Annotated in this window: 56 protein-coding genes (2 of these 56 running past the window's edge); 27 read left to right on the forward strand and 29 right to left on the reverse strand. The window is 66.0% G+C overall.

What is annotated here, in order from left to right; genetic code table 11:
- A protein-coding gene (locus B9C43_RS29775; RefSeq protein ID WP_143446675.1) for a hypothetical protein crosses the window boundary here: on the forward strand, positions 1–806 show its 3' end. Its footprint begins 1375 nt before the window's first position; the window shows 806 of its 2181 coding nt (coding positions 1376–2181); its start codon lies off the left edge, out of view; it ends in the stop codon at positions 804–806.
- A 7-nt stretch (positions 807–813) separates the two neighbouring features.
- Positions 814–1095, forward strand: coding sequence for a hypothetical protein (locus B9C43_RS29780; protein WP_084430237.1), 282 nt, complete (start codon positions 814–816; stop codon positions 1093–1095).
- 333 nt (positions 1096–1428) lie between these two features.
- On the opposite strand, the gene B9C43_RS29785 is transcribed toward B9C43_RS29780, so the two are convergent.
- A complete protein-coding gene (locus tag B9C43_RS29785) occupies positions 1429–3672 on the reverse strand; it encodes a carbohydrate-binding protein (protein ID WP_084430238.1) in 2244 nt (747 codons plus the stop codon).
- A gap of 171 nt (positions 3673–3843) precedes the next feature.
- Between B9C43_RS29785 and B9C43_RS29790 the strand changes: the two genes are divergently transcribed.
- The 3 genes from B9C43_RS29790 (at position 3844) to B9C43_RS29800 (ending at position 9567) form a co-directional block, all read left to right on the forward strand.
- Positions 3844–5544, forward strand: a complete 1701-nt coding sequence (locus B9C43_RS29790; protein WP_084430409.1) for an amidohydrolase — start codon at positions 3844–3846, stop codon at positions 5542–5544.
- A 229-nt stretch (positions 5545–5773) separates the two neighbouring features.
- On the forward strand, positions 5774–7564 hold the full coding sequence (locus tag B9C43_RS29795) for a S8 family peptidase (protein WP_235038908.1): 1791 nt from the start codon (positions 5774–5776) through the stop codon (positions 7562–7564).
- 185 nt (positions 7565–7749) lie between these two features.
- The gene (locus B9C43_RS29800) at positions 7750–9567 is read left to right on the forward strand and encodes a S8 family peptidase (RefSeq protein WP_084430240.1); all 1818 of its coding nucleotides are present in this window, start codon (positions 7750–7752) and stop codon (positions 9565–9567) included.
- Positions 9568–9622: 55 nt separating this feature from the next.
- On the opposite strand, the gene B9C43_RS29805 is transcribed toward B9C43_RS29800, so the two are convergent.
- Positions 9623–10981, reverse strand: a complete 1359-nt coding sequence (locus B9C43_RS29805) for an NAD-dependent succinate-semialdehyde dehydrogenase (protein ID WP_084430241.1) — start codon at positions 10979–10981, stop codon at positions 9623–9625.
- 211 nt (positions 10982–11192) lie between these two features.
- On the opposite strand from B9C43_RS29805, the gene B9C43_RS29810 reads away from it, so the two are divergent.
- On the forward strand, positions 11193–12137 hold the full coding sequence (locus B9C43_RS29810; RefSeq protein WP_084430410.1) for a pseudouridine synthase: 945 nt from the start codon (positions 11193–11195) through the stop codon (positions 12135–12137).
- Here the strand turns inward: B9C43_RS29810 and B9C43_RS29815 are convergent.
- The 8 genes from B9C43_RS29815 to B9C43_RS29845 all read right to left on the reverse strand — a co-directional run bounded on the left by B9C43_RS29815 (position 12115) and on the right by B9C43_RS29845 (position 17836).
- Positions 12115–12486: a glycosyltransferase gene (locus tag B9C43_RS29815; protein WP_160096770.1), complete on the reverse strand. Its 372-nt coding sequence runs from the start codon at positions 12484–12486 to the stop codon at positions 12115–12117. The genes B9C43_RS29810 and B9C43_RS29815 overlap by 23 nt on opposite strands.
- 19 nt (positions 12487–12505) lie before the next feature.
- Positions 12506–12955 (reverse strand): glycosyltransferase family protein, encoded by a 450-nt coding sequence (locus B9C43_RS29820; protein ID WP_084430243.1) that lies wholly within the window; start codon positions 12953–12955, stop codon positions 12506–12508.
- A gap of 116 nt (positions 12956–13071) precedes the next feature.
- Positions 13072–13488, reverse strand: a complete 417-nt coding sequence (locus tag B9C43_RS58710; RefSeq protein ID WP_235038909.1) for a spermine/spermidine synthase domain-containing protein — start codon at positions 13486–13488, stop codon at positions 13072–13074.
- Between the two features lie 8 nt (positions 13489–13496).
- Positions 13497–14258 carry a hypothetical protein gene (locus B9C43_RS58715; protein WP_235038910.1) on the reverse strand — a complete coding sequence of 254 codons (762 nt, stop codon included), beginning with the start codon at positions 14256–14258 and terminating at the stop codon, positions 13497–13499.
- Positions 14255–14677, reverse strand: coding sequence for a DUF350 domain-containing protein (locus tag B9C43_RS29830; protein WP_033391188.1), 423 nt, complete (start codon positions 14675–14677; stop codon positions 14255–14257). The genes B9C43_RS58715 and B9C43_RS29830 overlap by 4 nt, the downstream gene beginning before the upstream one ends.
- Positions 14670–15512, reverse strand: a complete 843-nt coding sequence (locus B9C43_RS29835) for a hypothetical protein (RefSeq protein WP_084430244.1) — start codon at positions 15510–15512, stop codon at positions 14670–14672. The genes B9C43_RS29830 and B9C43_RS29835 overlap by 8 nt, the downstream gene beginning before the upstream one ends.
- Positions 15509–15931, reverse strand: a complete 423-nt coding sequence (locus tag B9C43_RS29840; RefSeq protein WP_084430245.1) for a DUF4247 domain-containing protein — start codon at positions 15929–15931, stop codon at positions 15509–15511. Before B9C43_RS29840 ends, B9C43_RS29835 begins: the two co-directional genes overlap by 4 nt.
- Positions 15932–16051: 120 nt before the next feature.
- Positions 16052–17836 (reverse strand): elongation factor G, encoded by a 1785-nt coding sequence (locus tag B9C43_RS29845; RefSeq protein WP_143446676.1) that lies wholly within the window; start codon positions 17834–17836, stop codon positions 16052–16054.
- Between the two features lie 146 nt (positions 17837–17982).
- Between B9C43_RS29845 and B9C43_RS29850 the strand changes: the two genes are divergently transcribed.
- Positions 17983–18870 (forward strand): NAD-dependent protein deacetylase, encoded by an 888-nt coding sequence (locus B9C43_RS29850; RefSeq protein ID WP_084430246.1) that lies wholly within the window; start codon positions 17983–17985, stop codon positions 18868–18870.
- Here the strand turns inward: B9C43_RS29850 and B9C43_RS29855 are convergent.
- Entirely contained in the window at positions 18830–19366 is a 537-nt protein-coding gene (locus B9C43_RS29855; protein ID WP_063751181.1) for a DUF3307 domain-containing protein, read from the reverse strand. The genes B9C43_RS29850 and B9C43_RS29855 overlap by 41 nt on opposite strands.
- A gap of 271 nt (positions 19367–19637) precedes the next feature.
- Between B9C43_RS29855 and B9C43_RS29860 the strand changes: the two genes are divergently transcribed.
- From B9C43_RS29860 to B9C43_RS29885, 6 genes are all read left to right on the forward strand, one after another.
- Positions 19638–20387, forward strand: a complete 750-nt coding sequence (locus B9C43_RS29860; protein WP_051897274.1) for a hypothetical protein — start codon at positions 19638–19640, stop codon at positions 20385–20387.
- Complete coding sequence (locus tag B9C43_RS29865; RefSeq protein ID WP_084430247.1) at positions 20384–20827, forward strand: phage holin family protein; 444 nt, start codon at positions 20384–20386, stop codon at positions 20825–20827. The genes B9C43_RS29860 and B9C43_RS29865 overlap by 4 nt, the downstream gene beginning before the upstream one ends.
- Entirely contained in the window at positions 20814–21410 is a 597-nt protein-coding gene (locus B9C43_RS29870) for a DUF3618 domain-containing protein (protein ID WP_084430248.1), read from the forward strand. Before B9C43_RS29865 ends, B9C43_RS29870 begins: the two co-directional genes overlap by 14 nt.
- Positions 21411–21484: 74 nt before the next feature.
- Positions 21485–21817, forward strand: coding sequence for a YnfA family protein (locus B9C43_RS29875; protein WP_033391193.1), 333 nt, complete (start codon positions 21485–21487; stop codon positions 21815–21817).
- 70 nt (positions 21818–21887) lie between these two features.
- Complete coding sequence (locus B9C43_RS29880) at positions 21888–22979, forward strand: NAD(P)H-dependent amine dehydrogenase family protein (protein ID WP_235038911.1); 1092 nt, start codon at positions 21888–21890, stop codon at positions 22977–22979.
- A gap of 47 nt (positions 22980–23026) precedes the next feature.
- Positions 23027–23509 carry a carboxymuconolactone decarboxylase family protein gene (locus B9C43_RS29885; protein ID WP_084430249.1) on the forward strand — a complete coding sequence of 161 codons (483 nt, stop codon included), beginning with the start codon at positions 23027–23029 and terminating at the stop codon, positions 23507–23509.
- A gap of 31 nt (positions 23510–23540) precedes the next feature.
- Here B9C43_RS29885 and B9C43_RS29890 read toward each other — a convergent pair whose 3' ends face one another.
- The 4 genes from B9C43_RS29890 to B9C43_RS29905 all read right to left on the reverse strand — a co-directional run bounded on the left by B9C43_RS29890 (position 23541) and on the right by B9C43_RS29905 (position 28178).
- Positions 23541–25088: a GMC oxidoreductase gene (locus B9C43_RS29890; RefSeq protein ID WP_200825738.1), complete on the reverse strand. Its 1548-nt coding sequence runs from the start codon at positions 25086–25088 to the stop codon at positions 23541–23543.
- A gap of 396 nt (positions 25089–25484) precedes the next feature.
- Entirely contained in the window at positions 25485–27266 is a 1782-nt protein-coding gene (locus B9C43_RS29895; protein WP_084430251.1) for a hypothetical protein, read from the reverse strand.
- 22 nt (positions 27267–27288) lie between these two features.
- Positions 27289–27636, reverse strand: coding sequence for a hypothetical protein (locus B9C43_RS29900; RefSeq protein ID WP_084430252.1), 348 nt, complete (start codon positions 27634–27636; stop codon positions 27289–27291).
- Between the two features lie 32 nt (positions 27637–27668).
- A complete protein-coding gene (locus tag B9C43_RS29905) occupies positions 27669–28178 on the reverse strand; it encodes a DUF1360 domain-containing protein (RefSeq protein ID WP_235038912.1) in 510 nt (169 codons plus the stop codon).
- Positions 28179–28256: 78 nt separating this feature from the next.
- Here B9C43_RS29905 and B9C43_RS29910 point away from each other — a divergent pair, with 78 nt between their 5' ends.
- The gene (locus B9C43_RS29910; RefSeq protein ID WP_143446677.1) at positions 28257–29390 is read left to right on the forward strand and encodes a VanZ family protein; all 1134 of its coding nucleotides are present in this window, start codon (positions 28257–28259) and stop codon (positions 29388–29390) included.
- Here B9C43_RS29910 and B9C43_RS55810 read toward each other — a convergent pair.
- Both B9C43_RS55810 and B9C43_RS29920 read right to left on the reverse strand, forming a co-directional pair.
- On the reverse strand, positions 29305–29814 hold the full coding sequence (locus tag B9C43_RS55810) for a GNAT family N-acetyltransferase (protein ID WP_268811596.1): 510 nt from the start codon (positions 29812–29814) through the stop codon (positions 29305–29307). The genes B9C43_RS29910 and B9C43_RS55810 overlap by 86 nt on opposite strands.
- 1 nt (position 29815) lies before the next feature.
- Complete coding sequence (locus B9C43_RS29920) at positions 29816–31849, reverse strand: transglycosylase domain-containing protein (protein ID WP_143446679.1); 2034 nt, start codon at positions 31847–31849, stop codon at positions 29816–29818.
- A gap of 229 nt (positions 31850–32078) precedes the next feature.
- Here B9C43_RS29920 and B9C43_RS29925 point away from each other — a divergent pair, with 229 nt between their 5' ends.
- Positions 32079–33182, forward strand: a complete 1104-nt coding sequence (locus tag B9C43_RS29925) for an AIR synthase-related protein (protein ID WP_033391206.1) — start codon at positions 32079–32081, stop codon at positions 33180–33182.
- 22 nt (positions 33183–33204) lie between these two features.
- Here the strand turns inward: B9C43_RS29925 and B9C43_RS56905 are convergent, their stop codons facing one another.
- The 6 genes from B9C43_RS56905 to B9C43_RS29950 form a co-directional block, all read right to left on the reverse strand.
- Positions 33205–33360 carry a hypothetical protein gene (locus tag B9C43_RS56905; RefSeq protein ID WP_160096772.1) on the reverse strand — a complete coding sequence of 52 codons (156 nt, stop codon included), beginning with the start codon at positions 33358–33360 and terminating at the stop codon, positions 33205–33207.
- 53 nt (positions 33361–33413) lie between these two features.
- Positions 33414–34673: an outer membrane protein assembly factor BamB family protein gene (locus B9C43_RS29930; protein ID WP_160096774.1), complete on the reverse strand. Its 1260-nt coding sequence runs from the start codon at positions 34671–34673 to the stop codon at positions 33414–33416.
- A gap of 91 nt (positions 34674–34764) precedes the next feature.
- Positions 34765–35340, reverse strand: coding sequence for a PadR family transcriptional regulator (locus B9C43_RS29935; RefSeq protein WP_033391212.1), 576 nt, complete (start codon positions 35338–35340; stop codon positions 34765–34767).
- Between the two features lie 27 nt (positions 35341–35367).
- On the reverse strand, positions 35368–36792 hold the full coding sequence (locus B9C43_RS29940; RefSeq protein WP_084430256.1) for an aldehyde dehydrogenase: 1425 nt from the start codon (positions 36790–36792) through the stop codon (positions 35368–35370).
- Positions 36789–38108, reverse strand: coding sequence for an MFS transporter (locus B9C43_RS29945; protein WP_084430257.1), 1320 nt, complete (start codon positions 38106–38108; stop codon positions 36789–36791). Before B9C43_RS29945 ends, B9C43_RS29940 begins: the two co-directional genes overlap by 4 nt.
- 14 nt (positions 38109–38122) lie before the next feature.
- Positions 38123–38776 carry a class II aldolase/adducin family protein gene (locus B9C43_RS29950; protein WP_084430258.1) on the reverse strand — a complete coding sequence of 218 codons (654 nt, stop codon included), beginning with the start codon at positions 38774–38776 and terminating at the stop codon, positions 38123–38125.
- Between the two features lie 117 nt (positions 38777–38893).
- On the opposite strand from B9C43_RS29950, the gene B9C43_RS29955 reads away from it, so the two are divergent.
- The 7 genes from B9C43_RS29955 (at position 38894) to B9C43_RS29985 (ending at position 45015) form a co-directional block, all read left to right on the forward strand.
- Positions 38894–39793, forward strand: coding sequence for a VOC family protein (locus tag B9C43_RS29955; protein WP_084430259.1), 900 nt, complete (start codon positions 38894–38896; stop codon positions 39791–39793).
- Positions 39794–39924: 131 nt separating this feature from the next.
- A complete protein-coding gene (locus B9C43_RS29960; protein WP_084430260.1) occupies positions 39925–40695 on the forward strand; it encodes a 2-keto-4-pentenoate hydratase in 771 nt (256 codons plus the stop codon).
- A 1-nt stretch (position 40696) separates the two neighbouring features.
- Positions 40697–40882, forward strand: coding sequence for a tautomerase family protein (locus B9C43_RS29965; RefSeq protein WP_033391223.1), 186 nt, complete (start codon positions 40697–40699; stop codon positions 40880–40882).
- Positions 40883–40892: 10 nt separating this feature from the next.
- Positions 40893–41636: an SDR family oxidoreductase gene (locus tag B9C43_RS29970; protein ID WP_084430261.1), complete on the forward strand. Its 744-nt coding sequence runs from the start codon at positions 40893–40895 to the stop codon at positions 41634–41636.
- 16 nt (positions 41637–41652) lie between these two features.
- Positions 41653–42642, forward strand: coding sequence for an acyl-CoA dehydrogenase family protein (locus B9C43_RS29975; protein WP_084430262.1), 990 nt, complete (start codon positions 41653–41655; stop codon positions 42640–42642).
- Between the two features lie 34 nt (positions 42643–42676).
- Positions 42677–43132 (forward strand): pyridoxamine 5'-phosphate oxidase family protein, encoded by a 456-nt coding sequence (locus tag B9C43_RS29980; RefSeq protein WP_084430263.1) that lies wholly within the window; start codon positions 42677–42679, stop codon positions 43130–43132.
- Between the two features lie 158 nt (positions 43133–43290).
- Positions 43291–45015, forward strand: a complete 1725-nt coding sequence (locus B9C43_RS29985) for an L-aspartate oxidase (protein ID WP_084430264.1) — start codon at positions 43291–43293, stop codon at positions 45013–45015.
- 54 nt (positions 45016–45069) lie between these two features.
- Here B9C43_RS29985 and B9C43_RS29990 read toward each other — a convergent pair whose 3' ends face one another.
- The 6 genes from B9C43_RS29990 to B9C43_RS30015 all read right to left on the reverse strand — a co-directional run bounded on the left by B9C43_RS29990 (position 45070) and on the right by B9C43_RS30015 (position 50205).
- Positions 45070–45729 (reverse strand): extensin family protein, encoded by a 660-nt coding sequence (locus B9C43_RS29990; protein WP_084430265.1) that lies wholly within the window; start codon positions 45727–45729, stop codon positions 45070–45072.
- Positions 45730–45732: 3 nt separating this feature from the next.
- Complete coding sequence (locus B9C43_RS29995) at positions 45733–46593, reverse strand: hypothetical protein (RefSeq protein WP_084430266.1); 861 nt, start codon at positions 46591–46593, stop codon at positions 45733–45735.
- Between the two features lie 138 nt (positions 46594–46731).
- A complete protein-coding gene (locus B9C43_RS30000; protein WP_084430267.1) occupies positions 46732–48279 on the reverse strand; it encodes a long-chain-fatty-acid--CoA ligase in 1548 nt (515 codons plus the stop codon).
- 70 nt (positions 48280–48349) lie between these two features.
- Positions 48350–48772, reverse strand: coding sequence for a hypothetical protein (locus tag B9C43_RS30005; RefSeq protein WP_143446680.1), 423 nt, complete (start codon positions 48770–48772; stop codon positions 48350–48352).
- Between the two features lie 208 nt (positions 48773–48980).
- Entirely contained in the window at positions 48981–49556 is a 576-nt protein-coding gene (locus tag B9C43_RS30010) for an SGNH/GDSL hydrolase family protein (RefSeq protein ID WP_143446681.1), read from the reverse strand.
- The gene (locus B9C43_RS30015) at positions 49537–50205 is read right to left on the reverse strand and encodes a GntR family transcriptional regulator (protein ID WP_084430270.1); all 669 of its coding nucleotides are present in this window, start codon (positions 50203–50205) and stop codon (positions 49537–49539) included. The genes B9C43_RS30010 and B9C43_RS30015 overlap by 20 nt, the downstream gene beginning before the upstream one ends.
- 88 nt (positions 50206–50293) lie before the next feature.
- Between B9C43_RS30015 and B9C43_RS30020 the strand changes: the two genes are divergently transcribed.
- The 5 genes from B9C43_RS30020 to B9C43_RS30040 all read left to right on the forward strand — a co-directional run.
- The gene (locus B9C43_RS30020; protein WP_084430271.1) at positions 50294–52642 is read left to right on the forward strand and encodes an aconitate hydratase; all 2349 of its coding nucleotides are present in this window, start codon (positions 50294–50296) and stop codon (positions 52640–52642) included.
- Between the two features lie 129 nt (positions 52643–52771).
- Positions 52772–53890 (forward strand): C45 family autoproteolytic acyltransferase/hydrolase, encoded by a 1119-nt coding sequence (locus B9C43_RS30025; RefSeq protein ID WP_084430272.1) that lies wholly within the window; start codon positions 52772–52774, stop codon positions 53888–53890.
- Between the two features lie 8 nt (positions 53891–53898).
- Complete coding sequence (locus tag B9C43_RS30030) at positions 53899–55533, forward strand: ABC transporter substrate-binding protein (protein WP_084430273.1); 1635 nt, start codon at positions 53899–53901, stop codon at positions 55531–55533.
- The gene (locus B9C43_RS30035; RefSeq protein WP_084430274.1) at positions 55534–56487 is read left to right on the forward strand and encodes an ABC transporter permease; all 954 of its coding nucleotides are present in this window, start codon (positions 55534–55536) and stop codon (positions 56485–56487) included. It begins immediately after the preceding gene.
- Positions 56484–56825, forward strand: the 5' portion of a protein-coding gene (locus tag B9C43_RS30040) for an ABC transporter permease (protein WP_200825739.1). It continues 495 nt past the right edge of the window; 342 of the gene's 837 nt are visible here — the first part of the coding sequence; the start codon lies at positions 56484–56486; its stop codon lies off the right edge, out of view. Before B9C43_RS30035 ends, B9C43_RS30040 begins: the two co-directional genes overlap by 4 nt.

The following is a 56825-nucleotide window of genomic DNA, read 5'->3' on the forward strand; positions in this document are numbered from 1 at the left end:
TAGGCATGCCGGTCGTGCTGGACATCAGCCTGACCGCGGAACGCCGTCAGCAAGTCAACACACGTGAACAGCTACATCCGAAGTACGGCTTCGTCCAGGTCGTCATCTCAAGGCCACGCGGTGACGTGATCGTGCACCGGCCGCCGGTGACGCACTGCGCCACACCGGAACTGGTGGCTGCCGGCAGCGGCGAGACCCTGCCGATCAGTGCGTACATCGGTTACGACGCCGCGGTCGGGCAGATCTTCGAAGACCCGGGCGCGTACCGGATCAGAGCGATGTACGCGGCGCCGGAGGGCAACCTGATCATCTCCAACCTGGCGACGATCAGGATCGGTGCGCCGCACTCGGTCGAAGGCGACATCGTGGCCGACCTGATGCTCGGCGAGGAGACCGGCATGGCGTTGACGTTGCTCGGCACCGACTCGCAGTACCTGTCCACCGGCATGAACGCGCTGGAAACCGTGGCGCAGGACTACAGCGAGCACCCCAGCGCCGTCTACGCCCGGTTCGCACTGGGCATGAACCAAGCCCGGCCGTTCACCGCTGTCCAGCCGGACGGCGAAGTGGACGTGCGGGAACCGGACCTCGACCGCGCGGACTACTTCCTGCGCGGCGCGATCGACGAATCACGTGGGGAAGGAGGCCTGGACAACAAGACCGTCTACCAAGCGGCGGCGTACTTGGCCGACAGTCACGCCAAGGCAGGGGACACCGAAGGTGCCCAACGGCTGCGCGAGGACATCCGTAGCCTCGCCCAGCAGAACAATGAGCCGCCGTCCGTTATCCAGTCATTGGAGGGATAATCAAGTCATGACGCTGGCCGTCGAGCTTGGTGAAGGGTTCGCCGACGACGAGGTGATCGTCCTCGTCGACGGGCAGGAAGCTTGGCGGGCACAGCGTGTCGCGACGAACTACTCGGTCGGGATCGCCGCCATCGCCACGGTTTCCGCGGGTGTTGGGTCTACTGTGGAGGTTCGGGTGCGTGGCCGGGCGAAGTCCCGCCGGGTCGGGGGTGAGCAGCGCTTGCGGGTGGATCTGGAGCCTTCAGGTGAGCTCACCCTTGGCCGGCCGCGGATGGGGGACGTTTTTTAGGTCGCTTTGGTTTTGGCTTTTGGATGGGTCGCCTTCGGCGCGCTCTGTGCCTACTTCGGCGCGCTCTTTGGTCACCTCGGCGCGCCCCTGTGACCGGTCGGCGCGATTTGGTGTGGAGCCTCTGCGCCGCAAAGGACAGGGAAAGCGGGCAGGACCTGCGGCCCTGCCCCGCCGACAAGCTTATTTGCGGCGCTACTCCACACAAAATCGCGCCGACTACTGCTTAGGGCGCGCCTTTCTGTGCTCCGGGCGCGCCTCTACTTGAGCCAAGGCCAGGGCGCGCCTCCGCTGTTGGTTAGGGCGCGCCTTCTCTTCCCCGTCCGCTCTGTATCTTTAGGACAGCCTGAAGTAGTCCAGGTTGTAGCCGCCTGCCTCGCAGAACAACGTCACCTCTTGTTCACCTGCGGCCAGGTTTACCTTCGCGGTCGCGGACTGCCAGTTGCCCCAGCCTCCGCTGTCCGGCAACGAGAACGTGACCAGCTTCTCGCCGGCCGCGTTACGGAACGACAGCGCATCCGCGGCGGTGGACCCGCTGCCGTTCGCGTACCGGAGTTCCAGGTCGTACGTGCCTGCTTGGGCGACGTCGATCCGGAACTTCAGCCAATTGCCTGCGGCGGTCCAGCCGACGTTCTTGCCGCCGCTGGCTGCCGCGTTGTTCTCGATGAAGTTCGCTCCGCCTTCGGTCCAGCCGTTCTGTGCCGAGTACGACTCCGCTTCGACTTTCTGGCCGACTGGTGCGGGTTTCTGGCGGACGTTCACCTTGAACTTGACTTCGGTGCGGTCCTTGCCGTCTGTCACGTAGACCGACACTTCCCGCGTGCCGGTTGCCACTGGCTTCAGTGTCACCTGGCCAGTGGCCGAGTCGATGCTGACGCCGTCCGGCAGTTCTGTGGCGTAGAAGGAGAGCTTGTCGCGGTGGTCGCGGTCCGTTGCCCTCAGCTGGACCTGCGAGGTGCTGAACTGGTCCACCGTCACGTCTGCTACTGGGTCGATCGTTGGCGCGTGGTTGCGGTGATCCGACGGGACTTTGCCGTGCCAGCGGTAGGTTGCCACGGCGTTCGCGGGTACTTTGACCACAAAGGACTGGTCGGCCAGCTTGACGCGTACTGAGGACTGTGTTGCGTTGCTGTTTCGGATGATCGCGACGAAGTCGTCCGTGCGGTCCTTGAAGACCACGTTGCTCACGCCGTTGTCAGTCGTGCTCGACTCGACCCGGGTGTGCTCGGGGCCGAGGTATTTCGCCATCTGTCCCAACTGGAACAGTTCGTTTCGGACAGTGAACGTCCTGGCCGTGGTGTCCACCTTCACCAGTCGGTTCGGCCACTTCGTTGTCCGGCCGACCTCGGCCCAGTCGATGTTGTTGTCGCGCGCCGGGGTCCAGTGCAGTGTTCCGCCGTCCTGGTCGGTGGCCTGCGCCCAGGTGATGTACGAACCGGCGTTGAGGCGGAAGAAGTTCATCACGGTCGCCGGGCTCAGGTCGCTGGTTTCGGTCATGTGCACCGACTTGCCGGTTTCGGCGTTGGCGTCGCGCATCACCTTCGGATCGCCCCAGTACGGGTGGAACGCCAGGCCGTCGGCCGCGTCGAGGACCTGCTTGCCCTTGATCGTGCCGTCCGGTGAGTCCTCGAAGACCCGGTAGTAGTTCTTCGTCTGGGTGCTGTTCGGGTCGCGCCAGTCCCAGAAGTTGAAGTCGTGCATGTACAGCCCGGTGTCCAGACTCGCCTTGCCGAACTCACGCTTGATCGCCAGCGCCAGCTTCTGCTGCTGGGCGATGTCGATGTCCATCGCCGGGTACACCACGTCCATGCCCGGTTCGTTCAGCAGCGTGATCGCGTCGACCTTGATGCCCTGCTTGGCATACGCCTGGATGTACTTCACGTAGTAGCGGGCGAACACGTCGATGGCGTCGTCACGCAGCTTGCCGACCTGGTAGTAGCTGTTCGTGCTGCCCTGCTTGAGGGCGACCTCGCCGATGAACCGGTTGTTCGTCTTCATCCAGGCGGGCGCGCTCCAGGCGGAGGCGATGAAAGTCGCGCGCGGGTTGTAGCGCTGGATCATCTTGACGGTCTCGACCATGTGCAGGTCGATGTCCCGCTGGATGGAGAAGTACTTCAGGTCCCAGTCCTCGGTCACACCCGGCGGCAGCTCGTCGTACGACCAGAACGGCAGGTGCTCGATCAGGTCCGGGCTGCCGATGGTCAGCCGGAAGCGGTCGAACCCGGCACCGGACTTGGGGTCGGCCAGCAGCCGGATGGCCTTGTCGCGGTTCTCCGGGGTGAGCTTCCAGAGGTTGGACACGCTCGTCTCGTCGATGGAGAACCCGATGCCGGTGTAGCGCTGGCGGAGCTGGCTCGGATCGATCACCACCGTCGCGTCGGCGGGTGCCCCGGAGTCACGGCCGATTCTGACCGGAGGTAACTGGCGCCAGGTGTTGTCACTGCCCGCGGAGTACGTCCCGGTCACGAACGAGCCCCAGGTGGCGTCGTCGGCCGCCTCGGCCGACGGGGCGACCAGGGCCATCGCGACGACCGTCGCGGCGACGGCCGGGGAACGCCTCCAGCGTGTCTGAGAGGTCATGTACTCCTCTTTCGGTGGAACCGGTTACGGCGGCGTTCGCCGATCGTAAGTCACCGAACACGTCCCGGAAACACCCCTGGTCAATTAGTTGATGTAAGGCGTGAAAAAAGGCTGGCGAGCTGGCGAGCTTTGGACACCTTCCGGGCGCTGATCGTCGCCAAGATTGACCGCATGACAACCGATGGAGGGGTGGGGCGGCGCCGCCTGCTGAAGATGTTCGGCCTCGGCGCGACGGCCACAACCGCGGCGATGATGCAGGCGGACCCGGTTCTGGCGGCGACTCTCGGTCACGACGAGCAGACCGGTGTCCCGGCGACCGGGTATCGGCCACCGACCGGCCTGGCCGGAAACAGTCCGGCGAAGTCCACGGCACTGGCGTGGATCACAGCCAACAGCGGCGCGATCACCGGGCTGAGCGACAAGATCTGGCAGTACGCCGAGTTGTCCTTGCGTGAGTGGAAATCCGCATTGGCAACCGCCGAGCTGTTGCAGGCGAACGGGTTCACCGTCAAATGGGGAGCGGGCGGGTTACCGGCGGCGTTCGTGGCCACCTACGGCAATGACGGACCCGTCATCGGCTTCAACTCCGAATACGACGCATTGCCGAACCTGTCACAGAAAGCCGGAGTCGGCACGCACGATCCGCTGGTCTACAACTACGACGCCTACGGTCCGACCTACGGGCCGGGCCATGGGGACGCCCACAACGCGCTGGGCGCGGGGTCGGTCGGCGCGGCAATCGCCGTGGCACAGGCGATCCGAGCGCACGGGCTGAAGGCGACCGTGAAGCTGTTCGGTACCACCGGCGAGGAGCAGTTGGTCGGCAAGGCCTATGCGGTCAAAGCAGGTGTCTACGATGGACTGGACGCGTTCTTCGACTGGCATCCCTTCAACATCACCGTGCCGTTCTGGAACACCACCAGCGCCCTGTTGTCCGCGACCTTCACCTTCCTCGGTGCGGCCGGGCATGGCGGAACACCGTTGGGCAACCGAAGTGGACTCGATGGTGCGTTGCTCATGGCGACCATGTCGGAGTACCTGCGGGAGAAGAACGTCGCGCCCTCCGGGCGGTTTCATTACGCCGTGATCAATGGCGGCGGTGCGCCGAACGTGACGCCGGACATGTGCTCGATCTGGTACTTCGTCCGCGAAGGCAGCCCGGCACGAGCGAAGGTGCTCTACGACAAGATCGTGGAGACCGCGAAGGCGGCGGCGCAGGCGAGCCAGACCCGTCTGGTCCACAAGTTCCACTCGGCCACGTGGAACCTGCTCGCCAGCAAGTCCGGCTCGGAACTGCTGTACGACAACATGCGGGAGATCGGTCCGCCTCAGTTCACCGAGCAGGACCACGCTTTGGCCCGGTCCATTCAGAAATCCTTGGGCCGCCCGGAAACCGGCATGCCAACTGGACTTGAACCCTTGACGCCGCCCGCGGCGAGCTATACCGGTGGATTGGCGACGGACACCGCGGACGTCAGCTGGCAAGTGCCGACAGCGGTCTTGCTGGCGGCGTGTTTCCCACCCAACATGCCGAACCACAACTGGGGCGTGACCTCGACCGCGGCCACGAACATCGCCCACCAGGGACTGCTTTCCGCTGCCCGGTACATGGCCGCGAGCGCGGTCGACGTGATCACTCAACCCGAGCTGCTCGCCGGGATGAAGGCGGAGTTCGACGCACGCAAAGCCGGGATCACGTGGACAAGCATGATTCCGGACGGGACACAACCCCCTATCTACCAACCGCCCGCGGACTTCCTGGCAAGGACGGGACAACAGTTCCCGCCACCCGGGATCACCTGGCCCGTGCCGCAAATCGTTGCCATGGAACAACTCGGCACGACCGGGCCCGCGCTCGCGCCAGTCACCTGACAACCCTGGTGAGTGGTTATCGGGTTAGCGACCGATAACCACTCACCAGCGGACCGTGAATCGGCCATTCGGCTCAAAACCGCAGAACAGTGGCAGAAACGGTGTCCTGGCGGACTGCGGATCGAATAAGCTCCGGTGGGGCTCATTCGAACGCCGGGGGCGACGCCATGGGGGCTAGCAGTTTCCGGCGTCCCTGTGCGCGTTAGGAGCTTTGATGCGTCATAGATCCATGCCCACAAGACTTTTGGGCACGGCCGCAGCGGCTGTGGGCGTGCTCGCGACCGTCGTCTTACCCACAAATGCTGCCGCGGCAAACCAGATCATCGCCGAGAACGCACCCAACAAGATCCAAGACAGTTATGTTGTTGTTCTGAAGGACAATGTCGCCGTTCGCGGGATTGCAGACGGTCTTGCTGCTCGCTACGGCGGCAAGGTCGGCTTCGTGTACCAGGCCGCGCTCAAGGGTTTCTCGGTCACGATGTCGGCCTCACAGGCTCGTAAGCTGGCTGCGGACCCCGCTGTGTCCTATGTGGAGCAGGACAGGACCGTCGGCCTGCTGACCGATCAGCTGGACCCGCCGTCGTGGGGGCTTGACCGGGTCGACCAGGTGGATCGGCCGATCGACCAGCGCTACAGCTATTCCGTCGAGGCCGCGGACGTGACCGCGTACGTCATCGACACCGGCATCAACTACGACCACCACGACTTCGGTGGTCGGGCCACGTTCGGCTTCGACGCCTTCACCGATGGCATGCAGGGCATGGACTGCCAAGGTCACGGGTCCCATGTGGCCGGTACGGTCGGCGGCCATACCTTCGGCGTGGCCAAGAAGGTCAAGCTCAAGGCCGTCCGCGTGCTCGACTGTGAGGGGAGCGGCTCGATCGCCACTGAGGCCGCCGGCGTCGACTGGGTCACGGCGAATGCCGTCCTGCCTGCCGTGGCCAACATGAGCCTGTACACCGGTGTGCAGAACGAGCCGAGCCGCGTGCTGGACGACGCTGTGCGTGCGTCCATCGGCAAGGGCATCTCGTATGTCGTCGCTGCCGGTAACTTCAACGACGACTCGTGCCAGTACTCGCCGCAACGCGTGACTGAGACGATCAACGTCGCCGCGTCCAGTTGGTACGACGCCCGCGCGTCGTTCTCCAGCTACGGCAGCTGCACCGACATCTTCGCGCCAGGGGAGGACATCTACTCAGCGGTGGCGCTCGAAAACACCCTCTCGGTCCGGAAGAGCGGTACCTCGATGGCCGCACCGCACGTCGCCGGGGCGGTCGCGCTGTACCTGGCCGACAATCCGACCAAGACCCCGGCCGAGGTGCACAGCGCGATCCTGGCGGCCGCGACTCCGGGCAAGGTGACCAACCCCGGTGCCAATACGCCGAACCGGCTGCTGCGCGTCAACGCCCCGCCGACAGTTTCGGTGACCAATCCGGGTCCGCGGAAAACCGCGGTCGGCGCTTCGGTCAACCTGCAGCTGTCCGCTTCCGGTGGCACGCCTCCGTACACGTGGTCCGCGACTGGCCTTCCACCTGGACTGTCGATCGGTTCGTCCAACGGCGTCATCACCGGTGCTGCGGCCACCGCTGGCACGTACAACGTGAAGGTGACCGCGACGGAGTCCGCCGGTGGTTCGGGCCAAATGTGGTTCACGTGGACTGTCGGCACGGTGCAGGCGTGCGTTAAGACCAATGGCGCCGACGTGGCCATCCCCGACCTGTCCACGAGGACCAGTTCGGTGACGGTCTCCGGCTGCACCGGCAACGCGTCGGCCACGAGCACGGCCGAGGTGCACATCAAGCACACCTACCGCGGCAATCTGGTCGTCGAACTGGTCGCTCCGGACGGCACGAGGTACGGCTTGAAGAACTTCGTCCGCTTCGACAACGCGGACAATGTGGACGAGACCTACACCGTGAACCTCGCCGGCGAAGCCCGTAACGGCACCTGGACGCTCAGGGTGCAGGACATGGATCGCTACGACGTCGGCACCATCGACACCTGGACGCTGACTCTCTGAGGATGGGGCCACCTGTGGTCCCATGAATCCGCCGTTCGGCCCAAAACGCCAGAACAGTACGAAAGTACGTTGTCCTGGGAGCACCACGGATCAAATAATTCTCCGGCATAGCTCATTCGAACGCTGGGGGGCATCGCCATGAGGGCTGGCTGCTTCCGGCGTCCCTGTTCGCGTTAGGAGCTTTCATGCGTCATAGATCCATGCCCGCACGGCTTCTCGGTGCGGCCGCAGTCACCGCGAGCGTGCTCGCGGCCGTTGTCTTACCGGCGAATGCCGCTGCGGCACAACAACAGATCATCGCCGAGAACGCACCCAACAAGATCCAAGACAGTTATGTTGTTGTTCTGAAGGACAATGTCGCCGTTCGCGGCACTGCGGACGGTCTTGCCGCTCGTTACGGTGGCAAGGTCGGTTTTGTGTACCAGGCCGCGCTCAAGGGTTTCTCGGTCACGATGTCGGCCGCGCAGGCGCGCAAGCTGGTTGCGGACCCGGCTGTGTCCTATGTGGAGCAGGACAGGACCGTCAGTGTCCTCACCGACCAGCTGAACCCGCCGTCGTGGGGCCTTGACCGGGTCGACCAGGCGGACCTCCCGCTCAACCAGCGCTACAGCTACTCCACCGAGGCGTCGAACGTCACCGCATACGTCATCGACACCGGCATCAACTACGACCACCAGGACTTCGGCGGTCGGGCCACGTTCGGCTTCGACGCCTTCACCGATGGCAGGCAGGGCAAGGACTGCCACGGTCACGGCTCGCACGTCGCCGGTACCGTCGGTGGTACCACGTTCGGTCTGGCCAAGGGCGTCAAGCTCAAGGCTGTACGTGTGCTCAACTGCCAGGGTGGCGGCTCGATCTCCACTGAGGCCGCCGGCGTCGACTGGGTCACTGGCAACGCGGTGCTGCCCGCCGTGGCCAACATGAGCCTCTACACCGGTGTGCGCAACGAGCCGAGCCGCGTGCTCGATGACGCTGTGCGCGCGTCCATCGGCAAGGGCATCTCCTATGTCGTGGCCGCCGGTAACTTCAACGACGACTCGTGCCAGTACTCGCCGCAACGCGTCACCGAGACGATCAACGTCGCCGCGACCAACCGGACTGACGCACGCGCGTCGTTCTCCAGCTTCGGCACCTGCACCGACATCTTCGCGCCCGGCCAGGACATCGTCTCGGCGACGTCCAACAGCAACACCGGCTCCGCGCCGAACAGCGGCACCTCGATGGCCTCACCGCACGTCGCCGGCGCCGTCGCGCTCTACCTCGCCGACAACCCGACCAAGACCCCGGCCGAGGTGCACAGCGTGATCATCGCCGCCGCGACTCCGGGCAAGGTGACCAACCCCGGCGCCAACACACCGAACCTTCTGCTGCGCGTCAACAACACGCCTTTGCCGTCGGTTACCGTGACCAACCCGGGTCCGCAGACCACGACGGTCGGCTCTTCGGTCAACCTGCAACTGTCGGCTTCCGGTGGCACGCCTCCGTACACGTGGTCCGCGACTGGCCTTCCGCCCGGACTGTCGCTGGATGCGTCCAGCGGCCTGATCACAGGTGCGCCGACGACTGCTGGCACCTACAACGTGACCGCCACCGCGACGGCCTCCGCAGGCGGCTCGGGTTCGGCGACGTTCACGTGGACGGTCAACGCCGTCCAGACGTGTGCTCCGCAGACCAACGGGACCGATGTGGCGATTCCGGACCGCGCCACCGCGACCAGCACGGTGACGTTCGCCGGCTGCACGGGCAACGCGTCGGCCACGAGCACGGCCGAGGTACACATCAAGCACACTTGGCGGGGTGACCTGGTGATCGACCTGGTCGCACCGGACGGCACCGCGTACCGGCTGAAGAACTCCAGCCTCAACGACAGTGCGGACAATGTGGACGAGACCTACACCGTGAACCTGTCCGGCGAAGCCCGTAACGGCACCTGGACGCTCATGGTGCAGGACACCGCCCGCTACGACGTCGGCACCATCGACACCTGGACGCTGACTCTCTGATGATCTGACTGGAAGCTGGGGCACTCGCCACAACGCGAGTGCCCCAGCTTCGTGTCTAGAGCCGGATCGATTTCTTGTTCATGAACTCCTCGATGCCCGCGGCGCCGAGTTCCCGGCCCATCCCGGATCGCTTGATGCCACCGAACGGCAGATCCGCCTGTGACCCACCGGACTTGTTCATGTAGACCATGCCCGACTCGATCTGGTCGGCCACCCGGCGGTTGCGGTCCGGGTCGGTGCCGAACACCGCGGCGCCAAGGCCGAACGGCGAGTCGTTGGCGATGGCGATCGCCTCTTCCTCGGTGTCCGCCTTGAAGATCAGCGCGACCGGGCCGAAGATCTCCTCGTAGTACGCGTTCATCTGCGGCGTCACGTCGGTCAGCACGGTCGCTTCGAGATACGCGCCCGGCCCGATCCGCTTGCCACCGGTACGCAGCGTCGCGCCCTGCGCGACGGCCTTCTCGACCTGCCCGGCCACCTCGTCGGCAGCCGCGATCGACGCCAACGGGCCGAACGGCGTCTTGGGGTCGGCGGGGTCGCCTGGCTGGAAATAGTCCCCGACGCGCTTGGTGAACTTGTCGACGAACTCGTCGTAGATGTCCGAGAGCACGATCATCCGCTTCGGCGCGTTGCACGACTGCCCGCAGTTACGCATCCGCGCGGTCGACGTGGCCTTGACCGTCTCGTCCATGTCGTCGGTGTCCAGCACGATCAGCGGATCCGACCCGCCGAGTTCGAGGACACAGCGCTTGAGGTTCCTGCCCGCCTCAGCGGCCACCGACACGCCCGCCGCCTCGCTGCCCGTCAGGGACACGCCCTGGATGCGGGGATCGGCGAGGATGGCAGGGACCTGCCTGCTGGAGGCGAAGATGTTGACGTACGCGTCCTCGGGGACTCCTGCTTCGTGCAGGATCTTCTCGATCGCCACGCCCGAGCGCGGGCAGATCGACGCGTGCTTGAGCAAAATGGTGTTGCCCAGCACCAAGTTCGGCGCCACGAACCGGGCGACCTGGTATGCGGGGAAGTTCCACGGCATCACGCCGAGCAGCGCGCCGATCGGCTCCTTGCGGATCACCGCGTCGCCGCCCTTGATCTTCAGCGGCTCGTCGGCGAGCAGTGCCGGTCCGTTGTTCCCGTAGTAGTTGAAGATGTCGACGACAATGCCGACCTCACCGCGGCCCTCGTTGATCCGCTTGCCCATTTCCAGGGTCATGATCGCGGCCAGTTCGTCGGACCGCTCGGCGAACAGCTCCGCCGCACGCAACACGATCTTCGCGCGTTCCTCGACCGGCCGCCTGCGCCACGAGGTGTAGCCGCGGTGGACCTTGTCGATCGCCGCCTGCACCTCCTCTTCGGTCGAGTTCGGAATCTCCTCGATCAGTTCGCCCGTGGCCGGGTTGGTGACTGAGTACATGGGGGCGTGAGCCTCCGTTCGCTACGGCACGGTGCCTAGGTCGACTCCAGTTTAGGTGACCGTATATTGCATACACTAGTTCCGCATGATGGCAAGTGCTTTGTCTCACAAGGGTTTCCAAAACGAACGCCCGTCTTGAATGCACAATTCGGACGAACGCGGTGACCCCGCGGTCAACCAGGACAACCGTTCGGCGATTACAGTCTGTGCCGTGCGACGACGGCTCCGATCTCCCATCCCGCCACGGCATGGCCTTGACGCTGCACGGCTCCGGATGCCGGAAGAAGGCGAGTGGGGTTCCTTGCTCGAGCACCTCATCGAACGGTTACCGAGGGTCGCGCCCGAACGCATCGAACAGATGCTGCGCGAGGAGCGCATCTTCGGCGTCGACGGCCCGCTGGGAGTGGAAGCGCCGTTCGTTCCTGGATCGTTCATCTGGTTTCACCGCGACCTTCCCGATGAGGTCACGGTCCCGTTCGAAGTCCCTGTGGTCTACCGGGACGAGCACCTGCTGGTCGTGGACAAGCCGCACTTCCTCGCCGCGATCCCCCGAGGGCAGCACATCCAGCAGACCGCGCTGGTGCGGCTGCGCCGGCAGCTGGACCTGCCGGAGCTGTCGCCCGCGCACCGGCTCGACCGGGTCACCGCCGGGTTGATGATGTTCGTGATCACGCGTGATGTGCGCGGCAAGTACCAGGAGATGTTCCGGCATCGCAAGGTCTACAAGGAGTACGAGGCGATCGCTGCGCACGACCCGGCCTTGTCGCTGCCCAGGACGGTGCGCAGCCGGATCGTCAAGGAGCGTGGCGTCATTGTCGCGCAGGAGGTTCTCGGCGATCCGAATGCTGAGACGTACGTCGAACTGGCCGAGCACCGGGATGGCTTGGGGCGCTACCGGTTGGTGCCCGCGACGGGACGAACCCATCAGCTGCGGGTGCACATGAGCGGCTTGGGCGTGCCGATCCTCGGCGACGACTTCTATCCCGAGGTGCGGGAGAAGGCCCTCGACGACTTCACCAAACCGTTGCAGCTGCTGGCGAAGGTGGTCGAGTTCGACGATCCGCTCACCGGGGAGCACCGGCGGTTCACCAGCTCGCTGCGTCTCAGTGCGTGGGAGTCGCTCGCGCAGTGGGCTACAGGGCCTCCAAGGACATGACAGTCTCCTCGGGTGAGGGCATCGCGGCGACGGCTTCCCGCAGTTTCGCCGACGCGGCGAGGTAGGTCTCGGAATCGAGTAGCTCGCGGACCGCGTGGGTGACGGTCTGGGCGGTCACTTCCTGGTACTGAATGGAAATGCCCGCTCCGGCGAAGTCGATGGCCAGCGCGTTCTGGAACTGGTCGGCCCTCCGTGGCAGGGCAAGCTGGGGAATGCCATGTGCGAGGCAGTCGGCGGTCGTTCGGCTGTCACCCTGATGGACCACCACGTCCACGTGCGGCATCACCAAGTCCTGCCGGTCGACGCCGTCCAGGACGTCGACTGGAAGCCCCGCGAGACCGTCGATCACGGCCCGCCGTCGGTCATGTTTACCCAATGCGACGTAGCAGTCCCGGTGTGCCAAGCAAGATGGACGACACAGCAACGGAAGGCACGTCGTGCTCGGCCGCGGTCAGGCTGGCTCCGACTGTGGCGTCCTCGTACACGATCAGGTCCGGTTGGACCTGCGCCACGATCGGCAGCAGCTCGAAGCAGATCGACCGGGTGGCGTGCGCTGACGCAGTCGCGGCCTCGGCGATCACCTCAGGCCCAGGCATCTCGGCCGCTCCGCCCGCGGCCGCCCACACCGCTTCCTGCGCCGGGGTCGACTCAAATGCCCGGTTGAACACGGCCGCTGTCTTGAAACCCAGCTCTCGCAAGGATGGCGTGACCCTGTCGCCGGTAGCGAAAGTCACGGTGTGCCCGGCGTCCCGCATCGCCTCGGCGAGGGGCATGAGCGGGTGGATGTTCCCGGGGAGACTGGTGAAAAGTACCTGCACATCGGGGATGGTGGGACCGGGATTGTCCCGGCCGCCAGGGTGCTTGCACCTAGCGGACACGGGAATCGAGCACGGGCGGGGCTGAACAGCGCAACGGGTTGCCTCAGGCGGAGCAGCTAGTAGTCGCGCCACTCCTGCTTGGCGTAGTCCAGCACCAGCGGACGCATCAGAGTGGACGGTTCGATGTCGTCCACCCGGCGGCGGTCGACCGGGAAAACCCCGGCCGCGCGGAGTGAATCAGCGTCCAGGGAACGCAGCGGCGGTACGTTGGCAGGCAGCCGGAGTTCCGGCTGCTTCGCCGATGCGAGGTGGAACCCCCAGTCACCAAAGCTGGGTACTGACATGTAGTACGGGACACTGACCAAACCCGCGTCCCGGATGGACGCTTCGACGCACCAGTACGTCCTCGGCGCGAAGTACGGCGACCCGGCCTGGACCACCATCCGGCCGGCATCGGTGAGCACCTGGCGGGCCAGGGCGTAGAACTCGATCGAGTACAGCTTCGCGGTCGCGGTGGAGTCAGGGTCCGGCATGTCGACGATCACCGCGTCGTAGCGGGAAGTGTTGTGACCTGGTACGGCGTTCTTTCCGCGTGCACAACGGGATCGGCGTACAGTGCCTGGCGCGCGGAGAGCTCGAATCGGCCGGCCAGCGCGAAAGTCGTGACCAGAACGACCGTGACCGCGATCGCGCCCACCGACAGGATGGTCCGGGTGTGCCGGGCCAGCTTCTTGCCGAACACCGTCAACACCAGGCCTAGGCCGACGATCGCGTTGAGCGCGCCGACCAGCAACGCGCCACGGATCTGTCCGAACACCGGCAGCAGAACGAAAGGAAACGCCAGGCCGCCGAGCAACGCGCCGACGTAGTCCGCGGCGAACAAGTCCGCCACAGCGCTACCGGCGTCCTGGCGGCGGATCCGTTGCAGCAACACCATCAGCAACGGGATCTCCGCACCGATCAACAAGCCGAGCACGAGCGCGATCACGACGAGCACTGGGATGTACAGGCTCAGCCACGCGAAAGCCGCGTACAACAACAGAACGCTCAGGCCACCCAGCAACGCCAGCGCGATCTCGATCCCGGCGAACGCGGCCTCGGCCCTGCGCTGCAACGGCTTCGCAAGCAGCGCGCCGACACCCATGGCGAAGACCATGACCGACAGGACAATCGACGCCTGGCCGACCGTGTCGCCGATCAGGTAGCTGCCCAGCGCGACCAGAGCGAGCTCGTAGACCAGCCCGCACGCGGCACAGACGAAGACCGCGGCGAGGACCGCGATCCGGGCCAGCCGTTGGTTCATGTGATCGACGCGGCGATGATCGCGCCGACCGCGATGTGCACGCTCGCGGACACCCAGACCGCCGGATGTGGCTCCGGACTCGCGAGGATCTCACCCAGCTTGCCGGGCGTGGCAAGGTCGAGCAGGACGAAGGCGACCGACATCAGCGCGAGCCCGGCCAACCCGAAGACCACAGTGGACATCAGGCCGACGGCCATGTCACTGTCGCTGGTGATGATCGCGGTGGTGATGATCGCGCCGACACCGAGCAGGCCGGACGCGAGCAGGATCGAGGCGTTTCGATTGCCCTGCACCCAGATCAGCTCACGCAGCTTGCCCGGGGTGGCCAGGTCGACCAGCAGGAAGCCCAGCGCCATCAACGCGGTGCCGATGACCCCGTACGCGAGGGTGGCCAGCAGGCCGTTGACGAGTTCAGACACTGGAATTCCTCTCCTTGTCCTTGGCGCGCTTGCGTAACCAGAAGCCCAGTCCCACGCACAGCACGGCCGCGCCGCCCATGCCGTACAACACCAGCCAAGTGGTCGGCGAGATGTCCGAGCCACTCACCGCCTCGAGCGGTTTCGGTGTGATCGGCTGACCGGCTTGTGCCACTGGCTGCAGGGTGCCTGCCTCGATCATCAACAGCGGCAACCCCAGCGCGGCGTGGCCGGTAGCGGCGATGGGATCCTCCACCAGTGCGGGGACGTTGACGCCGAGCCTGGCGAAGTCGTCGGGGCGAGGCAGGTTCCGGAACTCCGACGACCCGTGCACGATGATGTTGGCGCCATCGCCGCTGGCGCTGTTATTGCTGGTGTATCCGACCGTGACGGCCGTCTCCAGCCACCTGGGGCACCGCTTCGCCGCGACGTCATGGCCCTGGCTCGAGCCGGTCTGCGTGCGTTTGGTCTTGCCGTCGGTCAGGCTCCAGCCGAAGCAAATCCCGTGTGCCTTCTCCAGTTCGGCCAGTCCGGCAGACAGTTCGACGGCGGCCTCGGGAGTGAACTGGGGAACGGCTTCACCGTCGTAGTGGGTGGAAGAGGAGTAGTAGCCGGCACTCTCGCTGTCGGTGCTCTGGTAGAAACTGCCTGAAGTACGTGGGGTGCTGCCGAACATGAGGTCGTCGATCGTGAACAACCCGAAGACGAGTGCGGCCACGATTCCGACGGCCCACCAGAAGTCGTTCCACTTGCTCTTCACCGGTTTCTGTGCCCGCTCGACGGCCTTTCGCTGAGCGTGGGCCGCGGCCGCTGCCTTGCGGCGACGTCGGCGGCTCACTTGCCCGCTCCCGGTCCACGGCCGCGGAAGTCGCTGCCGTAGGTCGACGTCCAGCCCCATGATCCGCCGGTATGGCTGCTATATGTCCGATGCGCCCGTTCGACTTCCATCACGTGGATGGACGAGCCCGTCGGAATCGGCTTGATCACCACCGCGTCACGGGAGTATCGCAGGTAGATTCCGGAACTGTCAGCCCGCTGGGACAGAGGTTTCCACTTGTCGGCGATCCGCGCGGAGACCACCGTGGGGACGTGCCTGGCCTTGTACGCGGCGATGTCGTCGTCCGGCGCGACGTCCTTTTCGTACTCCCGGTCGATGAAACTCGCCACGCTGGGGCCGGAGAGCAGCAGGTTGCCCGCGACGATCAGGCAGATCACCGCGAGTATCCCGCCGACCACGAACCACAGTGGATGCTTCACTCCGCCCCCTCGATAACGCCGTATTCGGTAATTAGCACAGGAATCCGGCGGGGCGGGACAGTATCACGATCCTCCGGCGAGGCTGGTGGCCCGTTCGGCAGTCTGCCCAAAGGTGCGTCCTCACAGTGCCTGGTATCCGGCGAAGCGTGCGATGAGCGTCCCGTGGCCGTTGGTCAATCCAGGCAAGGCCTGCTCGATCTCACGCAGTCGCCCCGACGGCACGATCGCCCGCACAGTGGCGGAATCACCGCGCACGACCGGCATTTCCGGCGCGCCACCACATCGGACAAGCAGGTTCAGGACCGTGCTGACGGCATCGGCGGGCATGTCGATGTCGGCCTGTTCCATCGGTTGGCACACGACCGTGCCCGCCTTTTCCAGTGCCTCCTTGAGAACCAGGGGAGTGAGGTTGCGGAAGTCGGCGGCGACCGTGACTGGACTGGAGTAGCCGGTGTGCGTGAGCGTCACGAGGCAATCCACCACCCGCCACCCCTGGGGACCTGTGGCGAGCGCCGCGCGGACGGTGTCCTCGATGGCAGTCATGAACGCGGCAGGCAGCGACCCTCGTTCCGCCTCCAACTGGTATCGCACACCGGAATCCACCTCACCCGGCTCGATCCGCAGGCCCACAGTTGCGACGAACAGCGTCTCACCCATGCGCTTGACCGCGTGCCCTGTGCGCTTGAGCCGTTCGACGCAGACCACCTGAGGGGCCGAGAACTCCGCCTTGACACCGAATTCCTCGGCCAGCCGAGCCGCGATGACCTCACGTTGGACCTCGCCGTACAGCGACACGATCAAACTGCCGGGCTGCGGTCCCGGCCGCACGTTGATCAGCGGGTCCTCATCGGCCAGATGACTGAGACCAGCGTACAGGCCCTCGTCGGGTGACGTGACCACAGCCTCCAAAGTGGGCGGTCGGAACCGGGCGGGTTCGGGCGTGGCCGTGGCCGAACCCAGCCGGTCACCGATCCGGAGTCCCGATATACCCCCGATCCGGGCGATGCCGCCTGCCCGGATGGTGGCCTCGCGGTAATCCGCGTCGAGCACCGCGGTGGCGCGTCCGGAGCCGGACGCGAACGTGATCCGGTCGCGAACCTTGAGCGTGCCGGAGAACAACCGTGCCACCGCGAACCGTCGGCCACCCGAGTACTCGATCGCGAACACTGTGCCGTCCAACTCCCCGGATGACGCGGGATCGGCCGTGGGCAACAGGTCCACAATGCCCTGACGCAACGCGTCGATACCCGCACCGGTGATGGCCGAACCGAAGAACACCGGGTACACGAGTGCCTCACCCGTCTGCCTGACGAGTTCGCGGTGCAGCAACCGCGGATCGAGTCCATCCACATAGGACTGCAACACGGCATCGCTGTGCTCGGCCAGAACCTCCGCGGCTGGCACACCCAGGGGCATAGGTGCCAGATCATCAGGACTGTTGCACGGGATCACCATCGGGCTGAGCATCCGGCGGATGTCGTGCAGCAGGCCGGTGTGCCGGGCACCACGGCGGTCGATCTTGTTGACGAACAGGATGGTCGGCACGCCCAGCGACTGCAGCGTGCGCATCAGCACCCGGGTGTGGGGCTGGACACCCTCGACGGCGGACAACACGAGGATCGCGCCGTCGAGCACACCGAGCGCACGTTCGACCTCGGCCACGAAATCGGTGTGGCCAGGGGTGTCGATCAGGTGCACCTTGCGGTCGGCCACCGTGAAGGTCGCGACCGCGGACCGGATCGTGATGCCGCGGCGGCGTTCGAGGTCCATCGCGTCGGTCCTGGTGTCACCACCGTCGACGGAACCGAGGTGCGCGATGGCGCCGGAGTCGAACAGGAGCCGTTCGGTCAGACTGGTCTTACCGGCGTCGACATGGGCGACGACGCCGAGATTGAGCATCCGCATTCAGCTGGAGGTCCTTACCTGCGAGCGAGCGACAACGGATGGGGTCTGTCGTCACTCGGCGCATGGAACCTCCTGGGGCTGTGGTGGCGGCACGGTAGCAACCCCGGGCCCGGGTCGGCATCGCATTTTCCACGTAGGCTTGATCCGTGCGGACACGGCCGACATTGAGTTACACCCCGGTCGGGGAGCCGTTGCCATGGACGACCGACTTGTCCGGCCTTGCCGACGTGGTCGCCGAGGGCGGCGTGGTGGTGTTGAGCGGGGCAGGACTGTCCACTGAGTCAGGCATTCCGGACTACCGAGGTGCGTCGGGCAGCCTGCGACGACACACCCCGATGACGTATGACGAGTTCGTCGGCAGTGTCGAGGGGCGCCAGCGGTACTGGGCCCGCAGCCACGTCGGCTGGCGGACCATCGCCAGGGCACACCCGAACGACGGACATCACGCGGTCGCCGCGTTGTGCGCCGAGGGCTACGTGGCGGCCGTGATCACCCAGAACGTCGACGGCCTGCACCAGGCCGCGGGCACGCCCAGCGTGGTGGAGCTGCACGGCAGCCTTGACCGCGTGGTGTGCCTGGACTGCCGCCGGATCAGTGCCCGCGAGGAGCTGGACCAGCGGCTGAAGGCGGCGAACCCGTCCTTCAGCGGCACGGCGATCCGCGTCAACCCGGACGGTGACGTGGAGCTGGCCGACGAGGTCGTGCGCGAGTTCCAGCTGGTCTCGTGCGCGGCCTGCGACTCCGGCGTGCTCAAGCCGGACGTGGTGTTCTTCGGCGAGAACGTGCCCAAGGCCCGCGTCGAGCAGTGCTACCAGCTGGTCGACTCGGCCCGGGCCTTGGTGGTCCTGGGCTCGTCACTGACTGTCATGTCAGGGTTGCGGTTCGTCCGGCACGCCGCGAAGGCAGGCAAGCCGGTCGCCATCGTCAACCGTGGTCAGACCAGGGGAGACGCGTACGCGGACATTCGCGTCGACCTGCCACTGGGCGAAGCACTCACCGACCTGGCCCGCCTGGTCGACGTACGCTGCGGGTAGCGATCCAGGCGGTCGTCAGCGACGCGAGCACACCGATCAAACGGTGCGCCGCCTGGTCGCACTCCATCAGGGCGGTCCCCGGGCCGGTGTCGTCGACGACGCCGGGACGGCGTTGCACGGTGCTGCGCTCGAGATACCTGCTCTTGTCGAAGACCTTGCCGCGTAACAGCTTCTTCAACGGTTCACGCCGGTCGATCACATAGTGCGTCACCGCGTTGACTGCAGTTCCCGCCAGCAGCGCGGACCACGAAGGCCGGAACCCCAGTGTTCTCGTGACGGCTACCGACGCGGCGAGCTGCCCGGCCGAGTAGGTCAGGACGTGCCGGGCGCATGCCTTGCGGCCGACCCAGCCTGGTCTGCCTTTGTCCATGGCGGACTGATCACTTTGCAGGATGTGGTCACAGAACGGATGCACGTCACTGAAGGTGGCTTGCAGCACCGCGAACAGCAGTGGTGTGGACAGGGCCTCCGGGCCGCTTACGGCTTTACCTGCCATCGGCTTCGCGCTCCCAAGATCGTGTGCGTCGGACAGCTGCCAGCAAAGCGGATCTTCGGTCAAGCGATGGTGTCATCTGACAAAAAACGCCGGGGGATTGTCGGATCATCGGCTTGACGCGGCCGGCTGACGCGCGCGTGGCCCGTCCGGGTGTTGCCTGGTTAGCCGCGCCGCCCATGGGTATTCGGCCGGGTGTCGGTGACAAACCGCCGACTCCGGCCGCTCGACGGGGCAACCGGCCGGATCCCGCAAGCCTCGCGGAGGACCAACGATGACGCACCCGCCAGGCGGATACGCCACAGAACAGGGCAGGCAGGACCCGCCTTCCACACCACAGGTGGCCAAGCAGGAAGCCGCGGGGGTCGGCAACACCGCGGCGGAAGGCGGCAAGCATGTGCTTGACACCGCCGGTGAGCAAACCAGAAGAGTCACCAGAGAAGCCGGTGAGCAGGCCCGCAACCTGATGCACGAAGGCCGCCAGCAGCTGACCGAGCAGGCACGGGACGGCCAGCGCAAGGCGGCTCAGGGGCTGCACACGCTTGCCGACCAGCTGGACGGCATGTACGAGAACTCCGACCGCTCCGGTCTCGCACCCGAGATGATCCACCAGGCTGCCGGGCACACGCGGACAGTCGCCTCGTGGCTGGACGAAAGGCAACCAGGCGATCTGCTCAACGAAGTCCGTGATTTCGCCCGCCGGAAGCCCGGCGTGTTCCTCGCGGGCGCCGCACTCGCCGGTGTGCTGGTCGGCAGGCTCACCAGAGGGACGATCGACACGCAGCGTGCGGACTCGGCAGATGACGACACCGAAACCAGCCCCCTGCCGACAAGCACCGCGCCGTCGACGTATCCGCCCACGCAGGCACCACCTGCCGGATACACCACGCCGCCGGCTCCGGCGTACTCGCAGCCACCGGTCGAGGGACAGGTTCCACCCGCCGGATACCCACAGCAGGTCGCTCACCCTGGCCAGGGCCAGCCACCTCCGCCGTGGAACGGGCCTGAGACGGTGCGGCCATGACCGTCCCGCCGACGCCACCTGGAGACGCGAGCCGCCCGGACGTCGAGAACGCGTCCGTCGGCGAGCTGATGGGCAACGTGTCCCGTGACCTGTCCACCTTGCTGCGCCAGGAACTGGCACTCGCCAAAGCGGAGCTGAAGGTGGAGGCCACGAAGGCGGGCCGCGGCGCGGGCATGCTGACCGGCTCGGGCATCGCGGGCTGGATGGTTCTGCTGTTCCTGTCGATCGCGCTGTGGGCAGGGCTGTCCAACGTCATGGACTCGGGATGGGCCGGTCTGATCGTCGCTGTCGTCTGGGCCGCGATCGGGGCGGCGTTGTACGTGGGTGGACGCAAGCAGTTGCGCGCCATCAACCCCAAGCCGGAGCAGACGGCGGACACCCTCAAGCAGGTGCCGGACGCACTCAAGGGCCACTCAGGAGCACGTGATGACAACCGATGATCCACGTCAGATCCGTCAGGAGATCGAACGCACCCAACGCAATCTGAGCGCCGATGTGGACGCGCTCACTGACAAGGTGACGCTAGACAAGATCGTACGGCGGCGGACCGAACGCGTCCGGCGCGGGATGACGAACCTGCGCGAAAGGGTGATGGGCAGCGCGTCCGACACCGCATCCACCGCCGGAGACCAGGTCAACCGGGCGACCACGGCCGTCTCCGACGCCGTTTCCGAGGCGCCGCAGGCGATCCGCCGCGGAACTGAAGGCAACCCGCTGGCGGCGGGGCTGATCGCGTTCGGCCTTGGCTGGCTGACCGCGTCGCTGGTGCCTGCCAGCAAGGCCGAACAGCAAGCGGCCGGCCAGGCCAAGGAGTTCGTCAAGGAGCACTCCGAACAACTGGGCGAGATGGCCGGTCAGGTCAAGGATCGGCTCACCGAACCCGCGCAGCAGGCAGCCCAGCAGGTCAAAGCCACGGCGCAGGACGCGGCGGGCACTGTCGGCGACGAGGCCCGCTCGGCGGCCGACGACGTGAAGGACCGTGCTCAGGAAGGCAAAACGACAGTCCAGGAGCAGCGGTCCTAAGAGGCATTCGGTGGTGGCCGTCGTGGCGACGGCCACCACCGGCCAATGTGTGCAGTCGCCTACGATTCACCGGCATGACAGTCGTTCGATCGCTGGTGCTGTTCGCGTTGGCCGCGTTGGCCGAGATCGGTGGCGCTTGGCTGGTGTGGCAAGGCGTCCGGGAACACCGGGGTCTACTGTGGATCGCTGCGGGCGTGGTGGCGCTCGGCGTGTACGGCTTCGTTGCCACTTTCCAACCCGACCCGCACTTCGGTCGGATCCTTGCCGCGTACGGCGGCGTGTTCGTCGCGGGATCGTTGGCGTGGGGCGTGATCGTCGACAAGTTCCGTCCCGATGTCTGGGACTACGCCGGGGCGGCGATCTGTCTGGTGGGCGTCCTGGTGATCATGTACGCGCCTCGGGGCTGAAACGTCCGTTGGGCCAGGCGGCTGAACCGATCTGGCGTGATCGTGGACTTTGTGGTTAGCCTCAGTGCCCATGACCGCCCCCTTGATTGACACAGTTGTCTGGGGCACAGGCAACATTGGCCGTGCGGCGATCCGTGCCATCGAGGCCCATCCGCGCTTGCGGCTCTCTGGCGTGATCGTGCACAGTCCGGACAAGGCCGGCCGCGACGCGGGCGAGCTGGCTGGTCTGGACCGGGAGTTGGGCATCACGGCGAGCACCGATGTGGACGCGGTGCTGGCGGCGAGCCCCAAGGCGCTGGTCTACGCGGCATCCGGCGAGGTCAGGCCGAACGAAGCGGTCGACGACATCATCAAGGCCATCCGGGTTGGCGCAGTCGTTGTCACACCGTCGGTTTACGCACTCTACGACCAGCGCAACGCGCCTGCGGATCTGCGGGACCCGCTGCTGGCCGCGGTCAAGGAGGGCGGCGGTTCGCTGTTCGTGTCCGGGGTGGACCCCGGGTGGGGCAACGACATCCTGCCGTTGCTGATCAGCGGTGTCGCCACGGACATCGACGTGATCCGGTGCCAGGAGATCTTCGACTACACCACGTACGACCAGCCTGACTCGGTGCGCTGGCTGGTCGGAATGGGCCAGCCGATGGACTATTCACCACCGATGGTCGCGCCCGGCATCCCGACCATGGTGTGGGGCGGCCAGATCCGGTTGATGGCCCGTGCGCTCGGCGCCGAGATCGAGGAGATCCGGGAGACGGTGGCCCGCCGTGAACTCGAGGAAACCGTGACGACCAAGCTGATGGGGGACTTCGAGAAGGGCACTCAGGGAGCGCTCCGGTTCGAGGTCCAGGGCATCATCTCCGGCGCGCCGCGGATCGTGATCGAGCACGTCACGCGCATTCACCCGTCCTGCGCGCCGGACTGGCCGATGCCGCCGACCGGCGACGGAGCCCATCGGGTGATCATCGAGGGCAACCCGCGCATCGAGGTCTCGGTCGAGGCGACCGACGAAAACGAGAACAGGTCCGCAGGCGGCAACGCCACCGCGGTCGGCAGGCTCGTCGGCGCGATCGACTGGCTCGCCGAAGCGGAACCCGGTCTGTACGACGCGATCGACGTGCCGCTTCGACCGGCCGTCGGCAAGTTCGCCAAGCCGGGCGCGTGACAAACTAGAACTTGTTCTAATACGATGGCGTTCGGGAAGGAGCAGGCATGAACATCGACATTCCCGAGGGCAAGGACCCGATCGCGTACGTGTGGGGCGAGATGGTGCCGGGCATCGGGACCGCCGCCGCGAACTTCTCACTGGCCGTGTACGCCAACACAACCCTTGGACTGCGTGAGTTCGAGGCCGCGCGGCTGCGGATCGCGCAGCTCAACGGATGCATGTTCTGCCTGGACTGGCGCACCGAACGCGACGGGGAGAAGGTGGAGGACGGGTTCCTCGACGCGGTGACCGATTGGCGCACAACGGAAAGCTTCGACGAGCGGACCCGGCTGGCCGCCGAGTACGCCGAGCGGTACGCGACCGACCACCACGGCCTGGATGAGGAGTTCTGGGGCCGGATGACCCAGCACTACAGCCAAGCCGAAATCGTCGAGCTGAGCATGAGCATCGGCTCGTGGCTGGCGTTCGGCAGGCTCAACCGTGTCCTCGGCCTCGATGCGATGTGCGTACTGCCCAACAAAATCTGAGCAATGGCGGGGCACGAGCCCCGCCACAGCCCTAGAAATCAGCCGCGATGATCCGCTCGATGTTGCGTTCGGCCAGTGCGGTGATCGTGACGAACGGGTTCACGGCGGTGTTGCCGGGAATCAGCGCGCCGTCGATCACGTACAGGCCGGAATAGCCGTGCAGGCGGCCGTAGTTGTCGGTCGCCTTGTTCAGCACCGCACCGCCGAGCGGGTGGTACGTCAGGTGATCGCCCCAGATCTTGTACACACCGAACAGATCTGTGCGATAGATCGTGCCCTCCTTGGCGTTGATCTTGTCGAAAATGGACTTCGCCATGTCGATGGACGGCTGCTTCCATGCCGTCTGCCAGCTCAGGTCGACCCGGTTGGCGGTGGAGTTCCAGGTGAACTGGGCCCGGTTGGGGTTCTTGGTGATGGACAGGTAGAACGACGCCCAGGTCTCGATGCCGGTCGGCAGCGGCGCGACTTCCGCGAAAGCGCCGCCCGCGTCCCAGTTGTCGATCCCGGCCGTGGGAATGGACGCCTGCACGGCACCGGTCGGGTCCCACAGGTGGTTGGCACGCCCGCACATCACGTTGCCGTTGTCACCCCAGCCCTTGCCGATCTCGCTGTTCAGACCGGGAAGAACGTTGGTGGCCTTCAACTTGGTCAAGAGCTTGCTCGTGCCGATACTGCCCGCGGCGAAGAACACCTTGTCGGCGGTGACGGTCTTGGTCGCGGTGACGTTCCCGCTGGTGTCGAGCTGTTCGACGACCACGGCGTAGCGGCCATTGGCCGGGGCGACGGATGTGACCCGGTGCAGGGGTGAGATGGCCACCCGGCCAGTGGCTTTCGCCTGGGCCAGGTACGTCTTCTGCAGGGTTTTCTTGCCGTGGTTGTTGCCGTACAGCAGTTCACCGTCGACGGCGGACTTGGGCACGGTGCCCGCCACTTCTTGGCGCATGTACTCCCAGTCGTACACATTGGACACGAAGACGAACGGGAAGTTGGACCTTTCCGCGTGTTTGCGGCCCACGCGGGCGTACTGGTAGCAGTCGACCGAGTTCCACCACGCCTGGTCCACATTGGTCACCCCGAGGCCGGCGTTGGCCCGCGGGTAGTAGGTGTTGTACATCTCGTCGACGTTCACCGACGGCAGGATCGCACTGAACCGCGGACGTGGCGGCGTGACCGCCATGCCGCCGTTGACCAGTGAGCCACCGCCGACTCCCCGGCCTTGGTAGACCGTGATCCCGCTGAAGTCCTCCGCGTCGAGGATCCCGGTGTACTTGGGGACGTCCTTGTCCAGCGGGAAACCGAGGAAGTTGCTCAGCGGCTGCTTGGTCTTCGTGCGCAGCCAGTAGGACCGGTAGTCGGGAGTCCTCGTGTTGGCGAAGATCTTGCCGTCGCTGCCCGGGGTGTCCCACGCCATGCCCATTTCAAGCATGTGAACGTCGACGCCCGCCTGGGCTAGTCGCAGAGCGGCGACCGATCCGCCGTATCCGGTGCCGATGACGAGTGCGGGTACGTGAGCACCAGGCGGAATCGGGGCAGGTGGTGGGGCTGCGCTGGCGTGGCCAGTCAGGGCCGCGAACCCCAAGATAGAACCAGTTCCGGTTATGAAGGTGCGGCGGGATACTCCAGGAAAACCCTTGCCACACATGGCGTTATCACTCATGTGAGCTTCCTCACCGTTGAGGGGATTAGAACAAGTTATACGGACGCTCGCGGATGAAGTCACTAGTTACTCGCAAGTAACTTGTGTCTTGTGCTCGACTCCGGTAGTGGTCGGCGGCCGTGGAAGTCCCAGAAGAAACGCCATTTCTGTAACGTGTTCTCTCACGCCTGGTGAACGCTTGGGCCATTGGCCGCTATCTGGGTATGCGTTCGCTGTTACCTAGGGGACGCCGAACGGCAGAGGTTGCTGACTGCTGAACGGATGAATGTGGGGCGGGCGGCTGGTTTCTGTAGTCAGTTCCCCTGGCGCACCGTGTTATCACCCGTCTGACCGGCTCCAAATACCCATGGGCGTCGGACTTGTCAGCCACGCGACGTTCAGGTCGAACAAGGGACCGTCGTGGGTTCGCAGCCGCTCGACGAGGTCACGCTGTCGCCTGGCGAGCAAGGCGATCACCTTGGCGGGCGACGTGGTGAGCGCGTCCTGATCGGCGTTGCGGTACCAGTTGCCCAATACCTCCAACGTGAAGTCGACGACGAGCGAACCGCCGATTCCGAGTGTCACGTCGCCGAACGCCCGGAATTGCCCAGTGTGCAACGACATGTTCCTGGTCGCGTTGAGCGCGTGCAGGAACGTGGCGATCCGCTGGTGCCGGTCGGCCAGCCACTGTGCACAAGCGACTGGATCCAACAAACGAGCCGACCAATCCTTCACCTGCTGTGCCGCCAACGGGGACATCTGGGAGAGGAGCGAGGTCAACGCGTCTCTTGCGACTGTGACCGCGGGATCCTCCGAGTTACGCTCCGGCAGCAGCAGGTCGGCCCAGGCGTTGAGGTCGTGCAGCCGGTTGAAGTCGTTCGTCGTGGCGTAGTTGTCGATCAACCGCAGCTCGGCGGGCACGGTCTGGATGCCCTGGCGCAACTGCTGGTGCGCCTCGACAATCTGCTGCCGCATGGCCTGCAAGGCGAGCGCCGCGGCGATGTCCTCGCGCTTGTTCAAGCCGCACGCTTCCAAAGCGGCCCACGCCAACGCGGCTGCGGGCAGTGGAGCCTCAGTGGCGCGGGCGACGTGAGCCATCCGCAGGCCGTTTCGCAATGTACCCGGCCAGTGGGACACGAGCGGGACGGCTCGGTGGACGGTCGGCGTATGGGACTGGATGTGCCGCGACTCGCCACTGTCCACCCGGGACACGAAGACGTCATCGCCGAGCGACAACGCGACCAGCCGGTGCCCTGCCATGTACTGGTCCAGCAGTTCGGCGAGTTCGCGGCGGGCAACCCGGCCTGCGCTCGGCGCATCGACCGCGCTGACCTGGCACGCCACCAGGCAAGCGGCCCCGTTGGCCGGCACCTGTCGGGTGAACCTGCGGAGGCGGCCAAGCGCGGCACCGAACCCCAGGCGTTCGGGTTCCCGTACAGCGGAACACACTGCGGTCTCGTGCAGTGCGTCGAGCCGAGTCAGCTCGGCGGCACCGTGCACGACGACGGCCACGCGATACGCCGAAGCCTCCGGAAGCAGTAGGCCTTTCAACGCGGCGGCGTCCACTTTGTTCATCGTGCGGAACGCGCGAATCAGGTCATGGGTCAACGCTCCCGGATCACGATCAGTAGTGGCGACAAGACAGGCGAACTCGTCGGCCACCAGATCAAGGTCTCCGGCCGAGTGCCATGCCTCGGCAAGCGCGTGGTCCAGCAGCCCATGGATCTTGGGCAGGTACGCGTCGATCTCGGCAGCCGTGCTGAGCGCGAGGACCTTGAGCTCGTCGAGCGGGTTGGACTGAACAGCGATCATCGCTGCCGCGTCCACTAACGACTGACGAAGGTCATCGACGCCCCACCGCGTCACGGTATACGCTGCGGCCTCGCAGTGTGCCCGGCCCAGCGCGCGTCCCGGCTGGCCAGTGTCGGCGAAACTCCGCAGCACGGCTTGGGCCCGTGGCAGTTCGGCCGACATGCCCGCGAGACCGGCGACGTGCTGGCTGAACAACGAGGTCCAGCTGATCGCGCGCAGGATGCGCTGCAGCAGGTACGTCTGGCCCCAGCTGACATCGCGCCGCCGGAGCTCAGCAAGCAACCGAGGGTCGAATCCGCTGAACGCCACGCGACCAATCGAACCATCGAGGTCACGTCAGAGCGGCAGTCACCCCGCACAGCACAGCCCAGGTGGTGGCAACCGCGACGACCTTGAGCCGACGGTTCCGGTCGGTCAGCGTCGCACCGAACGCGACCGCGTCGGTCAGGTCCGCAGCGGTCCGTGCCCACAGCACCGAACGCAGCGCCGGACCAGGCCGCGCGAACAACATTCCCAGACCGAGCGCGGTATCCCGGCCACCGATCGATCGGATGAGCACATCGGTGGCCGACGAGGCCGGTAACCCGGCCGGCTTGGCCAGGAGCTCCGGTTTGACCAGGAGCGCGGCACTGTAAGCGGCGGTCACCGCGCCGAGAAGGCGGGCTGCTGTCACGGTCATTGGCACTGAGTACCCACGCGACGGCCTGGAAATCAGCCGGTCTCGCCGGATGCTTTCTTCAACGCGTCGTAGCCGAGTTGCAGGGCATCCGCCGCGGCGACCGAGGTGAGCACTGTGGTCGCCAGCCGGGTGATCCGCGGCGCGAAGACCATGCCCGCGGTCAGGCCCGTGGCGATCCAGATCGCCAGGCAGAACGGGCACGTCAGCAGTTCACCCACGGCGTGCCGTACGCCGTGGCCGCGAACGGACTCGTTCAGCTCACCGTCACCGGCGGGCTCCTCGTACCTGGTGAACGGCGCCCGCAACGGACTGGTGACCGCGTCTTTCGCGATCAGCCTGCTGGCCTTGTGGGTAGCGATGCTCAGCAGTGCCGTATCGCCGAAACTGAACCGCTCGGGCATGCGTTTTCCCAGCAGCCTTCCGGTGAGCGCGAGCGCTCCGGTGACTCCACCATAGACACTCAACGCACCCAGATAGCCCTGTAGGGGCCGTTCCTCTTTGCCGTTTTCGTACTGCCGTCGCACTTGCTCCAGTGTTCGCACCTGGCTCGGATACCCGATCCATCCCGCTTGATTCACGTCCAAGTTGCCGGGTTTGCGGCCGACCTGTATTACGTAACGGTGCTTTCTGCTGTGCTCGCGATCGTCGGCGGGTGTTTCCTGGCTGTACTGCTGTCCTTGCCGTTCGTGGTGGTGAGCTACCGGCGCCGTGGCGAGCTGGGGTTCGGCCGGATCGTGCTCGCGGTCGGTTTTGTGATCTACGCGCTGGCGATCGCGACGTACACTTTGCTGCCGTTGCCGCAGATCAACGACACATGGTGCGTTCAGCACGCGGCGTTCGCCTCCCCGCAGTTGAACCTCATGCAGTTCCTGGCCGACATCCGCCATGAACAGCGTGGCACGAGCGTGAGCGCCTACCTGCACAACCCCGCAGTCCAACAGACGGTCTTCAACATCTTCCTGTTCGTGCCGCTGGGTATGTTCCTGAAGGGGTTCTTCGGCCGGGGTGCGGCCAGCACCATCACCATCGGGTTCGGGGTGTCCCTGCTGGTCGAGTTCACCCAGTTGACCGGCAACTGGTTCCTGTTCCCGTGCCCGTACCGGCTGTTCGATGTGGACGACCTGATCACCAACACCCTCGGCACCGCGGTGGGTGTGGCGTTCGCGCCCCTGCTCAGGCCGCTGGCCGGGCATGTTCCGACCGCTCCGCCGACCGCGCCGCGGCCGGTGACCGCGTGGCGCAGGCTGCTCGGGATGCTGCTCGACATGATCTCGGTGTACGTGGTCGGCGGATTCCTTTTCGGCACCGTCAACGTCGTGATCATCTACGTGTTCGGCGGCGCGGGCATCCAGCAGTCGTGGTGGACCACGGCCCTCGTCCTGTGGGTGCCCATGTTCTTTTTCCTGGTGTTGCCGTCCTTCGGCAAGGACGGCGCGACGGTCGGTCAGCGAGCCGTGCGCCTGGCCCGGGTCCGCCGTGACGGTCGCCCAGCCGGTGCACGGGTGGTGATCGCCCTGCTGACCGGAAGCACCGGCTACTTCCTCTGCACGGGACTGGCTTCGGTCGCGCCGGTGTTCAATTGGTTCGCGTTCCTGTTGGTACTGGGCGCTTTCGTGCTTGTGTGGCCGCGTCGGCACCGCGGACTGTCCGGACTGGTCTCCGGCTTGTCTATTGTGGATTCACGGGATCATCGCGCAACCGGCTGTACAGCAGACCGTCCCGCCACTGACCGGCACGAAACTCGCACGCCCTGACCACGCCTTCCAACTGGAAGCCCGCCTTCTCCAACGCCCGCTGCTCGGCGATGTTCTCGGGGTGGGTACCAGCCTGGATTCGTTGCACCGGAGTGTGTTCGAACAGGTAATCGCACAGCATCGCCTGCGCCCGCCAACCGAAGCCTTTGCCGCGCCATTCCGGGAGCAACACTATGCCGATCTCCCAGTAATACGACGAAGGCGTGTACGACCCTTTGCGCCAGCCCACGTTTCCCGCTGCCACACCATCGACGTCGACGATCAACCTGCCGCCGTCGGGGCCCAGAAAACCGTCTTTGGCGAATCGCCGTGCGGGCTCCTGTGCGTCGTGGAAGCCACGCCAGTCAAGACCGACCAGGCCCGGTTCCAGTAAATACCGCCGGAACATGGCCAGGTCGGCTTCGGTTACCGGTCGTAGGTCGATGTCATCTCCCCAGAATGGCCTGCATCGCCTTGAAGTACGGCGGTGCGGCCACTGTACCGCCGAACGCGCCGTGCCCGCAGGAACCGATGTGGACCGGGGTTCCGGGGCAGAGCTGGCCCGGTTTGTTGCCGTCCGCGAAGACCAGCGACGACACCGCGTACCTGTCGACACCGCCGACGAACGCGACCGACTGGTTGGTCTGCGTGGTACCGGTCTTGCCGATGTCCGGACGCGTCCAGCCCGCGGCATGAGCGGACGCCGCGGTCGTACCGCTGACGGTGTCCTGGCTCAGGCCGGTCATCAACGTGCTGGCCACATCGCTGGAAATGGCTTGCTCGCACCCGGAAGCCTGGTAGCTGACGGGATTTCCGGCCGCGTCGGTCACCGACAGGACCGGTGTCGGCGCGCACCAGATACCGCCGCTCATCAGCGTCGCGGGCACGTTGGCCAGCTCCAACGGGCTGACCGGGCTGTTGCCGAGCGTGAAGGACGGCTTGTCCTGGAAGTACTGCGTCTGCGACTGGTTGCGCTGCGGGTCGTTCGAGTTGGGGTCGGGTTTCTGGCCGGCGGCGTTGCTTTGCATGGTCGTGCGCAGACCGAGCCGCGACGCCATGGCGACCACCGCGGGCACGCCGACTTGCTGCTCCAGTCCGACGAACGCCGTGTTGGGCGACGTGGCAAGGCCGTTGGTCAGTGAGATGGGGTCGGAGTAGTTGCCGTCGTTGTGCACGGTGTAGCAGTTGCGGTTGCCGGGCACGGGGAAGCATTGGCTGGGCGGGTTCGGCAGTTGGGTGTCGAGTGTCGCCGTGCCGGACTCCAGTGCTGCCGCGGCCGTGAAGATCTTGAACACCGAACCCGAACCGAACGGGTCGCTCACCTCGGTGACCAGGTTGCGCGTGGTCTGGCCCTGGCTCGCATCCGTGCCGAGGGTGCGGTTGGCCACCAGTGCGAGGATTTCGTGTGACGTCGAGCCTGGCGAGACGATGGCCATCGTGTTGGCGACACCGGGTTGCTTGGTGGGTACGTTGGCGTCGACCGCGTTCTTGGCCGCCGCGCTGACCTTGCTGTCCATTGTGGTCTTGATGGTCAGCCCGCCGTTGGTCAGCTGCTCCTGGCTGATCCCGGCCTGCTGCAGGTACGTCAGTGCGTACTGGCAGAAGAACCCGGCGTCCGGTTGCGCGCTGTAGCACGTGCTCGACGGCACGTTCGGGCCGGTGACACCGAGCGGCGCGGCCTTGGCCTGCGCCGCGGTCTGCGCGTCGATGGCCTTGTTGGCCAGCATCGCGTCGATCACCATGTCACGCCTGTGCTGCGCGTTGACTGGCTTCGTGTACGGGTTGAAGGTCGTGGGGTTGTTGACCATCCCGGCCAGCAACGCCGCCTGCGGCACGGTCAGTTTGTCCGCTGTGGTGCCGAAATAGGCGCGGGCAGCGGCTTCGACGCCGTAGATCTTGCCGGTGAACTCGACGACGTTCAGGTAGTCGGTCAGGATCTCGTCCTTGGACAAGTGCTTGTCCAACTCGATCGCCGACCGGGCCTCGCGCATCTTGCGGGTCAGGGTGTCCGCGCGGTCGGCGGCCTGCGCCGCCGGGTTGTCCTTGTCGGCGACGTTGATCAGGTAGTTCTTCACCAATTGCTGGGTGATGGTCGAGCCGCCCTGGTGGTCACCGCCGGTCGCGTCGGAGATCGCGGCACGGGCCACGCCCTTCGGGTCGATCCCGTGCTCCTGGTAGAACCGCCGGTCCTCAATGGACACAACGGCGTTCTTCATCGCGGCGGAGATCTTGTCGCCCGTGACGGCGATCCGGTACTGGTCGAAAACGGTGGCGATCGGGGTGCCGTCCCGGTCGGTGACCGTGGTCACGCCGGGCAGATCCTTCGATATCGACGCCGGGGCGATCCGCACGACGGAATCACTCACATCGGCGGCGACAACACCCGCGCTAATCGTCACTGGGGCCAGAATTCCGGCGACAAGACCACCGGCGGCGGCACAGCCGCCAAGAAGCTTGAGGAGATTTCGACTAGCCGACACCAGATCGAATGTACGCCCCGCTGACCAGGCAGAATGGACGAAGCGCGCATTACGGAGAGCCTGGATCACGCCCTGTGCCGGGTGACTCCGGTCACTGGTTCGGGTATCAGCGGCAAACCGCCTGGTGGCAGCGGGGCGATCACCCCATCGGGGGCACTAGGGTGAGAACGCCCCGGCGGAAATCCCGGCGGGCCCACGGAGCCGATTTTTCGACGAGGTGTGACGAGAAGTGTCCAACCTGGGTGAGTACCAGCGCGCGGGCGTCGACTATTCCATTCTGGACAAGGTCAAGCGGGACGCGGTGCACCGTGCCGCGGCCACGAGTGGCCTGCTCGCCGGGCACGGCGCCGAGGAGGTCAGCGGCTCCCGCGGCTCGACCGCGTACGTGTTGAAGGTCGGTGGTCTCACCCTGGCCACTGTCACCGAGGGCCTCGGCACCAAATCGGTCATCGCCGAGGACTACTTGGCACTCACCGGCGAGAGCCGGTTCGCGGACGTGGCGGTGGACGCCGTGGCCGCGATCGTGAACGACGTGATCTCCGTCGGCGCCAACCCAATGGTGGTCACCGCGTACTTCGCCACCGGCGACGCGGCCTGGTACTCCGACGAACGCAAATCACTGGAACTGTTGGCAGGCTGGCAGAAAGCCTGCGAGCTGTCCGGCGCGACCTGGGGTGGCGGCGAGTCGCCCGCGCTGCCCGGCATGCTGACCGGAGCGGGCATCGAACTCGCCGGCAGCGCGCTGGCCCGGGTGCCCGACGGCCGTGAACCGGTCTTCGGCGACGCGGTCACACCCGGCGACAAGATCGTCGTCCTGCCCAGCTCCGGCCTGCACACCAACGGCTCATCGCTGGCCCGGCGCATCGCCAGCCAGCTCCCCGACGGCCTGCGGACGAAGCTGCCGAGCGGCCGTGACCTCGGCGCCGCACTGCTCGACCCGTCGGTGCTCTACCCGGCATTCGTCCGTGCGCTGCTGGATTCTCCGGTGCAGCCGCACTTCCTGAACCCGATCACCGGCCACGGCCTGCTGAAGATGATGCGCTCATCGACGAACGTCCGGTACGTCCTGGACACGGTGCCCGAGGTCCCCGAGGTGCTCGAGTTCCTCGCCGAGCAGGCGGGGATGTCGGCCGCGGAGTCGTACGCCACCCTGAACATGGGCTTCGGCTACGTCGCGGTCGTCCCCGCCGACGACGCCGACAAGACCGTCGAGATCGCCCGCGCCGCCGGCTACGACGCCATCGTCGCTGGTGAGGTCGTGGCGGGCGACCGCTCGGTGTCCGTGCCGTCGCTGGGCATCGAGTACCAGGACGAGGAATTCAAGGTCACCTGATGGCTGGCCGAGCCTGCGGCGACTACCGCCGCAGGCTCGGTGGATAGCTGTCGAGGACGATGTAGTCCGCATCCGAGTTCGCCGCGCCGTCGATGCGGTAGTCGAACTCTCCGGTGGCCCATCGTGCGTAGGTCGGGCATTCGGCCTGTCGCACGTTGACGTAGCTGAACATCCCCATGCCGAGATGCAAGCACGTCCACGTCCGCCTCGGAACCGAGTTTCAGCCGGACTTCACTTCGTCGGTTTGTAGGTCGCGCCCTTGTACACCGCGAGGTACTTGTCCACCATCTCCGGGGCGACGCCGGGAGCATCCGGCGCGTCCTGGCCGGTCTTGGCATCAAGGGCGACGGGGGCGTTCGCGCCGGTGCCGTAGACCAGGCCGTGGTAGGCGGCGGTGACGGAGGGCGGAACTCGATCCGCCGTCTTCGTGATCTCCCACATCGGCTTCTGGCCGATCGAGTTGACGTCGAACGCGAACGTCCGCTCACTCTGGCCGTCGCACACGATGGTCGAGGTCTGGTCGTAGAAGCACCTCATCCGGTAGCCCGCGCCGAACGACGTGTTGATCGGCAGGCTGTAGAGCGACTTGCCGCTGGTCACGTCGATCAGGTCGAACTGGTAGTCAGCCGTGCTGTAGACCTGCCTGCTGCTGCCGATGATCTTCGGTGCGAGGGGCATGATCTCGGTGCCGTAGCCGCCGAGCGGAGTTGACCACTTCTGTGCGCCGTCAGCTTCGGCGAGGCCGGTCAGCGAGCGCTGTTCGCCGATGAACGGTTTGCCCCCGTTCCCGACGACCACGCCGCTGTCGAGGTCGCCTGCCAGGAACTGGTCCTTGTTCCACCGCACCTGGTGCGTGCTCGCGTCGACCACGAATGTCTGGCCGATGCTGGCGTCGTTGCTGTAGTACGTGACCACGACGGAGGTGTCGCTCACACCGACCACAGTGGTCTGGCCGTCGTTGGTGTTGCCGGGGTCTTTCACGGTGACGTCGATGGTCGTCGTCCAGTCCGGTTTGCCGGACTTGGCGTTCACGGCCACGAGTTCGATCACCGGGCGTGCGGGCTTGGTTCCCTGTGCGGGCGCCTTGCCGCTGAAGGCCGCGTAGACGCGGTCCTGGTGGGCGAACGGTGCGATGGTGGCGTCCTGGCCGGAGGCGGTGACCGTCGCGGGCACTGCCCACAATGGATCGGCGGTGATGCCGTCGAACGCGTTCAGGCCTTTGTCGTCGACGCTGTAGACGTTTCCGTCGTGCAGTGCCGCCCTTGGCTTGTCGCGGTCGAAGAAGGTCCCGTCGGGGAACTTCGCCTCCGTCTTCTCGAACACCTTCGGCGGGTCGAACGCCTGCCGCGGCGGCTTCGGCGCGCTGGTCGCCGTCGGGGCCGCCGGCGTGTTCGGTGTGGACTGTCCTGTTTGGGCGTCGTTCCCGCTTCCGCAGCCCGCCAGCACAGCCGCGCCCAGCACAACACTCAAACCTGTCCGCAAGCCTCGCATGCACATTCCCCGGTTCGTGGGACACCGTCAGCCGGATCGTATGAAATCCGGCTTTCAGTCGCCGTCCGAAACGCTTGCGGTTTTCTTGTGGTCAGTCCTCAGTGAGCAGTCGCTGGCCTTCGCGCGCCCATTCCGCACGGGTCCGCGCGACCGCCGCGACCCCGGCGAAAACGTGGGCTTTCAGCCGGGCGATCCGGTCGTGTTCGGCCGGATCGCGCCGGGTCAGCCGTTCCTTGAGCAGCATGGTGTCCTTGTTCAGCAGCCGTTGCCGGTGCGCCTCGGCCTCGGCCGCCGCCTTTTCCTGCTCGGTGATGAACTGTTCGAGCACGGCGTGCGCCTTCTCCGCGTCGATCGTGTCGAAGTTCAACGCCTGCACCAGAAACGGGTCGCGTGGCGGCGACGGATCGTGCGGTGTGGACAGCCACCGCTCGAGTTCCTCGCGCCCCTGGTCGGTCACGCTGTAGACGGTCCTCGTCAGCTTCGGCCCGCGCGGTTCGTCGTCGCCCGTGATCAGCCCGGCTCGTTCCATTCTGCGCAGCGTCGGGTAGATCTGGCTCTGCGGAGCGGCCCAGATCCACGCCGTCGAGCTGTCGAAGAACTGGACCAAGTCGTATCCGCTCATAGGGCGTGCCTCCAACACTCCCAAGAGCGCGTGCTGCAGCGACATATGGAGATCCTAACCAGGTTGTGGTGCTTAGCCCGTGATGTTCATGGTGACGGTCTTCGGTTCGGTGAAGAACTCGCGGCTGAACGCGCCACCTTCCCGGCCGACCCCCGAATCACCGACACCGCCGAACGGTGCGCGCAGATCACGGATGAAGAAGCAGTTGACCCAGACGTTCCCGCTGCGCAGAGCGGCGGAAACGCGGTGTGCTCGGTGCAGGTTCTCGCTGAAGACCATGGCCGAGAGACCGTATGGCGTCGAGTTGGCCAAGGACACGCCTTCCTGCTCGGAATCGAACGGCGTGACCGTGACGACCGGGCCGAAGATCTCGTCGGTCTGCACGGGAGCGTCAGCCGGAACGTCCGTGAGCACGGTCGGCCGGATGAACCAGTCATGGCCGTGTCCACCTGTCACGACCGTGGCACCGGCCAGTTTGTCCTCCTGCAGGTACCCGCTGACCTTGGCGAAATGCTTCTCGCTGGCCAACGGGCCCAGCGCGGTCTGCTGCCGCGCCGGGTCGCCGAGCACCATCGCGTCGGCGGCCGCGGTGAAGCGGCTCAGGAACTCGTCGTACACGCCACGCTGCACAAACAACCGGGATCCGGCGAGGCAGACCTGGCCGGTGTTGCCGAACGCGGCCCGGATCGCCCAGTCGGTCGCGTTGTCCAGGTCGGCGTCGTCAAATACCAGGTTGGCGCCCTTGCCACCGAGTTCGAAGCTGACCGGGGTGAGGTTCGCGGCCGCCGCCGAGGCGATCGCGCGGCCGGTCAGCGACGAGCCGGTGAAGGTGATCCGGTCCACCCGCGGGTCCTTGACCAGCGCCGCGCCCGCGTCACCGAAGCCAAGGACGACGTTCAGCACGCCCTGCGGGATGCCTGCCTCCAGCGCCAGCCTGCCCAGGATCGCCGCGGAATGCGGCGTGTCCTCGGCGGGCTTGAGCACGACCGTGTTGCCCCAGGCCAAGGCCGGGGCGATCTTCCACGTCGCGAGCATCATCGGGAAGTTCCACGGCGAGATCGCGGCGACCACACCGGCGGATTCGTAGCGGGTGTACGTGTGATGCCCGGTGTCGCTCGGGAACGTCTCGGCCAGGCTGAGCCGCGCGTGATCCGCGAAGAACCGGATGTTCGCGGCCGACCGCGGCACGTCGTGCCCGGCGACCACGGCCTTCGGCTTGCCCATGTCGCGGCTTTCCGCCTCGGCCAGCTCGTCCGCGTGCTGCTCGATCAGGTCCGCGAACTTATGCAGCAGCCGCCCGCGCTCGGCGAAACCTAGCCGTGGCCACGGCCCTTCGTCGAACGCGCGCCGTGCGGCCGTGACAGCGGCGTCGATGTCACCGTCGCCGCCACGGGCGACCGTGGCGTAGCTCTGCCGTGTGTACGGGTCGATGTCGTCGTAGGTGGCGCCGTCGAGCGAGTCGACCTCTTCGCCGCCGATGATGTGACGGATTTTCATGCGGTGCGTTCCTTCAGTTCGGTGTTGATGGCTTCGCGGAGGCGCTCACCGGCCAGCGCGGGGGACAGCGGGACCAGCGCTGCCGCGACCAGTCCGACGACCGCGACCGAGGCGAACAGGTAGAAGTTCCACTGGAACCCGGCTCCTGAGGCGATCACGAGACCGCCGACGACCGGGCCGAGGATCGCGCCGAACCGGCCGACCCCCAGCGCCCAGCCGATACCGGTCGACCGGGCGGTGACCGGGTAATAGCGGGTGACGAACGCGTTGATCAGGTTCTGGGTGCCGATCGTGCCGTAGCCCGCGATCGCGACCAGGATGTAGATCGCGGCGATGTTCGGGCGCGTGGCCAGGGTCGCGATGCTCACCGCGGCCAGCAGGAACGAGATCACCAGCACCGGCTTGGACCCCACTCGGTCGGCCGCGCGGCCACCGATGATCGACCCGATGATCGAGCCCACGTTGAACACCAGCAGGAAGCTCAACGCCGAGCCGAGCGGGAAGTTGGCCTGGCGCATGATCTGCGGCAGCCACGTGTTCATGCCGTAAACCATCAGCAGCGCGCACAAGCTGGCCAGCCACAGCAAGACGGTCCCGGCGCGGAAACCCGGCCGCGCCAGCTCACGGATGCTGCTGTACCACGAACGCTTCTCCGGCCGGGCGACCTCGGGTACCGCGACACCCAGTCTCGCGGCGAGCGCTTCGGCTTTGGCCGTTTCTCCGCGCAGCACAAGGTATTCCAGCGACTCGGGCAGATAGCGCAGCGCGAGCGGGACGATGAGCAGCACAGGGGCGGCGCCGATCAGGTACATGGTCTGCCAGCCGACCGCGGGGATCAGCGGGATCGCCAACGAAGCGGCCAGGATGCCGCCGACCGCGTACCCCGACTGCATGATCGTGTACGTCACGTTCTGCTTGCCCCGTGGGGCGTATTCGACGACCAGAGCCGCGGCCGTCGGCATCAATCCGCCAAGCCCGATACCGCTGAGGAAGCGCAACAGACCGAATATCTCCGGCGACGGCGCGAAGGCGCACAACGCGGTCAGTGCCGAGAACCACGTGACGCACGCGATCATGGTCCAGCGCCTGCCGAGCCAGTCGGTCACGGTGCCGATCAGCAGTGCGCCGATCAGCATGCCGATCAACGCGTAACTGCCGATCCGGCCGGCCTCGGCCGGGCCGATCTGCCATTCGGCGAGCAGCGACGGGACGGTGGTGCCGAACACCACCAGGTCGTACCCGTCGAACGCGACGGACAGGCCGCACAAAGCTACGACTGTCCACAGTGTCTTGTTGGGTGTCCTTCCAGCGACCATGGTGGAAAGCCCTTTCAATGGTTGAGGTAGTCCCAGATCCGGTCGAGGAGCTCGGCTCCTGTCTCGAACCACGCGTTCTGTTCGTCTTCGGTGAGTGCGACGGGCATCAGGCCCGCGGCCGCCGCGGCGAGGGTGATCCGGCAGGACTCCTCGAGGATCCACATCCGGGCGACCGCCTCACCGACGTTCCTGCCGACCGTGACGGCGCCGTTTCCCCTGAGAACACAGGCGTATCCGTCGCCGAGGGTGGCAGCGAGCTCCTTGCCGAGCTGTGGTTCACGGATCAGCCGTGCGTTCTGGAAGACCGGCACGGCCGGGCCGAGCAACGCGCCTTGCCCGTGCAGGGGAGGGATGGCCGACAGCGCGGCGGCGACGGCAGAGGTCGACGGCGGCTGAGCGCGGCAGATGGCGCCGACGTCCGGGCGAACCTTGGCGATGGCGATGTGAATCCAGGCTTCCCGGGGGACGCCGGCAGGCAATTCACCGACATTGATATTGATCTCGGTGAATTGATCGTCGGTCGATTCACCGAGCGGGCGCGGCGGTGTCAGCAGCAGCCTGTCGTCGTCTATACGGGCGCTGACGTGGCCAAACGCATTGACCAAACCGGCTCGGTGCAGAGCTCGTCCGGCGGTGGCCAACTCGGTGGAGAGCTGCGCGATGGGCATGGCCGACATCCTGCCCTGTATCTGTATACATGTCAATCTATTCTTGACAGATATACAGATACCGGTATGGTTCTAACCATCGATCTTTCCTGATCCCCGACGAAGCGGAGCTCCGCCGTGATCGAGCTGCAAGACATCGCCTACGTGCGCTCGGGTACCGCCGACATGACCACCGCCGTGGACTTCGCGGTCGACGTGGTTGGCTTGGAGCTGGTCGACCACAGCAACGGGCATGCGTATCTACGAGCCGACAGCCGCCATCACTGTCTCGCGTTCGTCGAAGGCGAGTCCGGTGTGCTGTCCACCGCGTTCACCCTCTCCGACGAGGACGCGTTAGCCGCGGCGGAATCGGAGCTCGAAGCCGCGGGCGTCAAGGTCAGCCGCGGTGAGCGGGCCGGGGCGGCGGCCCGGCACGTGCGGGACTACCTGGCCTTCGAAGACCCGTTCGGCAACGTGGTCGACCTGGTCATCGACCAGACTCAGCTGTCTCGTCCGGTCCGGTTCGGCCGGACCGCGGGCATCACCGAGTTCGGGCACCTCTGCGTGGACGCGCCGGATGTGCGGGAGGCGTACAAGTTCTGGTCCACGCTGTTCAACGCGAAGGTCTCGGACTGGATCGGCGAGCTGGCGTGCCTGATGCGGATCGACCCGGTGCACCACAAGCTCGCCGTGTTCAAGGGCGACGGGCCCGGCCTGTGCCACATGAACTTCCAGGTCTCCTCGATCGACGACGTGATGCGCAGCTGGCACTTCCTGACCGAGCGCGGCGTCGAGATCGAGATGGGACCCGGCCGTCACCCCCAGTCCACCGCGATCTTCTTGTACTTCAAGGGACCTGAGGGCCTGACATACGAATACTCCTACGGCGTCCGCAACATCACCGACCCGAACTGGAAGCCGCGCTACTTCGACCCGGCCGAGCCGGACGCGATCGACATGTGGTGCGGAACGACCAAGCGGCCAGGCACCATGACGCAAATCCCGGTCAGCGTCGAGCCACAGGCGCACGGACTATGAATCGACCCAGGCTCGGCACAGTCAGCCTGCACGTCGAGGAAAAGGACTGACCATGACCACGGCTGCGATCGTCGGGCGAAATGCTCGCCCGTACACCGGTTGCGGCGTAGGCACACACAGAAAGTGGCGGTATGACAGTCGAAGAGGCTGCCCGGCTTTTACTCGCGCGTGAGGACGAGAAGACCGACGGTCCACCGTTGACCGACGAATGGTCCGATTTGGACCTGGGCACGGCGTACCGGATCCAAGACGAGACGCTGCGGTTGCGGCTGGCCCGCGGTGAGACGCTGATCGGCGTCAAGCTGGGGCTGACCTCGCGGGCCAAGCAGCAGCGGATGAACGTGTCCAGCCCGCTCACCGCGTGGCTCACCGACGCCATGGTGCTGCCCGCGGGCGTTCCGGTGCCGATGGACAAGCTGATCCACCCGCGCGCGGAGCCGGAGATCGTCGTCACCCTCGGCCGTGACCTCGAAGGACCCGGTGTCACGGCGGCGACCGCACTCGGCGCGGTCGAGCACGTGTTCGGCGGTATCGAGATCATCGACAGCCGGTACGCGGACTTCCGGTTCACGCTGCACGATGTCGTGGCCGACAACGCTTCGTCCGGCGCGTTCGTGACGGGCCCGGTCGCGCGGGGCGTGACGGATTTCGACCTGTCGCTGGAGGCCTGTTCGCTGGAGGTCGACGGCACCGTCGTGGACACCGCGACTGGCGCGGCCGTGCAAGGACACCCCGCCGAAGCCATCGCCCTTGCCGCGAACGACCTCGGCCGCCGTGGCCAGTGGTTGCGGGCCGGTTGGATCGTGTTGACTGGCGGCATGACGGACGCCGTACCGGTGGTCAAGGACTCGACCGTGTCGGCGTCCTTCAGTTCGCTTGGCCGTGTCGTGGTGGGAGGCTGACTTGCCGCTCGTACAGATTTCCGTTGCCGAGGGCCGCGATCCGGAGACGCTGCGGGCATGCCTGCAAGCCGTGCACAACGCCGTCCGGGACAGCCTTGGCGTGCGTGACGAGAGCATCCGAGTCTTGCTGACGGAGGTTTCGCCGTCGCTGTGGAGCTCCGGCGGGGTGACTTTGGCGGAACGGTAACCTATGGATCATGCTCAGGGGGCGCGTGGCTTTGGTGACCGGTGTCAGTCGTCGTGCGGGTATTGGTTACGCCATTGCTCAACGACTTGCCTCACTAGGCGCTGACTTGTTCGTACATCACTACGCGCCCCACGACGCTGAACAGTCGTGGGGTGCCGACTCGTCACTGCCGCTGACCGATGCGCCCAACGCTTCGGTCGACCTCGCGGATCCTGCGGGGCCGCAGCGGTTGATGGACGCCGCAGTCGCCGCGTACGGCCACGTCGACATTCTCGTGTGCAACCACGCGCTCAGCGGAACCGATGGACCGCTCGGCACGCTGGACGCGGCCATGCTCGACAAGCACTACGCCGTCAACACGCGGTCGACCATCCTGCTCACGCAGGCTTTCGCCGCGCAGCACGACGGCCGCCCGGGCGGACGCGTCGTCTTCATGACGTCCGGCCAGGACCTCGGCCCGATGCGGAACGAAGTCGCGTACGCCGCGGCAAAGGGCGCGCTCGCGTCGATCAGCCGGACCTTGGCCGACCACCTCGCCGACCAGCAGATCACGCTCAACACCGTGAACCCCGGCCCGGTGGACACCGGCTGGGCCTCGCCGGAGTTCCTCGAATCGACCCGTCAGCACTTCCCGCAGGGCCGGTGGGGGAAGCCGGACGACGCCGCGCGCCTGATCGCGTTCCTGGTCAGCGACGACGCCGCGTGGATCACCGGCCAGGTGATCAACTCCGACGGCGGGGTCCGCCCGGCGTAGTCGATATGCTGGCCAGGTGACGGACCTTGTCGAGCGCGCACAGTGGATAGCCGAGACAGTGTTCCTGCCGGATGCCGCGGAAGTCGACGCCCGCGGGGCAATTCCGCCGAGCCATTTCCGTGTGCTGGCTCGTGAAGGCTTCTACGGCATCGCCGCGCCCGACGCCGGGCTGGACTTCGAGACGATCGTGGCGGTGATCGAGACGCTGGCGGGAGGCTGCCTGGCGACGACCTTCACCTGGCTCCAGCATCACGTGGCGGTCATCGGCCTTGCCAACACCACCAACGAGTCTCTGCGGTCGCAGTATTACGCCGACCTGGTCGCGGGCAGGCAAACCAGTGGTGTCGCGTCCGCAGGCGCATTGGCCGACCCGCCTCGTCTGCGTGCTTCCCGGACTGACGGCGGCTGGATCTTCGACGGCGACGCGCCTTTCGTGAGCGGCTGGGGAATCGTCGACGTCCTGCAGATCACCGGAAACGCGGGGGAGACAGTCGTCAGTGCGTTGGTGGATGCGAAGAACATCCCGGCGACCCGGTACGACCTGGTGGCATTGGACGCGACGGCGACCGTACGGTTGACGTTCGACAAGGTGTTCGTGCCGGACGCCCGGATCATCTCGGAAGTCCCGGCCGAACAGTTCCTGGGAGTGCAGCACTTGGGCTCCCGGTTGAGCGGCGCGATGCCAACCGGCCTGGCCACCCGGTGCGCCCGCATCCTCGAAGCACACGGCCGCACCGAGATGGCCGAGTCCATCGACGCCCAAGCCATCGAGGTCCGGTCTACTTTGGACGCGGCACTGGCCGACCCGCAGGCGATGTTCGCCGCTCGTGCCGCTGCCGCAAACCTCGCCTACCGCGCGGCCGGAGCGGTCTTCGTCGCCGAGGGCGCAGCTTCGGTTATCTCTGGCAGCCACGGCGAACGCCTTGTCCGGGAAGCACTTTTCACCCTGGTGACCGGAAGCCGCGCGCCCATGAAGAACGCGCTACTGGACGTCCTGACTTCCTAGGAAGTTCGGTCAATGTCCGAGTAAGGTGCGCGTCATGACGGGGGATGAGATCGCACGCGCGGTACTGGACGCGAATTCGTTCATGACGCTGGCCACGGCGGACGAGTCCGGAATGCCGTGGGCCTCACCGGTGTGGTTCGCGACGGAGAACTACCGCGAGCTCTACTGGCTGTCCTCACCAACCGCGCGCCATTCCAAGAACCTGGCGGTACGCCCAGAGCTGTCGATCGTCGTCTACGACTCGACCGCGCGACCCCTCGAGGGACAAGCGGTCTACATGACGGGCACTGCCGTCCAGGTGCCCGAGAGTGACCTGGAGCCGGCACTGAGGGTGTACTCCGGGGTATCCGTGCGTAGTGGCCTCAAGGAGTACAGCATCGACAACGTCACCGGTGATGCACGTCTCCGCCTGTACCGCGCGACCGTCACGGAGCACTACATCCTTGATCCGGACGCCACGATCGACGTCCGGATCGAGGTCTCGCCGTAGCTTCAGGCTTCGCGATGTCACAAATCGGCCTGCTGTCTTGTCCTAGTCAGTGAGTGGCCCCAGTAGGTCGGGGCGCGCGGACGGAGGGACAGCTCCATGAAGATCGTTGTCATCGATGGCCCGGCTGACTGGCTCGCGCACGACGCGCAGGTGCGGCGATGACCGAACACCAGATCGCGACCTCGGTCCTGGTGATCGGCAGCGGCGGTGCCGGTCTGCGAGCCGCCATCGAACTGGCTGAGCGTGGCGTGGATGTTCGTGTGGTCGGCAAGCGGCCGAAAGCCGACGCGCACACCACGCTGGCCGCGGGCGGGATCAACGCCGCACTGGCCACAATGGATTCGGCGGACACGTGGCAACAGCACGCCGCCGACACCATCAAAGAGAGCTATCTGCTCGCGAACCCAGACACAGTGCGGATCGTGGCCGAGAACGGCCCGCGCGGTATCGCGGACCTGGAACGTTGGGGGATGCCCTTCGCGCGCGAGGCCGACGGCCGGATCTCGCAGCGTTTCTTCGGTGCACACACCTATCGGCGCACGTCGTTCGCCGGTGACTACACCGGACTGGAAATCCAGCGGACGCTCGTCAACCGGGTCGGCCAGCTGGGCATACCTGTGCACGATACCTGTTACATCACCCGGATTCTGGTGCGTGACAATGTCGTCTTCGGTGCGTATGGGTTCGACCTGGAAAACGGCACGCGGTACGTGTTCCACGCCGACGTGGTGATTCTCGCCGCCGGCGGGCACACCCGGATCTGGCGGCGCACGTCCTCACGGCGTGACGAGAACACCGGTGACTCGTTCCGGCTGGCTGTGCTCGCAGGGGGCCGCATTCGGGACCCTGAGCTCGTGCAGTTCCACCCGTCCGGCCTGATCGCACCGGAAAACGCCGCTGGGACGCTCGTATCCGAGGCGGCCCGCGGTGAAGGCGGCATCCTGCGTAATGCTTTGGGTGAACGGTTCATGGCCCACTACGACCCGGCGCGTATGGAACTGTCCACACGTGACAGAGTCGCGCTGGCCGCGTACACCGAGATCAAAGAAGGGCGCGGAACGCCCGATGGCGGTGTGTGGCTGGACGTGTCTCACCTACCGCGCGAGACGATCATGCAGCGGCTGCCGCGGGTCTACCAGACACTGCTCGAGTTGCAGATGCGCGATATCACCCGTGAGCCAATGGAAGTCGCTCCGACCGCGCACTACTCGATGGGCGGTGTCTGGGTACGGCCGGAGGACCACTCGACCGGGGTTGACGGCCTGTACGCGATCGGTGAGGCGTCCAGCGGACTGCACGGCGCGAACCGGCTCGGCGGCAACTCCCTGATCGAACTTCTCGTCTACGGCAGGATTGTCGGCGAGACGGCGGCCCAGTACTCAACGGAGCTGACCGCTCAGCGCCGATCGCGGACCGCGCTCGCGGAAGCCCGCGCGGAGGTGGACGAACTGGTTGCCGCGGACGGCCCCGAGAACGTCCGCGCGCTGCAACGGGCACTGCGCAACACCATGACCGCGCACGCCGGAGTCGTCCGGGACGAGACGGGCCTGCGCGAAGGGCTGGCCGAACTCGATGCGATCGAGGAGCGGATCACCAACGTCGGTGTGCACCCGGACCTGGCTGGGTTCCAGGATGTGGCGCACGCCTTCGACCTGAAGGCGTCGGCACTCGCCGCTCGGGCCACTTTGGAGGCTGCGCTCGAACGCCGGGAGACGAGGGGTTGCCACAACCGTTCGGACTATCCCGATGTCGATCCGGAGTTGCAGGTGAACCTCGTGTGGTCCGGTCCTGGCCGGGTCGAACGGGAGAAGATCCCGCCGGTGCCTGCCGAGATCGCCGCGCTGATGAAGGAAGTCTCGACGGTCGGCAAGCTCGTCGAGTGAGTCGCTTGAAGGGCGGGAACGTGGGCTCGTTGCCCGCCCTTCAAGTGCAACAGGCTAGATCGGCGTGTTGGCGAACCCGTGCTGGGCGATCCCGGTCAACATCTGCTGATACGCCGTCGCCGCGCTGGTCGGATCCCCGGACACGCCCAGTGCGGACTTCATCGAGTTGTACGCCGACTGCGTCAACGGACCCCAGGCGCCGTCGACCGCGAGACCGGAGTTGCGGAAGTTGTTGCACGCCGCCTGAATGAACTTCGTGTCGCTCTGGGAACCGGTGACCAGCCGGATCGGCAGACCGCCGAAGTCGGCGTGGATGTGATCGGCGTGATCCGCGTTGTACCAGCCGTCCAACACGTATCGGAACCTGCGGCGAGTGACGGCGTCGAGCGCCAGATAACGCCTGCGCAGCGCGACATTCGTGGACGCGTGGTGCCGGTCGAGTGGCGTGCAGACAGTCCCGCTGCTCCACTGGATGTGGTCGATGTCCGCGGCCGTGCCCGCACCGTGCTCGCCGGGCTTGTTCACGTAGAACCCGGCAGACACGACATAGGAGACGCTGCCGTAGGCGCTGGACAGTGACCGCAGATCGCGGATCCACAGCACCAGGCGGTCGTAGAACTCCTGTGTGCACTGCCAGTTGCGGGGCGTCGTGTTCGGCCGGTTCGATCGCCAGTAGTAGACGGGGGTGCCGTCGATGTTGCTGAAAGTGATCATCGCTCAGATCCCTGCCGTCACGAGGCGGCCATCGACAAGCCAGTAGGACAGCGGACCGCGCCTGGTCCACACCGCGCCCACGACGTGCGCGTTCTCCGGCACAGCGACCGGTTGACGGCCTGCGCCGACCGTGCCTGTGATCGCCGCGGACCCGCCGATCGCGTTGGCCACCCACCGGATGCCGCCGTTGCCTTCCAACAGGATTCCTTGCACGGCCGTGTCTTCCAGCTGACCTCGATCGACCGTGCTCCACGCCGAGCCGTCGGGGGAGCGGTACAGCGTCGTGCCGTCCTGGGTGATCGCCGCGGCGACCCATCCGGATCGGTTGCCGGACAAGGTGGTTATCGCGTGTTCGGCGGTCTGTTCCAGCCCGGTGACCGGGATCTCGGTCCATCCGCTCGGTAACCGGCGTGCGGCGATGGTTCGCATGGGGGCACGTTCCTCGGTGAGCCCGGAGCCCAGGGCCATCGCCGTACCCGGGCCGAACCCGACGCCGGTGAATTCGGTGTTCGTGCCGGTGAGGCGCATTACTTCGTGCCAGGCCGCGCCATCAGCGGACTGCCAGACCGTGGCTTCCGTGAACGGCGGCGCCGGGCGTGAACCCACTGCCAGGACGCCACGGGCATCAGCGGCGACGTCCAGGACGTTGGCACCCTCGAGCCCGGTCGTCGGATGGGTGGTGCCGTCTTCGTCGACCAGTACCCAACTGGCGCCGAGCAGGCATAACGCTTTGGCTGACTGGCCGAGTTCGGCCACGCCGGCGGCTTTGGTCAATATCGGCTGGGCAGTGGCCGCAGTGCCGATCGCCGAGGCCGCGGCGACAACCCCCAGTACGAAAGTCCGTCTGCCTATATCGCAGGCCATCGATTCTCCGTTCGGTAGTGACAACCTTGCAGGGATGGTTGGTTTTTCCTTTACCGAAGCGGTTAGCAGTGTACGGGCCACGCGAGCGTGCCGGATACGGCCGTTCTGTCTAAAGTCCTTTCAGGAACCTGCATCCGGCTACGCGGGAATGTTCCTTGTGTATGTGATGTCGTGCCCGGTACGCGCCCAGATCACGTCGGGGCAGTCGAGGCCCTCGGCGGACAGTTGCCGTTTGATGACCTTGAACGTCGCGGTGCGCGGCAGTTCGCGGACCAGCCGGACGTACTTGGGTACCTGCTTGGGGCCCAGATCGGGCTGTCCGGCCAGGAAACGGCCGAACTCGGCGGGCTCGAGCGTGTCAGTGACGATCGCCGCCATCACCTGGTCCCCGGTGACCGGATCGGGCACGGCGTAGACCGCGACCTCGCTGATCGCCGGGTGCCGCAACAGGATCCGCTCGATCGGAGCGGTGCCCAGGTTCTCCCCGTCGACACGGAGCCAGTCGCCAAGGCGTCCCACGAAGTAGCAGAAGCCCTGCGCGTCGGCGTAGGCGAGATCTCCGGTGTGGTACTTGCCGTCGCGCAGCCGGTCCGCGTCAGCCCCGGGATCGCGGTAGTACCCGGCGAACCAGCCCGCGCCCGCGGTGTTGACCAGTTCGCCGATCGCTTCCTCGGCGTTGACCAGGCGGCCTTCCGGATCGAACTCGGCAGGTGGGCACGGCCTGCCGGTTTCGGGATGCAGAATGGCCACGTCCGGCGTGGGCTTGCCGAGTGAACCGGCTGGGGTGTCGTCGGTGCGGGAGAAACCCACTCCGCCTTCGGTCGACCCGAACGCGTCGATGACCTTGCAGCCGAAGCGTTCCGCGAACGTTGTCAGGTCGGCGCTGGCGCCTTCGTTGCCGTAGACCAGCCGCAGCGGGTTGTCCGCGTCGTCCGGCTGTGGCGGCGTCGCGACCACATAGGACAGTGGCTTGCCCACGTAATTGGCGTAGGTCACGCCGAACTTACGCACGTCGGGCAGGAAGCCGGACGCGGAGAACCTGCGTCGCAGGGCGATGTTCGCACCTGCGGCAAGCCCGACCGCCCAGCCCGCCATGATGGCGTTGGAGTGGAACATCGGCATGGAGACGTAGACCGTGTCGTTCGCCGACAGCCTGAACCGCTCGGCGAGCATCCGGCCAGGGAAGGCGACCTTGCCGTGCGTGCAGCGCACCGCCTTCGGGTCGCCGCTGGTCCCGGAGGTGAAGATCAGCATCAGCAGGTCTTCCGAGGTGGCCGCGACCGGATCGAGCGGCGCGCCCTTGTGCAGGGAGTCCAGGTCGCGGACGTCCACATCGAGGCCGTCCAGCAGCGGCCGGTACTTCGGCTCGGCGAGGACGAACTGGCAGTCCGCGAGCCGGACGTCGCGGGCGAGCGCCTCACCTCGCCGAGTGGGGTTCAACCCCACCAGCACCGCACCGGAGAACGCGCAGGCGCCGAGCAGGAACGAGAAGGTGGGCACGTTGTCGGCCAGAATGCCGACGTGAGGTGGGACGTCCCAACGCAACGCCGCCTTGAGCGTGCCCGCGTAGCACGCAGACGCCTGGACATGCTCAGCCCAGGAATACGTTTCGTCCTCGAACTTCAGGCCTTGGCGATGGTCCTCGGCGCGGGCCAGCAGCAGTTCGGTGACCGTCGGGACGTCCATCCACGCACCTCCACACGCCGGAAGTAGAACGCGTTCTATTCTTACCCGGCGTGTCAGGTGTACGCGAGGTTTAGGCCGGGATCGGGTTCGTGGCGGAGAGGTAGCCGCCAACGGAGACGTAGAAGTAGCTGCCGGTCGACGAGCGGCTGACCGTGCGTTGAGCCGTGGTGCCGCACCCAGTGGATGCCAGCGACAGCCCGCTGGCGGTCTTCACGGTCAGACCGGTGTTGTCGCACGCCCGGTCGTAGGCGTACATCCTGATGTTGCCCCCGTCGATCAGGGTCGTCCGGCCGAACGAGATGTAGTTTCCGGGGCAGTTCGCTCCGCGGTACGCGTAGATCGTGCTGTAGGTCTCCATGACCTCCCGTTTGAAGCTGAACGGCCCGTTGTTGGTGCATGTGGCGGCTGCCGCGGGTGTCGCGACCGCCAGCATCGAACCGGTGGCGGCGACGGCCATCGCACCGGCGGTGAGTAACGATCTGAAGGAACGCATCATCGACCTCCTTTGCTTTCACTGAGCCCGGAAATCACCGCACGCCCCGGTTTGTCCAGCAAGCCCGGCTGCCGGTGGACAAACAAAACCCGGCGACAGCATTCGGCGGCGTGGAGGTGGGTTACGGACGGCAAGCGATGGCGTCGTGGCCTTGCCGCCAGCCTGTCCGTCCTGCTGGCGGCGGTGGTGACGCGGTCCGAAGGTGGTGTCAGCCTTCGGCGGGGCCGGATTCCCGGTAGCGGGTGCCCCGATCTGGCGGACTACTTGAAATGAGCTTCGCGAGTGCGGGAATCAACGCTGTGTAGCTTTCCGGTGTGAGGTGCAGGCCGTCGCCTTCAAGTTCGACCGAACCAGGTTCGAGGCAACACTGTGGACCTACGGCTGCTCGCAGAGCGTTCCGGTAGACGTCGAGATCACGGTTCCTGCGCATGCCAAGGCCAGGTCTGAACACCTCCTGGATCCGGGGCGGCAGGAACGCCACCACGCGGGCATGGCCGAAAGCCGAGATCACCGTCTCGATGTTCGCCGTGAACTGGTCGATCGGCACGTGCTTCCATGGCGCGCAGTCGTTGGCGCCGAACGAAAGAACAACGACCGACCACTCCACCGCGCCGAGCTTCGCTGCCCGGGCAGCTCCGTCCGAGCTGTCCCAGCCGCCCGCGGCGCAGTTGTACACGGTCGAAGGCGGCCCGAGTTCCCGCTCCAGATGCTGGATGTGCGGCTTGGTGAACCGGGCGAGCATGCTGTCGCCGAACAACGCCACGTCAGTCGTCGGCACTGCCATCCGCCAAAGTGGACAGTGCCTTGCTGCCGAGGCTGCTTCGGATGTGCTCGCGCATCACCTTCGCGGCGAGTTCGCTGTCGCCCGCGATGACCGCTTCCAACATGGCGCGGTGCTCCGCTGCTGTCTCGTCGCGCTCAGGTTGGTCGCGTTTCTGCCGTAGGCCGACGATCCGGTATCGGTCGGCTTTGTCCCAGAGCCCCTCAAGGGTCGTGATGAGCAGGTCGTTGTGTGAAGCGGTGTAGATGGCGCGGTGGAACTCGCGGTGCGCCACCAGGTCGGTGATGTCCGGGTGATCGGGCAGGGGCTTGAGTTGGGCGAACGCCGCGCGCATCGTGGCGATGTCGGATTTGGAACGGCGTTCGGCGGCCAATGAGGTGGCCAGTGGATCCAGCGCTCGCCGCATCTCCAGCAGGTCGCGTGCCTCTTCGGCGGACAGATCAGTTACGCGGGCATCGCGATGGGCGTCCAGTTCGACGAACCCCTCGGATTTGAGCCTGCGCAGCGCCTCGCGCAGGGGAGTGGTGCTGATGCCCAGGTCGCGGGCGAGCGTCGCCTGGTTGAGCACGGTGCCGGGGGCGTACTCGCTCGTCAGGATCTTGGTGCGGACCAGGGCGTACGCGAAGTCGCTCTTGGTCGCGTAGGTCTCCACTGGTACATCTTATAACCTGACGGCAAGACCTTGAGGAGCTGCCGTGAATTACCAGGTCACTCCGATCAGCAGCCTTATATCGCCACGAATGCCCTACACGATCCGCATCCTGCTCGAGAACCTGCTGCGCAACGACGTACCGCGCGAACAGATCGACGCCGTACTGGACTGGGGGAGCGAGCGCTCGTTCGCCACCGCGGTGGACATCCACCCGTCCCGGATCTTCCTGCACGACACCAACGGTGTGCCCCTGCTGACCGACATCGCCGCGATGCGCGACGCTGTCGAGCACCCGGACGCGGTGAACCCGAAGATTCCGGTCGAGCTGGTGGTCGACCATTCGGTGATCGCCGAGGAGTTCGGGACGCCGACCGCGTTCGAGCGCAACGTCGAAATCGAGTACGAGCGCAACGCCGAGCGCTACCGGTTCCTGCGCTGGGCCCAGGCTTCGTTGGACCGCTTCGCCGTTGTCCCGCCTGGCAAGGGGATCATGCACCAGGTCAACCTCGAGCACCTCGCGCGAGTGGTGATGACCGACGGCGGCTGGGCGTTCCCGGATCTGTGTCTCGGCACCGACTCGCACACCACGATGGTGAACGGAATCGGGGTGTTGGGATGGGGGATCGGTGGCATCGACGCGGAAGCAGCCATGCTGGGTGAAGCCGTCACCATGTTGCTGCCGCCGGTGGTCGGATTCCGCCTCACCGGCGCATTAACAAGCGGCGCCACGGCGACCGACCTCGTGCTCACGATCACCGAGCTGCTCCGCGAGCACGGTGTGGTGGGCAAGTTCGTGGAATTCCACGGCGAGGGCGTGCGCAGACTCTCTGTGCCGGACCGCGCGACGATCGCGAACATGAGCCCGGAGTTCGGCTCGACGTGCGCGTACTTCCCGATCGACGACGAGACGATCCGGTACCTCCGGTTCACCGGCCGGTCCGAAGAGCAGGTCGCACTCGTTGAGGCATACGCCAAAGAACAGGGGTTGTGGCACCGGCCGGAGGACACCGCGGACTACACCGAGACGGTCGAGCTCGACCTGGGCACCGTGCAACCATCGCTGGCCGGGCCGAACAGGCCGCAGGACAGGATCGCGTTGGCGGATGCGGCGGTCGGGAACAGCGGTGTCGTCGGCATCGCGGCGATCACGTCGTGCACGAACACCTCGAACCCGTCAGTGATGATCATGGCCGGCTTGCTGGCGCGCAACGCCGTTCTGCGTGGCCTGACGAGCAAACCATGGGTCAAAACGACGCTGTCGCCCGGCTCGCGAGTGGTGACTGACTACCTGGACACCGCGGGCCTGACGCCGAGCTTGGAGAAGCTGGGGTTCCACCTCACCGGATACGGCTGCATGACGTGCATCGGAGCGTCCGGCCCGCTGGTCGATGAGCTACAGAATGCTGTGCGCTCCAAGGGAAGCGCGGTGGTCGCAGTGCTGTCAGGCAACAGGAACTTCGCCGGGCGGATCAATCCGGACATCCGGATGAATTACCTGGCTTCTCCGCCGTTGGTCATCGCTTACGCCTTGACAGGAACGATGGCGACGGACCTCACGCGCGACCCGCTCGGGCACAGTCCTGAGGGGACACCGGTTTTCCTCAGTGACATATGGCCTTCACAGGATGAAGTCACCGCCGTCATGGAAGTGATCACCCCGGACATGTTCGAGGAAGCTTACCGGGACATCTTCACCGGCGACACCCGATGGGAGAACCTCGGAAATCCCGGCAACGATCGGTACGACTGGGATCCACAGAGCACATACCTGCGTCGCCCGCCCTTCTTCGACGAACCCATTGGCCCGCAAGACATCAAATGCGCCAGGGTGCTGGCGGTGCTCGGCGACTCCGTCACCACCGACCACATCTCGCCCGCGGGAGCGATCCCGCCCGGCTCCCCGGCCGGTCGATACCTCGCGGAGCGCGGTGTGAAGCGGTTTGCCTTCAACACGTACGCCTCGCGGCGCGGTAACCACGAAGTGATGGTCCGAGGCGCGTTCGGGAACGTCCAGCTGCCCGGGATCTACGAAGCCGCCATGGCTTACCGAGATGCAGGAGTGCCCCTCGTCATTCTCGGCGGCGCACAGTACGGCACCGGCTCGTCACGGGACTGGGCCGCGAAAGCAACCGCTCTGCTGGGCGTCCGGGCCGTGCTGGCCGAGTCGTTCGAGCGGATCCACCGGTCGAACCTGATCGGCATGGGCGTACTGCCGCTGCAGTACCGCCCCGGCGAAAACGCCAGGTCGCTGGGTTTGACCGGGCGTGAGGTGATCTCGATCCGCGGCGTGTCCACTATGGATGAAACGATCACCGTCCACGCGGACGAGCGCGAGTTCGACGTGGTCGTCCGGCTCGACACCGCCAGGGAGCGGGAGGTCTACCGCGCCGGCGGCATCCTCCGGTTGACGATGAGCCGTTACGGACGGTCGCTGTAACGGTCCGGATATCGTGGTTCAGTCGTTACATCTTGAGCTAGCTCTGTAGCGTAGGTTACGGTCCTGTAGTCGCAACTACCGAAGACGGTTCACCTGTAACCATCCATACGAACAGGGGCGTCCCCACCGATGGCCAGTCTCAGGACGATCGAGATTTCCGGAACGTCAGCGCTGGATCGCGGCACGCAGTACGGGCAGGCCGCGGCCGAGGAGATCGCCGAGGCCATCGACTACTACGCACGCGCCTTCGAGCACCAAAGCGGATTGCCGTGGCACGAGGTGCTGGAGCGCGCCCGCCCATGGCAGCGGCTGATCGCCGACGAGTTCCCCGAGCTCTTCGACGAGATGACCGGAATCGCCAGCGGTGCGGGAGTTTCCCTCACCGAGATCGTCACCCTCAACTGCCGGGGCGAGATCGTCTACGACCGCGGCTTCGGCCGCAGCGCCGCCCCGGAGGAAGTGGACGGTTGTACGTCGTTCTCGCTGACCGGCCCGGCAGCGGGTGACGGACACGTGTACTGCGGCCAGAACTGGGATTGGCGGCACGAAACCCGCGGCACGGTCGTGATCGTGCGGATCGTCCAGCCGCCGAAGCCGACCGTGGTCATGCAGGTGGAAGCCGGTCAGATCGGCAGGCACGGCGCCAACTCCGAAGGCCTCGCGCTCAACGCCAACGGGCTCGGCGGCCGGTTCGACGAGTCGGTCGGCGTGCCGCAGACGGTGATCCGCAGGCTGGTGCTCGACTCACCGACCATCTCCGACGCGCTGCGGGTGCTGGTCAACACCAAGGCGCACATCGCGAGCAACGCTTTGCTCACCCATCGCGAGGGATACTCCATCGACCTGGAGACGACCCCCGGCCCGATCGGCTGGGAATACCCGTCCGACGGTCTGCTCGTGCACGGAAACCATTACCAGGCATTCGTTCCTCCGCAACTCGCGGCGACCCATCGGCCGATGTCCCCGGACTCGCTGCTGCGCGTGCCCCGCGCCCGGCAGGGACTCGCGGCCGCGGCCAACGCGGAGAAGTCCGAGGACGTCCGATCCGCCGTGCACATCGCCATGTCCGACCACCTCGGATTCCCTGATTCGCTGTGCGAGCACCCCGACGCGCGGATGCCCGCGGTCATCCAGTGGTCCACACTGGTCTCCAGCTGTGTCGACCTGACCACGGGCGAGTACTACGTCGCACCCGGCACGCCGTGCGAGCACTCCTACGAGCTCATGCCTTTCAACCTCTACGAGTAGGAAACGTCATGCCCGGACATGGTTTACCACGCCGGCTCATCGCTTTGCCTTGCGCCGCCGTGGCTCTGCTCGCCGCGTGTGGCAACCCGCCGGCCTCGCCATCGGAAGCCAAGCAGAACGTCAGACTGGTCGACTCGACGCCGCCCGCGGCAGGCCCGCTGGCCCAGGCGACCTGGTTCATGGCCAAGGAACCGTCCACGCTGGACCTGGACAACGACGGTGCCGGTGCCAACAGCGACCTGATCATGTCGAACGTCTGCGAACGGCTCGTCCAGCTGCAGCCCGACCTGACGATCAAGCCCGGACTTGCCGAGAAGTACGAGTGGACAGGCCCGAACACACTGACCTTCACCATTCGCTCCGGCGTGACGTTCCACAGTGGAGCGACACTGACCACCGACGACGTCGTGTGGAGCCTGCAGCGGCACGCAGCCGACGGTGCCAACGAGTCGGACGAGTTCACCGGCGTGACGTCGATCGCGAAGACCGCGGAAAACCAAGTGACGGTCACACTCAAGCAACCCGACGCGGTCTTCTTGCAAGCCATGGCAGGGGACGGCGGTGTTGTGCTGGAGCGCAAGGCAGTGGAGTCGCAGGGCGACGCCTACGGCACGCCGCGCGGCAAGGACGCGTGCTCAGGGCCGTTCAGTCTGCAGGCATGGAACTCCGGCCAGAACATTGTGCTGACCAAGTTCGACAAGTACTGGGACACCAATCGGGCGGCGAAGACCAGCAAGATCACCTTCCGCTGGGCCGACGACGACGCACTGGTGAACTCCCTGGTCACGGGTGCGGGTGACGGGACATACCTGGAGAACATCTCCTCGGCGACCCGGCTGGCGACCGGCGGTACCACGACCGTCAGCCAAGGTCCGGACACCCGCGTCTGGAGCTTGATGGTCACCGAACGCGGTGCTCTCACTGATGTCCGGCTGCGTAAGGCCTTGTCGCTCGCGATCAACCGTGAGGGCGTCTCCCAGGCCGCGCTCGCCGGTTTCGGGGCGCCGGCGAAGGAACCGGTCGGCCCTGGCGCATGGGGTTACGAGGCGAAGACGTTCCAGGACGCGTACGACAAGCTGGGCGGCTCACCGGCCACTCCGTCCGAACAGGACATCGAGGCGGCGAAGAAGCTCGTGGCCGAGGTGCCGGACAAGAAACCGATCGTCGTCGCCAGCGACACGACGACCGGGCGCAACGTGATCGCGAACGCGTTGGTCGACGCAGCCAAGAAGATCGGGCTGGAAGCGAGCATCACGCAGATCCCGACCCAGCAGTACACCGACTACTACAGCAGCAAGGACGTCCGCGCGCAGGCCGACCTGTTCACCGACGACTACTTCATCTCCAAGAACGACCCCGTCGGGTTCTACAAGAACGGATCGTCCAAATCGACCGTCCAATGGGTACTGAAGGACCCGCGGTACGACGAGCTGGTCGGCAAGGCCCGTGCGGCGCTGGACAACTCCGAACGAGCCAAGCTCTCGATCGAGCTCGCCAACCGCTGGGCCGACGCGATGCCGTGGATCTCGGTCGTGCAGAGCCCGTCCACAGTGGTCTTGGGCAGCAAGGTGACCGGCGTGCCGGCCTCGGGCTGCTACCGGTACTACCCGTGGGCCGCCGATCTCGGGGCGAAGGGGGCGTAGATGGTCACGGTGCTCCTGCGGCGGTTCGGTGGCCTGGTGCTCACCCTGGTCATCAGTTCGTTCGTGATCTTCGCGGGCATGTATGCCGCACCGGGCGACCCGGTGACGTTCCTGATCGGCAACCCCGAGAACCTCACACCGGACAGAATCGCCGCAGTGCGTGCCGAATACCACCTCGACCAGCCCTTCCTGGCGCAGTACGCCCTCTGGGCCACGGGCGTACTGCGCGGCGACCTCGGCACTTCGATGTTCTACCAGCAGCCGGTGTCCGACCTGCTGTCGTCGCGACTGCCGATGACGCTCACGTTGGTGGCGATGGCATCGGTGCTGTTCATCCTGATCGGCGTCGGGCTCGGCGTGCTTTCCGCGCTGCGCAGGGGAACCGTGGTCGACTCGGCGGTCACCGGCTTCACCACGTTCATCAACTCGGTGCCCAACTTCGTGATCGGCTTGGTGCTCGTCGCGATATTCGCGGTGCAGCTGCGCTGGTTCCCGGTGGCGGGCGACGGCGAGGGCTTCGCCGATCGGCTGTACCACTTGACGCTGCCCGCGATCTCGCTCGCCCTCGGGTCGATCGCGCTGATCAGCCGGGTCACCAGGCAGACCATGGTCGAGCAGCAAAGCCTCGACCACGTCGAAGCGGCCCGCAGTTACGGCCTGAGCACCCGCCAGATCGTGCTGCGCCACGTGCTTCGCAACTCGCTGGGCCCAGTGGTGACCATGTGCGGTCTCGTGGTGGCCGGAATGCTGGCCGGAACCGTGGTGATCGAGAGCGTGTTCGGCCTCAACGGCCTCGGCGGCCTGCTGGTCGAGGCGATCAACACCCACGATTTCCCGGTGGTGCAGGCGATCCTGCTCTACATGGTGATCGGCTACATGGTCGTCACGATCCTGGTCGACCTGGCCTATCCGCTGCTGGACCCCCGCTCGCTGGCGAGGAGTGACCGATCGTGATCATTCAGCCCGTCACGCCCAGCCGGAAGACCAAGCCCTGGGTGTTCTACATCTGCCTCGGCATTCTGGGTGTCGCGGTCGCCGTGGCGGTCTTTGCCGACTGGGCGGCACCGTACGACCCGTCGGCCACGGATTTCTCAGCGCTGTACCAACAGCCGACCGCCGAGCACTGGTTCGGCACTGACCAACTCGGCCGAGACCTGCTGTCACGGGTGATCCACGGCGCCAGGCCCAGCCTGCTCGGGGCTATCGCGTTGCTGGCCTTCGCCACGGCAACTGGTGTGCTCATCGGCATTGTCGCCGCGTGGCGCCGTGGCTGGGTCGACACCGTGCTGGCC

Source organism: Kibdelosporangium aridum (assembly GCF_900176515.1).
Taxonomy (GTDB): domain Bacteria; phylum Actinomycetota; class Actinomycetes; order Mycobacteriales; family Pseudonocardiaceae; genus Kibdelosporangium; species Kibdelosporangium aridum.

What these genes read in the sequence shown, in the direction of transcription:
- B9C43_RS30035 (WP_084430274.1), top strand. Translation starts at nt 55,534, where the DNA reads ATGGTCACGGTGCTCCTGCGGCGGTTCGGTGGCCTGGTGCTCACCCTG.
- B9C43_RS29950 (WP_084430258.1), bottom strand. Translation starts at nt 38,776, where the DNA reads ATGCCCATCGCGCAGCTCTCCACCGAGTTGGCCACCGCCGGACGAGCT.
- B9C43_RS29855 (WP_063751181.1), bottom strand. Translation starts at nt 19,366, where the DNA reads ATGGCAGGTAAAGCCGTAAGCGGCCCGGAGGCCCTGTCCACACCACTG.
- B9C43_RS30020 (WP_084430271.1), top strand. Translation starts at nt 50,294, where the DNA reads ATGCCCTACACGATCCGCATCCTGCTCGAGAACCTGCTGCGCAACGAC.
- B9C43_RS29995 (WP_084430266.1), bottom strand. Translation starts at nt 46,593, where the DNA reads ATGGCCTGCGATATAGGCAGACGGACTTTCGTACTGGGGGTTGTCGCC.
- B9C43_RS58715 (WP_235038910.1), bottom strand. Translation starts at nt 14,258, where the DNA reads ATGAACCAACGGCTGGCCCGGATCGCGGTCCTCGCCGCGGTCTTCGTC.
- B9C43_RS29935 (WP_033391212.1), bottom strand. Translation starts at nt 35,340, where the DNA reads ATGTCGCTGCAGCACGCGCTCTTGGGAGTGTTGGAGGCACGCCCTATG.
- B9C43_RS29985 (WP_084430264.1), top strand. Translation starts at nt 43,291, where the DNA reads ATGACCGAACACCAGATCGCGACCTCGGTCCTGGTGATCGGCAGCGGC.
- B9C43_RS29845 (WP_143446676.1), bottom strand. Translation starts at nt 17,836, where the DNA reads ATGCGGATGCTCAATCTCGGCGTCGTCGCCCATGTCGACGCCGGTAAG.
- B9C43_RS29945 (WP_084430257.1), bottom strand. Translation starts at nt 38,108, where the DNA reads ATGGTCGCTGGAAGGACACCCAACAAGACACTGTGGACAGTCGTAGCT.
- B9C43_RS30010 (WP_143446681.1), bottom strand. Translation starts at nt 49,556, where the DNA reads ATGGCAGTGCCGACGACTGACGTGGCGTTGTTCGGCGACAGCATGCTC.
- B9C43_RS29930 (WP_160096774.1), bottom strand. Translation starts at nt 34,673, where the DNA reads ATGCGAGGCTTGCGGACAGGTTTGAGTGTTGTGCTGGGCGCGGCTGTG.
- B9C43_RS29970 (WP_084430261.1), top strand. Translation starts at nt 40,893, where the DNA reads ATGCTCAGGGGGCGCGTGGCTTTGGTGACCGGTGTCAGTCGTCGTGCG.
- B9C43_RS29790 (WP_084430409.1), top strand. Translation starts at nt 3,844, where the DNA reads ATGACAACCGATGGAGGGGTGGGGCGGCGCCGCCTGCTGAAGATGTTC.
- B9C43_RS58710 (WP_235038909.1), bottom strand. Translation starts at nt 13,488, where the DNA reads ATGCCGGACCCTGACTCCACCGCGACCGCGAAGCTGTACTCGATCGAG.
- B9C43_RS29990 (WP_084430265.1), bottom strand. Translation starts at nt 45,729, where the DNA reads ATGATCACTTTCAGCAACATCGACGGCACCCCCGTCTACTACTGGCGA.
- B9C43_RS30000 (WP_084430267.1), bottom strand. Translation starts at nt 48,279, where the DNA reads ATGGACGTCCCGACGGTCACCGAACTGCTGCTGGCCCGCGCCGAGGAC.
- B9C43_RS29785 (WP_084430238.1), bottom strand. Translation starts at nt 3,672, where the DNA reads ATGACCTCTCAGACACGCTGGAGGCGTTCCCCGGCCGTCGCCGCGACG.
- B9C43_RS29865 (WP_084430247.1), top strand. Translation starts at nt 20,384, where the DNA reads ATGACCGTCCCGCCGACGCCACCTGGAGACGCGAGCCGCCCGGACGTC.
- B9C43_RS56905 (WP_160096772.1), bottom strand. Translation starts at nt 33,360, where the DNA reads ATGGGGATGTTCAGCTACGTCAACGTGCGACAGGCCGAATGCCCGACC.
- B9C43_RS29860 (WP_051897274.1), top strand. Translation starts at nt 19,638, where the DNA reads ATGACGCACCCGCCAGGCGGATACGCCACAGAACAGGGCAGGCAGGAC.
- B9C43_RS29795 (WP_235038908.1), top strand. Translation starts at nt 5,774, where the DNA reads ATGCCCACAAGACTTTTGGGCACGGCCGCAGCGGCTGTGGGCGTGCTC.
- B9C43_RS29870 (WP_084430248.1), top strand. Translation starts at nt 20,814, where the DNA reads ATGACAACCGATGATCCACGTCAGATCCGTCAGGAGATCGAACGCACC.
- B9C43_RS30025 (WP_084430272.1), top strand. Translation starts at nt 52,772, where the DNA reads ATGGCCAGTCTCAGGACGATCGAGATTTCCGGAACGTCAGCGCTGGAT.
- B9C43_RS30005 (WP_143446680.1), bottom strand. Translation starts at nt 48,772, where the DNA reads ATGCGTTCCTTCAGATCGTTACTCACCGCCGGTGCGATGGCCGTCGCC.
- B9C43_RS29875 (WP_033391193.1), top strand. Translation starts at nt 21,485, where the DNA reads ATGACAGTCGTTCGATCGCTGGTGCTGTTCGCGTTGGCCGCGTTGGCC.
- B9C43_RS29885 (WP_084430249.1), top strand. Translation starts at nt 23,027, where the DNA reads ATGAACATCGACATTCCCGAGGGCAAGGACCCGATCGCGTACGTGTGG.
- B9C43_RS29900 (WP_084430252.1), bottom strand. Translation starts at nt 27,636, where the DNA reads ATGACCGTGACAGCAGCCCGCCTTCTCGGCGCGGTGACCGCCGCTTAC.
- B9C43_RS29960 (WP_084430260.1), top strand. Translation starts at nt 39,925, where the DNA reads ATGACAGTCGAAGAGGCTGCCCGGCTTTTACTCGCGCGTGAGGACGAG.
- B9C43_RS30030 (WP_084430273.1), top strand. Translation starts at nt 53,899, where the DNA reads ATGCCCGGACATGGTTTACCACGCCGGCTCATCGCTTTGCCTTGCGCC.
- B9C43_RS29800 (WP_084430240.1), top strand. Translation starts at nt 7,750, where the DNA reads ATGCGTCATAGATCCATGCCCGCACGGCTTCTCGGTGCGGCCGCAGTC.
- B9C43_RS29805 (WP_084430241.1), bottom strand. Translation starts at nt 10,981, where the DNA reads ATGTACTCAGTCACCAACCCGGCCACGGGCGAACTGATCGAGGAGATT.
- B9C43_RS29940 (WP_084430256.1), bottom strand. Translation starts at nt 36,792, where the DNA reads ATGAAAATCCGTCACATCATCGGCGGCGAAGAGGTCGACTCGCTCGAC.
- B9C43_RS29980 (WP_084430263.1), top strand. Translation starts at nt 42,677, where the DNA reads ATGACGGGGGATGAGATCGCACGCGCGGTACTGGACGCGAATTCGTTC.
- B9C43_RS29780 (WP_084430237.1), top strand. Translation starts at nt 814, where the DNA reads ATGACGCTGGCCGTCGAGCTTGGTGAAGGGTTCGCCGACGACGAGGTG.
- B9C43_RS29880 (WP_235038911.1), top strand. Translation starts at nt 21,888, where the DNA reads ATGACCGCCCCCTTGATTGACACAGTTGTCTGGGGCACAGGCAACATT.